Source organism: Lysobacter tyrosinilyticus (genome assembly GCF_054779815.1).
Genome location: NZ_BAAGXN010000002.1, coordinates 57,672 through 114,386, shown reverse-complemented (window position 1 = coordinate 114,386; position 56,715 = coordinate 57,672). Strand labels below are relative to the sequence as shown.

Here is a 56,715-nt window from a genome sequence, read left to right as displayed (position 1 = left end):
GTGCTGACGTCCACCGCGATCGTGATGTCGCTGCTGGAGGAGCGCGGCGAACTGGCGTCCGAGAGCGGCCAGCGCATCGTCGCGATCCTCCTGCTCGAGGACCTGATGATCGTGCCGTTGCTGGCACTCGTGGCCTTCCTCGCGCCGATTGCGCCGGGCAATGCGGCGGAAGGCGGTATCCACTGGACCGCGATCGCGGTCGGCGCCGCCGCGATCGGTGGCCTGGTGGTGGCGGGGCGCTATCTGCTCAATCCGTTCTTCGGCTTCCTTGCCAACGCGCGCGCCCGCGAGGTGATGACCGCGGCGGCGCTGCTGGTCGTGCTGGGCGCCGCGTATGCGATGGAACTGGGCGGGCTGTCGATGGCGATGGGCGCGTTCATGGCCGGCGTGCTGCTGTCGGAGTCGAGTTACCGGCATCAGCTCGAAGTCGACGTCGAACCGTTCCGCGGCATCCTGCTTGGCCTGTTCTTCGTCGCGGTGGGCATGTCGCTGCAACTGGACGTGGTCGCGGCGAACTGGGTGATGATCCTGGGCTATGTCCTCGCCTACATGATGGTGAAGGCGCTGGCGATCTATGCGGTCGCGCGCCTGTTCCGCTCGAAGCATCGCGAAGCGATCGATCGCGCGTTGTTCATGGCGCAGGGCGGCGAATTCGCGTTCGTGCTGTACGCCGCCGCGGCCAGTGCGCACATCATCGACGCCGAGCAGAACGCGATCCTGACCGCGATCATCATCCTGTCGATGGTGCTTACGCCGCTGGCGATCGCGGTGCTGAATGTCGTGCGGCGCCGCGCGAAGCCGTCGATAGACGGGATGCCAGCGCCCGAAGGCCTGACCGGCGCGGCGCTGGTCATCGGCTTCGGCCGCATGGGCCAGATCGCCAGCCAGTATCTGTTCGCGCGCGGCTACGAGATCTCGATCATCGACACCGATGTGGAGATGGTCGACGTCGCGCGCGAACTCGGCTTCGACGTGTACTACGGCGACGGCACCCGTCTGGACATCCTGCATGCCGCCGGCGCGGCCGAAGCGCGCGTGGTGATGGTGTGCGTCGACAAGGCCGGTGAGGGCACGCGCATTACCGAGCTGGTGAAGGCGGAGTTCCCCGACACGCCGGTGCTTGCTCGCGCCGTCGATCGCGTCCACAGCATCGAGCTGATCCATGCCGGAGTCGATGTGCAGGTGCGCGAGACGTTCGAGTCGGCGCTGGTGCTGGGCGCCGCCGCGCTGGAGCGGCTCGGTGCGACGCAGGCGGAGATCGTTGAGATCACTGCGCGTATTCGCGAGCGCGATCAGCAGCGGATGCAGGTGGAGCTGGAGGCCGGGCTGATGGCGGGGCGTAAGCTGTTCAATGCACGGTTCATGCGGGGGGAGCAGGGTACCGACGTTGCAAGGAGCGACGAATCGGATGCCGAGGACTCGCGTCCGCCCGAATAGCTGCTTGCGCCTCGCCCCGCTCGAGCGGGCAGAAGAACAAGCAATGTGGATCGCCCCCGTCGCGCAGGGCGCAGATTCTTCTTCGCGCAGACTTTCTGCTCCGGATGACAGCATCCCGCACTGATGGCAGTGGAGGAGATGCGCATGAAAGGCTTGTTCAGATTGGCGGCGGCCTTCGCCGTGGGAGCGGTGGTGATGTATTACCTCGATCCGGTCGTGGGACGGCGCCGCCGCGCCCTGGCGCGCGATCGAGGCATGGCGATGGGTCACGAGCTTCAGGGGCGCGTGCGCGCGCAGTCCAAGCGTGCGGCCGATCGCGTGCGTGGCGCCCTCGCGCGCTCGCGTGCGTCGAGGTCGAACGTGCCGGTCGACGACGACATCCTGCGTGAGCGCATCCGCGCCAAGCTGGGACATCTGCTGGAACATCCTTCCGCCGTGGAAGTGCACGTCCAGGACGGCGTGGTCACCTTGGGTGGGCATGTGGGCGCGGAGGAAATCGACGACATGCTCGACGTGCTGGCGGACATGCTGGGTGTCGAAGGCATCGAGAATCACCTGTCGATCGACGGATCCGACGTCGAGCCAATGACCGAACCAGGAGCGATACGCGAAGCGCGACACTGATGCGCCTGTGTTTCCAAGGGAGACCGCGCGGCGTGTCGAAATTGTGAAGGGAACGTGACGGCGTTTCTGGGTGTTCTTCCGGATGCCGTCCCGCTTCAAATCACGCAAGGATCGCTTTTATGATGCAGGCAACTCTCCGGAATGAGAGGTCGGCATGAGTAGCGCCATTCCGACACCGGTGCGGGTATGGCAGGACTGCCTGATCATGGCAGTGGCCATCTGCGTCCTGGACTGGCTGTCCTTGGAATTCGTGCGCGGCTCCGGCGAACTGGCCGCGGTCTGGTTCGGTACCGGTGTTCTTACCGGATGGATCCTGTCGCGACCAACGGCGTTTTGGCCGTCCTACCTCCTGGCCGGACTGGCTGCCGAAGTCGCAGCGCGCCTGCTCGCCGGCGACACGCCTGTGTATTCGTTCTTGATCGGGGCGTGCAACGTCATCGAGATGCTGATCGTCGCGGGCGCCGTGCGGCGTCGCGTGCCCGATGTGGGCGATCCGAAGCGTTGGATCCTGCTGGGCGGTATTGCCACGGCGAGCACGCTGATTGCGTGTGCCATTTCCGGACTGGCCGCCGCGACTATCAATCTTGTGCTCAAGGACGGTCAGTTCGGCGCGAGCTTCCTGACCTGGTATGCGGCCCATGTCGTGGGCATGGTGATCTTCGCAACCAGCACCCTAGTGTGGCATCGCGAAGGCCGAGGCCTGTTTGCTGCGGAAGGGCGGCGCATTTCCTTCGCGCTCACGATGTTGCTGATCGCGCTACTGGGGCTGGTAGCGTTCAGCGTGCCGTATCCGATGCTGTTCCTGGCGTATCCGCCGCTCGTGCTGGCCGCATTCCGCTACCGCTTCCGCGGCGTGGCGCTGGGCGTGCTGTTGCTGAGCATCATCGGCAGCGTGGCCACGGTGACGGGCAAGGGTGCGATCGCGCAGGTGCGCGATCTGGATACGGCCGGCCATATCGCGTTGCTGCAGCTGTACATTGCCGGCGCGTGCCTGATGACGATTCCGGTCGCGTTGGCGATGGCCGAGCGCAAGCGGCTCAATATGCGAGTGCGCGAAAGCGAGCAGGCGTATCGCATGCTCGCGGACTACTCGCACGACGTGATCGTGCGCATGCGTCCCGACGGCGAACGCCTGTACGTGTCTCCTTCCGCGCGCGACATCCTTGGGCGGACGCCGATCGAGATGCTGGGATCGCGCTGGGATCTGATCCATCCCGACGACCGCGAGCGACAGTTGGAGGTGATGCGCGAAGTGCTCGCCAACGGCGAACCGCGCACCGCGATCTATCGCGTGCAGCACAAGGATGGTCACTACGTCTGGATCGAAGCGGTTACGCGCACGATCCCGGGCAAGGACGGCGGGAGCATGGACATCATCTTCACCGGCCGCGATATCAGTCGTCGCGTCGCCGCGGAAAAGGCGCTCGAGGCGAGCCGCCTGGAGCTCGAACGACTGGCTCGCGTGGACGCGCTGACCGGTCTGGCCAATCGCCGCCAGCTCGACGAACGACTGGGACTGGCGCTGGGCCGGTTGCAACGCCACGGCGCGCCGGTCGCATTGATGTATCTGGACGTCGATCACTTCAAGCGCATCAACGACACGTGGGGTCATGCCGCGGGCGATCAGGTGCTGTGTTCGTTTGCCGAGCGACTGACGCGCTGCGTGCGAACCATCGACCTGGTCGCGCGGCTGGGCGGCGATGAATTCGTTGTAGTGGTCGAAGATGCAACCTTGCCACGCGCGGCAGAGGCGATCGCGCGCAAGCTCATCGACGAGATGCATCACAGCATCGACGTCGAAGGCGCAGCGCTGGTGGTCACCACCAGCATCGGTATCGCCTACGCCACCGCACCCACCGAAACCACGAAGCTGCTGGCGGCCGCGGACGCCGCGCTGTACGCCGCCAAACAGGCCGGCCGGAATACTTACCGGATGCGGCCGGCGGTCGATCCGCGACATGGCGAGTTGGCCGATCTCTGAAGCGGCTTCACGCCGCGTCGACACGGTGGCGCGCCATTACGTTTCCGGCCAGCTCTGTGCGGCTAGGCTGCAGATCAACCCTCAAAGGAGGACGCCATGACTGCGGATACCAAGACGTCGCTCGATCGGGTCAATGACGCACTGGCGCAACTCAAGGAGATGCGCCACTACGCCAAGAACAACGTCGAGCGTTTGACGACGCAGTGGCTGTTGTTCGATGGCGAGCTGAAGAAGCTCAAGCAGGCGGGCAACATTGAAGACCTGATGACCCGCGAAGGCGAGTTGTACGAGGCGCTGGAGGCGGAGATCACCGCGCTGGAAGACCTGGTGGTGCAGTTGCGGCCGGCGCCGGAACAGCCGGAGACGCCGGACGGCACATTGCATTGACGTGTTGTCCTTCTCCCCGCCTCAGCGGGGAGAAGCTGGCGCGCGGCGTCGGTGAGGCGCGCTTCTCGCAAGCCGCGTGATGCCGCCCTCTGCCCATGTGTTGCAGTCGCGAGACTGGGCGCGGAGCACTAGTCAGGCGACGCCTTCAAACTGAGGCGCGACCACGATCAGCCTCGTAGCACCTGCAGGATGGCGGCCGACTCGCCGCACGTGGCCCTCAGCGATACCGCGCCAGCAGCCAGGCAGCAATCGTCTGTTCTTGCCCATGTAGTTTGATGGGTGCAGTCATGCCTGGGGTGAGGCGTGGGAGCTGCGCGTCCGGAATGGCGTGCTCGCCGATTTCGATGTCAACGGCGACCAGCGGCACCCGGGGCAGCAGTTGCGGATCGATGGCCTCGGGCGTCACCGGCAGGCGCGAGATGCGCACGATCTTGCCTGTGATCGTAGCGGCTCTCGACCAGCTGTCCTGTTCCAGGCTGATCGTAGCCGTGGATCCGACATTCACCCGGTTGGCGGAGCTCGCCGGCAGGTACGCGATCGCATGAAACCGCGGCGCATCGTCGACGATCGAGCCCAGGATCTGACCCTGTCGCACACTTTCGCCTTCGCGCAGACGCAGATCGATCACGCGGCCGCTGCGTGGCGCGGTGACATAGGTTCGCGCGCCGCCGCGCAGCGACTGCAGGCGGTTGTCGATGTCCATGAGGGCCATTTCATACTGATCCTCCAATTCAGCGGTCGCCGCGCCGGCTGCGGCCTTGGAGCCCGCATGCAGCTGCTCCAGCTTGGCCGTGACCTGCTTGCGGCGCATGCCCAACCGCTCTTCCATCTCTTGTGCACCGGGACGCGGGTGATCGATGACCAGCAAGGTTTCGCCGCTGGCCACCATGTCCTGGTCGCGGGCGAGGACCTCGCGCACGGTGCCGTTCCTGGCCACGCCGAGTTGGGCGCTGGCTCCTTCCGACAGCAACACGCCCAACGCGTCCACTCGCACGCCTATGCGGACGAATGCGACATACAGCAGTATCAAAACAAAGCTCAGCCCAAGACCGATGCTCAGCCAGCGCTCGAAGCGGGGCTCCGGCACCAGGTTCGGCGCATCGGAGTGCGGCGCGAATCCCCTACGGATAGCGGGCGTGGCGGTCTGTTCCTGCACAGTGCTCATGCCATGGCCTCCTCGGCGGGTGCGATTACACGCCCCTGCTCGCGTAGTCCGCGGGAGTCCATCAGGATCAGACGATCCGCATACTGACGGAGCGCGCCGTGGTGGGTCACGACGATCTTCGTCGAGCGCAATTGGCGAAGCCGGTCGAAGATGCGAGCCTCCGCGTCCGGGTCGACGTTGGAAGTGGCTTCATCCAGCAACAGGATGCGTGGACGTCGATACAGCGCGCGTGCGATCAGCACGCGCTGTCGCTGCCCGGCGGACATCAGCCGCCCGCCGTCGCCGACCGGCGTGTGGATGCCCAGCGGCAGGGCGCGCACCATGTCCCAGGCTTCTGCTGCAGTCAGAGCGTCGATCGCACGCTGCAGGTCCGGCTGGTCGTCGAACATGGTGATGTTGTCGAATACCGTGCCGCCGAGCAGCTCGTCTTCCTGCATTACTGCACCGAGCGAGCGGCGCAAGACACGTGGACCGAATGCGGAGATCGGCGTGCCGTCCAGCAGGATTTCGCCTGCCGTGGGCGTGTAGAGCCCTGCGAGCAGTCGCAACAGTGTGCTTTTTCCACGACCCGAAGGCGCCACGATCATCACCAGTTCGCCGGGTTCGATCTTCAGGTTCAGCGCCTCCAGCAACATCGGTTCATTGGCCGAATGACGGAAGTGCAGGTTGCGGATTTCCAATGCGCCGGCGCGGGTGTAGTCGCCGAATTCACGCACGTCGTTCCAACGCGGCTCCGGCTCGGTGTCGAACACTTCCGACACGCGGCTCATATGGAACTTGAGCAGCCACAGCGCGCTGACCTGATCGATGGCGGCGGCGATCTTGTCGGCCAGATAGCGTCGATAGATGACGAAGGCGAACAGGGCGCCCACCGACAGTTCACCCGCCGCGATCATGACCGCACCCATGTAGATCATGGCCAGCGAACTGACGGCCGAGAGCAGGTTCGAGGTCGATTGCTGCAGCGCGGTGGCGGTCTGCGCGCCCGCGTTGGCCACGACGTACTGACGGAAGCTCGCGTCCCAGACGCGCTCCTGGTTGAATTCGGCGCCCGCCAGCTTGAGCGACTGCATGTTGCGGAAGGCTTCCCAACGCTTGGCGCCCTCCTGGATACGATGCAGGGCGGCCTCGGCCGATGTCCGGTTGATGTAGGGACTGAAGGCCAGCTTGCAGACGACAGTAAGCAGGACCGACACGATCACCACGAAAGCAAGCTTCGGCGAAACCAGCACCAGGGCCAGCGCCAGCAGGAGGCCCAGGCTGCCGTCGATGACCAGCGTCGCCAAACCGGAGCCCAATGCACTGCGCATGGGTTCGATCGAGTCGAAGCGCGTGGTGATGTCGGCGATCCGGCGTCGTTCGAACCAGGGCATGGGAAGCGCCATCAGGTGCCGGAACAGATTGCGCGCCGTGTAATCCGACAAATGCGTCGAGATCTTCTGGTTGATCAGGGCGCGCCAGGATTCGACGAAGAAGTTGGCGAGGTACACCAGCAGGACACAGCCGGAGATTGCGGCTACGGCATGCACGTCGCCTTCCATCGCGCCCATGTTGATGGTCAGCTGCGACAAGAGCGGCACGCCCAGTGCGGCCAGCTGCAACAGGAGCGAGAGCGCGAGTAGTTGAGCCACCCGGCTGCGCGTGCCCCGCATCGCGGCCTGGATCAGGTCCAGGCGAAGCCGCGTGCGAGGACCGCTGCGCCGGAAAGCATGGGCGCGTTGCAACTGGATCGCGCGGCCCGAGAACCGGCATGCGAATTCCTCTGCCGCCAGCGTCCGTTCACCCAGTGCGGGATCGAAGATGCGCACACGACCGCCACGAACGGCGAGCAACAGCACGAAGTGGCGTTCATTCCAGTGGGCGATGGCTGGCAATTGCAGTTGCCCGACCTCCGCCGCCTCGCACGCCACCGGACTGGCCAGCAGGTTCAGACCCACGGCGATGTCGCACAGTTGGCCTGCTGAAGCGCCACGTACGGAGACGTTATGGTTGCGGCGCATGTCAGCGGCGCTCAGGGCGCCGCCGAGCACGGCGGTCGCCGCCGCCAGGCACATCAGGCCGCACTCGGCTTCCTCCGCCTGCAGATAGTCCGAGAGTTGGTAAGAGGATCCAAACACTAGAGGCTTCCTTGTGTGATCAGCAGTGCGCCCTTGCGGGCCTCCGACCGGTCTCGTTCGGAGGAATAGAGCATGGCGAAGTAACACGCGGCCTTGATGAGCACCTGCGGGCCGGCATCGGTGGGAACGAAACGCAGGTCCAGGGCGCGGGCTTTTCCACGCGCGGCGATGGCGGCAAGCGCTTGCGCCGTTTGGCGGGAATCGGCGGGAGCGCGCATTGCATAGAACAACACGGCATCGAAATCCCGCGGCGCGTCGTTTTGTACATCGAGTAGCGATCCGCCGACGAGCAATGCCTCAACTTCGCACAGCGGCGCGAGTTCCAGCAGGGTCTGGCGCAGGCTGGCGACCAAAGCCTGGCGCGCGGGGGATTGCGCGAACCTCGCGATGAATGTGTGCGGGTCAATCAGGTAAGGCGACGCATTGGCGGGAGAGGAGCGTGCAATGTCCTGGTCCAGAAACAGCGGTACGCCTTGGTCAATGGCGGTCTGAAGCGGGGTATCGGTCTCGCGCATGGTTTCGGTCTCCCTACGCGGTTGTAGCCGTCATCCGGGCGGAATGACCGGGCGCAAGGGAGCGAACCAGGCTTTCCAGCAGCGTCGCATGGAATCCTGTGAGCGCCGACCAGCGGCCCTGCAGTTCCAGCTCGCGCAGGCAGATCTCGAAACTGTGCGGCGCATGGCGGCGCAATGCATAGATGGGCACGTGCAACGCCGGGTGATAGGACTCCTGCCAGAGCAGGGCGTTGTAAAGCACCCGTGAGACACGTCCGTTGCCGTCGCGCAACGGATGCAGATTAAGTACGGCGGCCTGAAGGGCCACAGCGCGGAAGACGGCCGGCAACGATGCGTCACGAGCCAAATCCTGCATGCGGATCAGCCTGGGCACGATGTGCTCGGGAGAGGCGAAGGCCACGCTCACGCCTGCGCCGTCGGGAACCAGTCGTGCCACCTCGCGACGTAATGCCGGCGCTTTCACGCCTGCAAGTTCCGCGCATTCGAGCAGCGCTGAAACCAGCGCGTCGAAATCGTGGCTCAGGAAAGCCGCCACTAGTCGTTGACCAATCGTTTGAGTTGATACCCGCTCCGCTGCCAACGTGCCTTCGCGAAAATCCGGCCGTCCGCTGCGTGCGATGGCGTGCGACGCCAAAGGGTGCACGAGACTTGCGGCGTCGGCATCGCTCCACGCCCAGCGTGCGTTCGGGTCGGCGTGCGCCACCAGCTCCGCGCGCGCCTTCGCGAGGCGTTCGCAGTGCAGGTGGGTTTGCGGATCCAGCGTGGATGAATCCGGGAGTGGAAACAGTGGCCGGGAGTGCATGGGCTGATGATCGTGGAAACGAGTAGTTATGAAGACTGGCGCAGTCCTGGATTGGCGATTTCGCTCAGTCTCTGCGGAAAAAAGCGGGGGCGCATTCGCGCCCCCGCCGAATTACCCATCAGAGCACTTCGAACTGACCGCCTGGCTTGCGCACGACGGTGATCGAGGTCTTCTCGGCTGCCGCCTGATCCTGGCCAGCCTTCACACCCCACAGACTGAAGTGCATCTGAATTGCGCCGCCCTCCTGGCAGTTCAGCGAGATCATTTCGATGGTGCGGCCAGCGACTACCGCATTGACGCGTTTGACGGTCGCTGCATCCGCTGCTTTGCCGCCGAAAGTCATCGCGTACAGTTCGCCGGAATAGCCGACTCCGTTTGCATTGCGACGCTGTCCATAGCGAAGCTCGGCATCGGTCGTCTTCCCGCTGCGGTCCTTGCAGCTGTACTGGGTGGTAGTGGCCCAGCTGGCTGCGGGCAGGAAGTTTTTCATTGCGATCTTCTGTGCCTGGGCCGGAGCGGTGAACAGCAACCCCATGGTCAGCAGGCTGAGGGGAAGGACGGTGGCAATAGTCTTCATGGGCAAGTTCTTCCTACGGACGGATTAGCACGGGCTGGGCTGGAGGCTCTGGGAAATCGTCTGTCCCTTGGGCGTGCTGGTGCTCGGCGGGTTGTACAGGTTCTTGTTGCTGTAGTTGTACTCACGCAGCACACCATCGGGGCCGATGATGAAATGCGCGAACGTCGCCGGATTCGCGCCCGCGGCGATGATCTGGTCGGCGGCCGCCCAGTCGTTCGTGGATGGATGACGATTGATCGTGGCCTCGGCGCTGCTGCTGCTGTAGATGCCGCTGGGATGGCTGTGGACGATTCCGAGAATCTGGCCCGCCGAAATTCCCAGCGCTTGCAGATCGATGGAGGCCGACTGACCGCTGCTGCCGCCGGCGATGGTCGCGCTGGAGCGGATCGCACCCATTGCATCGCGATAGATCACGGACGCGTACTCGCGCGTGGACTGGTCGGAGCGCGAGCGGATGTCGCGCGTTGCCTGCGAGGCGAGCGACTCCGAGTAGCCCTGGACCGTGCCGGCATCGTGCGACTGGCAATCCGGAGGAGGTGGCTCGCCGCCGCCGCCGCTGGTGTCGCCGTAGTAGCCGTCGTAGGCATCCCAATTGAACGAGTCGTGCCACAAATCCGTGTAGCCGAAATCTCCCCAATAAGCCGGAGCGGTAACGACGACGGTCTCCAGCGTGACCACGCCGCCGGTAATGAGCTCAAGCTCTTCTTTCGAAAGTTCCCTCATGGGTACAAGTTTTCCTTTTGATGGTTGGACTCCATTTCCACCCGCTCGTCCCCTACTGCTCCCTTTAACGAGCGGGTACCCGCCGGTGTTGCCACCGGCGCCGGTACTGCACTTGCTGCATCAGGCCCACCTGGGGTGGGCATGATTCTTCGCACGCGCGTCGGTCCAACACCGGCCATCGCGGGCAGTGTCCTTCGAAAAACTAATTCCACTCAGTGTGGCGTCGCCTCCGCATAGACGAAGGTGGTCGCCGTCTGCATGTTGTCCGGTTGCAGGATGCGCACGGCCGGCTTGTGCAGGACACGTATGGAGGCGATCTCCGCCAGCCCCGGTAGTTCGACTTCCCCCAGGATTTCGCCACTGCGCACGTCGACGACGTGGAGTCGGCAGGCATCCTGGGCCGCGAGACGCGTTGCGAGCACATCGGCCACGGTGCCGCTGCTGGGGCGCAACCGCGACATGCCCATGAAAGCGTGCGTGCCCCGAATGTCCAGGCCGCGCAGCAACCCCGGCATCTGCACTACGGTGCGCGTCCTGACGGTGTCCGGGTCGGCTTGCAACAAGCGCCCGTGCCCGGACTCCAGCAACCACAGCCTGTCGTCGTACAACATCGGCGAATGTGGCATGGACAGGTTGTCGAGGATGACGCCGCGACGCATGCACAGCAGCACGCCACCGTCGGGAGCAACGGCGCGCCAGCCCTCCTGCGTGCCGGTAGCCGCCAGCGCAGTGGCGAAGCGAGGTCCGTCCGGTCCCATGGCCATGCCGTTGAGATGGCAGCAGTCGCCGAGCGAAGGTTCCGATACGAAATCGGGGACCCATTCGACCCGGAAATGGCTGCGGACATCGGTGCGACACAGCGCGGAAAACTGTGTGTTGACGAACCAGAGATCACCGCGCGCATCCCAGCCCACTTCGTGCACGCTGGCCGCGCCAGTGACGTGCATGGACACCGGCAGGTAGGTGGCTTGGGAGGGGTCGTTGGGACTGATGTCCTGGAAGATGCGGATCGCCATGGCGGTACCGATAGCGAAAGCAGTGCCGTCGGTAGCTATTCCCATGGGGGCGGGTACGCGCAGTTGCGTGGCGCAGACCTCATCGCCCTCGACACAGAGCAACAGCAGCGCCGAATCCTGCCGGCTGGCAATCGCCAGCGATGCGCCGCGTAGCGCCTCGACGAATCCGGGCGTTGCGCGCAGCGTTCGTTTGGGCGGCGGAGGATTCTCGTGTTGCCACCATGCGTGTGACGCACGGATATGGAATCGCGATGGCGAACTCATGCTCCAACGTAGTCCTTTACTTCGAGCGTTCTTGAGTGTCATACAGATCGTGTTACCTTCGCAAGCAAGGTCCGCGGCGCAATTGGCGGATCACAACAGGATCGGAGTGCAAGGGAATGCGCAAAAACGCGGCGATCGCGCTGGGCTTCGTGGCGGTCATGGTGATCACTTGGTTTGTGGCACGCAGCAGCGTGCCTGCTGCCACCGGAATGGCAGCCGCTGCGACTCATGTGCAGACCGCCCCTGTATTGCCCACGTCCTCGGTGAAGCCCATTGCAGCGGCGCCGCTGCCACCGCTGGAAGCGCCGTTGGCTTCCGCCATAGACGACTTGCGTCGGCGCGCCAACGCAGGCGACCCGGGTGCGGCCTGTCGCCTGGCTGCAGAGTTGACCGAGTGCGACGAGCTGCGCTATCGGCGTACAGAAGACGAGCGCTGGCTGGCGCAGCGTCAGCGTGCGTTGCAGGTGATCACCGATCCGGCCGTCAGGCAGATGGCTGTGCAGAACATCGACAGCGAAATGGCATTGCGTAGCCATCGCGTGGATGCATTGGCCCAACACTGCGCCAAGGTTCCGCCGCCGACCGTGGCCGAAAGTGTGGCGCTGTGGCGCCAGGCCGCGTTGCTGGGAAATCCCGCGGCACTGCGCCAGTACGCCAGCGGCAACGCATTCCGCTGGAACAATCTGATGGAAGCGTTGCCGCAATTGCAGGCCTATCGCGGGGAAGCCGAATCCATGGCCCGGCAACTGGCGCGGCAGGGCGACATCGACATGATCCTCGCTCTCGCCGCCGGATATGCTCCCGCGCCGACCGCCAGTCGCTCGCTGCTGGCACAGACGCTCAAGCCCGACGGAGCGAAGGCAATGGCGCTGTACCTGCGCGCTCAGGAAGCGCTGCAGTCTGATGCTTCGGGAAACTACGCTGCGTTGGCCAGCGATGTCGGCAACGAGATCGATGCCTTGCGCGCCCAGCTTGCGCCTGAGGATCAGGCTCGGGCTGCGCAAATGGCGCGCACGGAATTCGCCGGCTGGAATCCTCCGGTGCTACGCGGAGCACAGGAGCGCATCAACGCGACCGGTCGTCAGCGTGATGTGCATCGCGCGGCATGCAGCCCGGTAACCCAGGTGATGTGAGACGAAGTCCCGCGGTGCAGTCCCCGGGACTCGGGTACGTTGCGTCACATCCGGAATGAGCGGGCACGGCAGCGATTGCCCCGCGCACCGCCGAGGAAACGATCGGCGATCAGGCCTTCAGTTGTTCCCGCTCGATCGCACGCCAGCCGATGTCGTGGCGGTGGAATTCGCCGTGCCAGGAGATGCCGGAGACGGCGTCGTAGGCGCGCTTCTGCGCTTCCGCGACCGTGTCACCCAGGGCGCACACGCACAGCACGCGGCCACCGGAGGTGATGACGTGTTCGCCTTCCAGCTTGGTGCCGGCATGGAAGACCTTGGTGCCTTCGACGTCTGGCACATCGATGGAGTTGATCACGTCGCCGGTACGCGGCGTCCCCGGGTAGTGTTCCGCGGCCATCACCACGCCCAGGCTCGGGCGCGGGTTCCACTGCGCGGTGGTGGCATCCAGTTTCTCGTCGATCGCGGCTTCGACCAGGTCGAGCAGATCGCTCTGCAGGCGCAGCATCACCGGCTGGGTCTCCGGATCGCCGAAGCGCACGTTGAACTCGATCACCTTGGGGGCGCCGCTCTGGTCGATCATCAGTCCGGCATAGAGGAAACCGGTGAACGGCACGCCGTCCTTCACCATGCCCTGCACGGTGGGATTCACCACTTCGCGCATCACGCGCTCGTGCACTTCGGACGTGACCACGGGGGCGGGCGAATACGCGCCCATGCCGCCGGTGTTCGGTCCGGTGTCGCCGTCGCCGACGCGCTTGTGATCCTGTGAAGTCGCCATCGGCAGTGCGGTGGTGCCGTCGACCATGGAGATGAAGCTGGCTTCTTCGCCCTCGAGGAATTCCTCGATCACCACGCGCGCGCCGGCCGCGCCGAAGGCATAGCCACCGAGCATGTCGGTGATCGCCGCTTCGGCTTCGGCGAGGGTCATCGCCACGATCACGCCCTTGCCCGCGGCGAGGCCGTCGGCCTTGATCACGATCGGCGCGCCCTTTTCGCGCACGTACTCCAGCGCTTCCTCGACGTGGGTGTGCACGGCGTAATGCGCGGTGGGAATGTTGTGACGGGCAAGGAAGTCCTTGGCGAAGGCCTTGCTGCCTTCCAGCTGCGCGGCCGCGGCGGTGGGGCCGAAGATGCGGTGGCCCTGGGCGCGAAAGGCGTCGACGACGCCGGCGACCAGCGGACCTTCAGGGCCAACCACGGTGACCGCGACTTCCTCGCGATCGACCAGGTCGAGCAGGCCGTGCACATCGGTGGCGTTGACCGCGACGTTGCGGCACTTGTCTTCCGTCGCCGTGCCGGCGTTGCCCGGCGCGACCAGCACTTCACTGACGCGCACGGATTGCGCCAGCTTCCAGGCCAGGGCGTGTTCGCGACCGCCGGAACCGATGACGAGGACTTTCATGACGCTACTCCTGAACGGGGGATGGCATGTTCGCGACGCGGCTCAGGCGGCGACGCGACCACAGCAGAATGCCGATACCGGCGACAACGCAGAGACCGGCGACGACCGGTCGATGCGTCATGTACGCATAGGCGCCGGCGACCAGCATCGGTGAGGCGAGTAACTTGAACAGCCACGCGTTCGCGTGCGGCCGATGGGGATGTGGCACGAGCTTGGCGACCAGGGCCACATACGCCCACATCAATGCGATGCAGGCATAGGTCGAGCCGACGGCAGCGAGGTAGACCACCGTGCCGACGCTGGGATCCTCCAGGAATGTGCGTACCGCGATCGGCAGCAACGCCACCAGGCTCAGGAACACCAGGTTGAGCGCAGTGCCGATGCGGTCGATCGAGTCGAGCCGCGACATCACACGCCGGTGCTGCGCCCACGCCCCGCCTACCAGGAGGAAGCCCATGAAATAGACCAGCAACGGTTGCGCCCATGCCTGCCAGAGCGTCTGTCCCGGTTCGTGCTCGGGCTTGATCTCCAACGCGGACAGCGTGATCGCGATGGCGAACACGCCGTCCGACAGCAGGTTCAGGCGCTCCAGATACCGGCGTCCGAGCTCGGCTTCGTGCGTGCGGATCTGGGCAGACGGCGCGTCGTGCATGCAGGCCTCAGTGACGGAAGTGACGGACGCCAGTAAACACCATGGCGATGCCGTGCTCGTCGGCCGCGGCGATGACTTCGGCATCGCGCATCGAACCGCCCGGCTGGATCACTGCCTTGATGCCGGCTTCGGCCGCGGCGTCGATGCCGTCGCGGAACGGGAAGAACGCGTCGGAGGCCATCACCGAACCCGGAACCACCAGGCCGGCGTCGTTCGCCTTGATGCCGGCGATGCGCGCCGAATACACGCGACTCATCTGGCCGGCACCGACGCCGATGGTCTGCTTGTTCTTGGCGTAGACAATCGCGTTGGACTTCACGAACTTGGCCACGCGCCAGGCGAACAGCAGGTCGCCCAGCTGTTCCTCGGTCGGGGCGACCTTGGTGACCACCTTGAGTTCGTCGCGGCCGACTTCGCGGATGTCGGCGGTCTGCATCAGCAGGCCCGAACCGACGCGCTTGATGTCGAAGTTGTTCTTGCCTTCGCCGTGCGGGATGCGCAGCACGCGCACGTTGGCCTTCTTCTTCGCGTAGTCGAGCGCGCCTTCCTCGTAGTCCGGCGCGATCAGCACTTCGACGAACTGGCGGTCGAGGATGGTCTTGGCGGTGGTCGCATCGAGCGTGCGGTTGAAGGCGATGATGCCGCCGAAGGCCGAGGTCGGATCGGTGGCGTAGGCGGCCTCGTAGGTGTCGGCGCAGCTGCTGCCCTCGGCCACGCCGCAGGGATTGGCATGCTTGACGATGACGCAAGCCGGCTGGTCGAACTGACGCACGCATTCCCACGCGGCGTCGGCATCGGCGAGGTTGTTGTATGAGAGTTCCTTGCCCTGCAGCTGGGTGAAGGTCGCCAGCGTGCCCGGCACCGGATACAGGTCGCGGTAGAACGCGCCGTGCTGGTGCGGGTTTTCGCCGTAGCGCAGGTCCATCACCTTGACGAAGTTGCTGTTCTGCTGCGCCGGGAACAGCGCGCGCGCGCCGTCGTCCTGGATCGCGGAGAGGTAGTCGCTGATGCAGGCGTCGTACTGGGCGACGCGGTTGAACGCAGCGACCGAGAGTTTGAAGCGGGTCTGCGCCGACAGCGTGCCGTCGTTCGCATTGAGTTCCTCGACGATGCCGGCGTACTGCGCCGGATCGGTGGCGACGGTGACGCGGGCGAAATTCTTCGCCGCGGAGCGCAGCATCGCGGGGCCGCCGATATCGATGTTCTCGACGATGTCTTCCATCGAGCTGTTCGGATCGGCCGACACCTTCTCGAACGGATACAGGTTGAGCACCAGCAGATCGATCCGGTCGATGCCGTGCTTCGCCATGACTTCATCGTCGGTACCGGCGCGGCCGAGCAGGCCGCCGTGCACGATCGGGTGCAGTGTCTTGACGCGACCGTCCATCATTTCCGGGAAACCGGTGACGTCGCTGACGTCCTTGACCGGCAGGCCGGCCTCGCGGATCGCCTTGGCGGTGCCGCCGGTGGAGAGCAGTTCGACGTTGCGGGCGGCGAGCGCCTTGGCCAATTCGATAAGGCCGGTCTTGTCGGAAACAGAAAGCAGTGCCCGACGGACGGGCAGGCGGTCGGTGGTCATGGGAGGCAAAGCGGGGAGGAAAGACGCGGAATTATACGGGGTCGGGCTACCCCAGCCGGGCCGCATGGTGTCCTGCGATCTGGCGGGAGTACGTTCCCCCGATCAGGTTGTGCGGCGTCCACGACTCGACGTCGTCATAACCCGTCGCAGGGCATTTGACAGGCGTTGGAAACGGTCGTATTGCTGGCGGCGCTTGCCGCAAGCGGGTAAGGGCCTAACGGAAGGGCACCTGTATGGCGGATTGGGGGCATCGGCTGGGAACGGGTTGCTGCGCAGCGCTCTTCGCGCTGGGCGGCGTGACGTCGGCGCTGGCGCAGGAGCCGGACCAGCCCCCCGACACCTTGGCAGACCTCAGCCTGGAAGAGCTGGCCAATATCCAGATCACGTCGGTCTCCAAACGGGCCGAGCGGCTGTCGGATGCGCCGGCTTCGGTGTTCGTGATTACCGCCGACGACATCCGCCGCTCCGGCGTGACCAGCATCCCCGAGGCGCTGCGCCTGGCACCGAACCTCGAAGTGGCGCGCGTCAACGCCAACTCCTACGCGATCAGTTCGCGCGGCTTCAACAATGGCATCGGCAACAAGCTGCAGGTGCTGCTGGATGGCCGCATCCTGTACACGCCGCTGTTCTCCGGCGTGTTCTGGGATACGCCGGACGTGATGCTGGAAGATGTCGAACGCATCGAAGTCCTCAGCGGTCCGGGGGCGACGCTATGGGGCGCGAATGCCGTCAACGGCGTGATCAACATCGTGACGCGTCGCGCATCGGATACGCAGGGCGCGCTCGTCAGCGCGAGCGCCGGCGACCAGGAGCGCAACTACGCGCTGCGCTTCGGTGGCACGGCCGGCAATGCGGCGTATCGGATCTACGGCAAATTCTTCGAGCGCGATGCCACGGCGCGGGCCAGTGGCATCAGTCAGCACGATGACTGGAACCGCGGCGAAGTCGGGTTTCGCGCCGATTGGGGCACCGCCACGGACGGCGTCACCGTGTTGGGCGCGACGTATCGCGGCAACTCCGACACCAGCCTCCCGGGTGATCTGGAAATTTCCGGCGCCAATCTGCAGGGACGCTGGAGCCGCACGCTGACTTCCGGTGGAGCCGCCCAGCTGCAAGCCTATTTGGATCGCAACGACCGCGATATCCCCAATTCGATCCGCCAGCGACTCAAGGTCTACGACATCGAGTTCCAGCACGAAGTCGGCGGCCTGGAGAAAAATGTCCTCGTGTGGGGCGTCAACCATCGTGGCGCCAACGACGAGATCACCAACCGGCCGACGCTGGCGTTCCTGCCTGCTGACCGCGATCTCTACTGGACCAGTGTCTTCGTCCGCGACGAATTCGCGCTGCGCGAGGACCGGCTCAAATTGATCGGCGGCCTGCGGGTCGAGCACAACTCCTATACCGGCACCGAGGTGATGCCGACGCTGCGGCTCACCTGGAAGCCGAGTGCGTCGCAGCTGCTATGGCTCTCCGGTGCGCGTGCGGTGCGCACGCCATCGCGTTTCGACCGCGACTGGTTCGTGCCGGGGCAGCCGCCCTTCCTGCTTGCGGGCGGTCCGGACTTCCGTTCGGAAGTCGCCAATGTGTATTCGGTGGGCTACCGCTCCCAGCCGTCGCCACGATTGTCCTACTCGCTGACGATCTCGCATCACGATTACGACTACCTGCGCAGCTTCGAGCGACGTCCTTCGGGGCAGTTCGTCATCGGCAACGAGATGGAAGGTGAGGCCACCAGCGTCGAAGCCTGGGGCGTTATGCAGTTGACCGAACGCTGGCGGGTCAGCGCGGGCGGCGCGTGGCTGGACCAGAACCTGCGGCTGAAGCTTGGCAGTACTGATCCGCTCGGCCCGCGCGGCGCCGGCAATGATCCCGAGCACCATTGGGTCGTGCGCTCGTCACTGGATCTGCCGGGGCGACTGGAGTTTGATGCCAGTATTCGCCATGTCGCCGAATTGCCCGCCCCGCACGTCCCGGCGTACACCGCGGTCGATGCGCGCCTGGGCTGGCGCCCGAATGACCGGTTCGAACTTTCGCTGACCGGCCAGAACCTGTTCGATGCCAAACACGTAGAGTTCGGCGCCGACGCCACCGCCAGTCAGATCGAGCGCGAATTCCGGGTGGGCATCAAATGGATGTTCTGAGCAATTCCCCACGCCGGCATTGGCTAGAACGCGCGCTCGGTCCGCTGTCGATCGGCGTGCTCGCGCTGCTGCTACTGAGCACAAGGGTGCTGGCGAACGCGGCACCGGTGGAGTTGCAGGCCTCCGAGAACCGGGTGAAGGCCGCCTTCGTCTACAAGTTCGGCGACTACATCGAATGGCCTCCGGAGGCTTTCGGCGCGCCCGACAGCCCGCTGGTGATCGGCGTGGTCGGCGCCGACGCGATGGCCGACGAGTTGGCGCGGATCGCGCAGGGCCACGCCATCGGTGGGCGGAGCGTGGCGGTGAAGAAGCTGCGCTACGGCGATGCGCTCACTGGCCTCCATGTCGTTTTCATTGGGCGTACGGACGCGCGCAACGTGGCCGCCGCCCTCGAAGCAAGCAAGGGCCGGCCGGCCCTGACGATTACCGAGACGGCCGACGGATTGAAGCTCGGCAGTGTGATCAACTTCGTCGTGGTCGCCAACAAAGTGCGTTTCGATGTCGCGTTGCCCCCGGCCGAAGCCAGCCGGTTGAAGATCAGCTCGCGGTTGCTCGCGGTTGCCCGGACTGTCGTGGGGTCCGTGCCGTGAGACTGAACTTCACCGGCTCGCTTCGGCTCAAGTTGATGGGCGTGATCCTGGCGACGACGCTGGTTGCGCTGGTGGTGGCGCTGGTGGCGATCGTTGTCTACGACCTGCGCGCCTTCCACCGCAACTGGACCGCCGACGTCAGCACGCAGGCCCGGTTGTTGGGTAATGCCTCGGCATCTGCCATCGCATTTGATGACGCGAAAGTGGCGGAGGAGAACCTGCAACTGATGCGCGTGCGCCCGCAGGTGCAGGCGGCGGCAATCTACAACGCGCGCGGTAATCTGTTTGCCTCCTACATCCGGCCGGGTGTGCGCGTGCAGCTTCCCAAGCTGCCGGAATCGGAGGGGATGCACATCGAGGGGCGTGGTCTGGTTCTGTACCAGCGCATCGTCAGTGACAACGAGATCCTGGGCACCGTCTATCTGCGCACCGATTACGAGATGCTGCAGCGCGTTAACGATTACGCGGTCATCGGCATCCTGGTGACGATGATCGCGATGCTGGTGGCGCTGCTGATGTCGACCTACCTGCAACGGATCGTCACTCAGCCGATCCTGACCATCGCGCGCATTGCCCGCGAGGTCGTCGAGCAGAAGGATTACTCGCGGCGCGCCGAAAAAATGAGTGGCGACGAAGTCGGCGTGATGGTCGACTCGTTCAACGACATGCTGGCCGAGATCGAACGGCGCACGGGCGCGCTTGAGGTGTCCAACGACGAACTTGGCCGAGAAATCGCCGAGCGCAGCAAGGTGGAGGAAGAGGTGCGTCGGCTCAATGTCGAGCTGGAGGACCGGGTGCGCGAACGAACCGCGCAGCTGGAGGTCGCCAATCGCGAGCTGGAGGCCTTCTCCTTCTCGGTGTCGCACGACCTGCGTGCGCCGCTGCGGCACATCGACGGCTATGCCCATATGCTGCTGGAAGACGCAGCGCAGAAACTGGACGGCGACATGCTCCGTTATGTCGAGACCATCAGCGAAAGCGCGCGGCGGATGGGGATGCTGATCGACGACCTGCTCGCACTCTCGCGGTTCGGCCGCGACCAGGTGCAGCGAACCACGGTCGACATGAAGGCGCTCGCCGACCGTGCCCTGCTCGAAGCCAGCTCCGCGCAGACCGGCGAGGCGCAGGTGCTGATCGGGCCGCTGCCGCCTGCGTATGCCGACCCGCGGCTGCTGCACCAGGTATGGGTGAACCTGTTGTCGAACGCGCTCAAGTACAGCGCCAAGCGCGGCAAGGCGGCGCGGGTCGAGGTCAGCGGCGAATCGCAGGGCGAGATCAATCGCTATCAGGTGCGTGACAACGGCGTCGGCTTCGACATGCGCTATGCGGACAAGCTGTTCGGTGTGTTCCAGCGTCTGCATGCCCGCGACGACTTCGAAGGCACCGGGGTCGGGTTGGCGATCGTGCATCGGATCGTGACCCGCCACGGCGGACGGGTCTGGGCGGATGCCGAACTGGATCGCGGCGCGACCTTCACCATCGAACTGCCCAATCCCAAGCCGGAGAATATCCGCTCGGACGAGGTCGAAGTGGTCGCGTAGCAGCGTAGGCTAGGTTGGCTTCACCAACCCAGCAATCCCGATCTGCAAGCGCTGGGTTGATGGAGCTAACCCAGCCTACTTTCTCAATCCAGGCCGTATTCGCGCAGTTTCTTGCGCAGCGTGGCGCGATGGATGCCGAGCATCGATGCGGCGCGGCTCTGGTTGCCGTCGCAATGATTGAGCACTTCGATGAACAACGGAATCTCGAGTTCGCGCAGCGCGATCTCGTAGAGATTTTCGGTGCCACTGCCATTGAGATCGCCGAGGTAGCGGCGGATCGACGTGGCGACATGGTCGCGTAACGGCGGACGCGGTTTGGAGCTGGTGCGATCGGCTACAGCGTTCAAGGAAGTCCCCCGGTTCATCCGTGCAACGTGCCAGGGGCAGCGCCGACGGGAGGGGGAGTCTAGCGCGGGCTCGTCGCAGGCAACAACAAGAACAGGCGCCCGTTGGGCAAATCGCCGCGGGTTACAGGAAGTCGAAGGTGAACGCCACAACCTGCTGTGCAGGTTCGACCACGTCGAGTTGGATGGTGGCGCTCTGTCCCGGCGCAATGTGACCGAGTTCGCGCTTGCCGCGGTACTCATCCGGCGTAAAGGCGCGCAATCCGACTTGGCGCCCGTCCATGTCGGACAGCGTGAGCAGTACCGTCGGCCACGGCTGCGCCCAACGTGCGTCGTTGCGGAAACTGGCGCTCACGTGCAGCACGCCCCGCGTGCCCGGCTTGGGCTGCACGCTGCGCTGGAGCATGGTGAAGGCGGCCGGTTCGCGCCATGCGGGTACGTCGCAGCGTAGTACCGAACAAATGCCGCTGATCAGCGGGCGCCAGCGCGCACTGGCGGCGAGTTCCTCGCGTTGCGCGAGCACGATCTGCCCGAGCAGCAGAATGCCCAGACCCGCCACGACGAGCCAACTGCGCCAGTGCGTTGCGCGCATCGGCGCGGGCGCGTGGCGGCGCGCGAAGCTAGGCGCGTGGACCCCGCGCTTGCGACGTGGTGCGGGTGGCGCGGGCGCGGGTTCTTCCGCGGCCTCGACGACCGGCGCTTCGCTCACCACCGCTTCGTCGCTTGCGTCGACCAGTGCCGGTTCCGGTTCCGGTTGTGGCGCGGGCAGTGGCTTGGCCAGCTTGGGATCGATCGGGCTGCCGCAGCGCGGGCAGCGCTGGGTCGTGCCGGTTTGCGCGGCGACGAGGAATCCACAATGCGGGCAGGCGACGAACATGCGCCTATTCAAGCATGCCGACGCCGATGCGGTCAGCCGCGGCGACGCGTGCCCGTGACCCGCATCCAGTCTTCGAGCTGCTCGGCGCGCAGATCGTCGAAGTCGGCGGCATAGCGCGCGATGACTTCGCCTTCCTGCCCGGCGAGGATGCCGGACATGGCCAGGCGGCCGCCGGGCGCGACGCGCGAGGTGAGCGTGTCGGCAAGCGCGATCAGCGCGGATGCGAGGATGTTGGCGACGACGACCGGGTATGTCGCAACGGGTTCGTTGTCGGGCAGGAACACGTCTAGCCGGTCGGCGACTTCATTGCGCTCGGCGTTGTCGTGCGTGGCGATCAGCGCCTGCGGGTCGTTGTCGACGCCGACTGCGCGCATGGCGCCCAGCTTCAACGCGGCCAGCGCGAGGATGCCGCTGCCGCAGCCGAAATCGAGCACGCGCTGGCCCTGCAGCGCGCCGTCGTTTGCGAGGCCGTCGAGCCACTGCAGGCACAACGCGGTGGTGGGATGCGTGCCGGAGCCGAAGGCCAGGCCCGGGTCCAGGCGCACGATCGCGGCATCGTCGCGCTGTGCGGCTTCGGGCAGCTCACTGTTCCACGGCACGATCCAGGTGCGTTCGCCGAACTGCAGCGGCACGTACTGGTCCATCCAGGCGCGCTCCCAATCCTGGTCGTCGACCTTGCGGAAACGCGCCTGGGTCCAGTCGAGTTCGTCGTCGAAGGCTTCCAGGGCGGCGAGCAGGATCAGTCCGTCGGTGTCGTCGGGAAACAGCGCGGTGAGGATCAACTCGCCCCACAGCGGCTGTTCGCCGACGCCCGGTTCGAAGATCGCCTGCTCGTCGGGCGCGTCCGCGTGCGCATCGGCGAGGGTGACCGCGAGTGCGCCGACGTCTTCCAGGGCGCGCTCGTAGCGCGGTTGCTGGGCTTCGGTGCAGGGCAGGGTGAGTTCGAGGAAGGGCATGGGCGCGGTAGGTGCAGAGGCCTTCGCCTCATTATCGATTGGCGACGCCGTCGCCACGGGTCGGGCGCGCATTGTGCTACAAGAACCGCAGTCCGGTCGGGAATCACGATACATGCAGGGTTTGCCCTTGACTCCCGCTGCCCGGGCCGAGGGTCGCTTCCGTCCGGATATCAACGGCCTCAGGGCATGGGCCGTCCTTTCAGTGATCTTCTACCACTTCGCCATTCCCGGGTTTGCGGGCGGATTTGTCGGTGTGGACGTGTTCCTGGTGATCTCCGGGTTCCTGATGACGGGAATCATCATTTCCGGCCTGGAAGACGGTCGCTTTTCCTTTGCCGGCTTCGTGGCCGCGCGTGCCCGGCGCATCGTCCCGGCGCTCGCGGTGTTATGCACGGTGTTGTTCGCAACGGGATGGCTGGTCCTGAGCGCTCCTGAGTATCTGGCGCTGTCCACCCAAATCCTGTCGAGCCTGCTGTTCGTTTCCAACTTCCAGTTTTGGAGCCAGTCGGGCTATTTCGATGCAGCCGCCCACGACAAGTGGCTGCTGCATACCTGGTCGCTGTCGGTGGAGTGGCAGTTCTATCTCGTGCTGCCCGTCCTGGTCGTGGCGTTTTGGCGGATTCGCCCCGGTGCCCGGGCAGCAACGGTTTGGTTGGCGTTGTGGGCCTTGCTCTCGTTGGGGATCTGTCAGGCCGCGACTTCACTGGATGCTTCCGCAGCGTTCTATCTGCTCCCGTCTCGCGCCTGGGAGTTGCTGTTGGGGGGGCTCGTGTACCTGCTGCAACGCGGGCGTCCGATACGGGCGTCCGTTTCGCGCCCGCTTGAAGTGATCGGGTTCCTCTTGATCGCGGGCTCTATCATCGGGTTGGATGCAGCGGTGCGGTGGCCAGGGTGGTTGGCGCTTGCCCCCGTCGTGGGAACGGCCTGCGTGATCTCAGCGGCCAGAGGGGATTCGGCATTGTCTGGGCCGCGATTCTTGCAGTGGATCGGTGATCGATCGTATTCCCTGTATTTGTGGCATTGGCCGATTGTCGTCGCGCTTTCCTTTCTCGAAAGGCGTGAGGACTGGGGTTGGCTCGTGGCTGGGCTGGTTGGTACGGGACTCCTTGCGCAATTGAGCTACCGCTACATCGAGGAGCCATTCCGGCGCTCGAAGGCCGTGGGATTGCGCAACTGGAAGACGGTGGTGATTACTGGCCTGGCTCTGGTCCCTCTCGGAGGCGGCCTGATGGTTATAGGCGGTCGCGGCATTCCCGGCCGGATTCCGCCATCGGCCGACTACGCCGCCCGAGAGGCGTCGAATCGATATCCAAAGCCGACCAAGTGCTTTGCATCCAGCGGCAATCCGGGCAGCTGGTGTCTGTACGGTTCCGACGACGTCGCCGCGATACTCGTCGGCGACAGTCACGCAGATGCCGTGGCGACCGCCGTGGCGGCGGCTTCAAAGGGACGCGGCGTATACGTGTGGAGCTTTTCGGCGTGCCCCACGCTTTTTGGTGCTCACCGCGTTCCGGGAATGCTGCGCAGCGGCGCCGAGTGCCCGGCATTCAACGCATGGGTCGAGCGCACGGCGGAAGAGATGCCTTCGCGCGTGCCCATGATTCTCCTCAGCCGCACCAGCATCTATGCGCTGGGTCCCACCGAACACTGGGATGCCCCCACGGGCAGGCCGCTGGTCTATTACGACAAGGTGCGAACGCAGCCGGACGCCGCATTCCGCCGAGCCTTTTCCGAAGACATCATCGCTTCGGCTTGCCGGCTCGCAAGGCACCACCCGGTGTATCTCGTCGGCCCAATTCCCGAGATGGGTGTGGACGTTCCAAAGGCGACGTCGAGAGCTATTGCATTCGGCATCCACGACTTTCCTTCCATCACGCTGCGCGCATACCACCAGCGCCATGACCTCGCCCGCAATGCAATGCAGGCGGCATGGGGGCGGTGCGGAGTTCGTTTCCTGGATCCGGTGCCGCTCCTGTGCACAGGGGAACGCTGCAGCGGCACCCAAGGCGCCCGTCCGCTCTACTACGACGACGATCATCTCAGCGAGTACGGTAACCGGCGCCTCGTTCCAATGTTCTCGTCGGTATTCGCTGAGGAGGACTCAGCCGCATCGCACTGACGGCATGCACTGCGCGAGGGGCCGGTGGCCGCCGGGCCTGGTCTCGCTTCCATGCATCGCATGGTTACGAGGCCCGCCAGAAAAAACCCGCCTCGGCAGGCGGGTTCTATCCAGGAAACGAAGCCAGGCTCACGCCATCGAAATCGATTTTTCCTTCTGTTCCTTCAGCCGCTTCTCGAGGTAGTGGATGTTCTGGCCACCCTGTTGGAAGCCGATGTCGGCGAGGATGCGCTGCTGCAGCGGGATGTTGGTCTTGATGCCATCCACGACCATCTCGCTCAGCGCCACGCGCATGCGCGCGATCGCGGTTTCGCGATCCGGGCCGTGCACGATCAGTTTGCCGATCATCGAGTCGTAGTTCGGCGGCACGCGATAGCCTTCGTAGATGTGGCTGTCGACACGCACACCGGGGCCGCCCGGGGCGTGGAAATGCTGGATCAGGCCCGGGCACGGCATGAAGGTTTCGGGATCTTCCGCGTTGATGCGGCATTCGATCGCGTGGCCTTCGAGGACGATGTCTTCCTGCTTCAGCGTCAGCTTGTGACCGGCGGCGATCATCAGCTGTTCCTTCACCAGGTCGATGCCGGTGACCATTTCGGTGACCGGATGTTCCACCTGGATGCGGGTGTTCATTTCGATGAAGTAGAAACGGCCGTTCTCGTACAGGAACTCGAACGTGCCGGCGCCGCGATAGCCGATGCGCTTGCAGGCCTCGACACAGACCTTGCCGATTTCCGCGCGCTGTTCGAGCGTGATGCCCGGTGCCGGCGCTTCTTCCACGACCTTCTGGTGACGGCGCTGCATCGAGCAGTCGCGTTCGCCCAGGTGGATCGCGTTGCCCTGGCCGTCGGCGAGCACCTGGATCTCCACGTGGCGTGGGTTTTCCAGGAACTTCTCCATATAGACCATGTCATTGCCGAACGCGGCCTTGGCTTCGGTCTTGGTGGTCAGGATCGCGGCATTGAGATGCGCTTCGGTATGCACGACACGCATGCCGCGGCCACCGCCGCCACCGGCGGCCTTCACGATCACCGGATAGCCGATCTCGCGAGCGATCTTGATGTTGGTCGCCGCGTCGTCGCCGAGCGGACCGCCCGAGCCGGGCACGCAGGGCACGCCGGCGGCCTTCATTGCGCGGATCGCTTCGACCTTGTCGCCCATCAGACGGATGGTGTCGGCCTTGGGGCCGATGAAGATGAAGCCGCTCTCTTCGACGCGTTCGGCGAAATCGGCGTTCTCGGAGAGGAAGCCGTATCCGGGATGGATCGCCTGGGCGTCGGTGACTTCGGCCGCGGCGATGATCTGCGCCATGTTGAGGTAGCTGCCGGTGGACGGCGCGGGGCCGATGCACACCGATTCGTCGGCCATGGCGACGTGCTTGAGGTTGCGGTCGACGGTGGAATGCACCGCGACCGTGCGGATGCCCAGCGCGTGGCACGCGCGCAGGATGCGCAGCGCGATTTCGCCACGGTTGGCGATTACGACTTTATCTAGCATGGGTCAGTTCCAAAGGGGCTGAGGCGCCTGTGAGATCCGGCCCACCGGCCGCGCGGCCGGTGGGCGTTCGCGGGCCCGCGGCATGCCGCGGGAAAGCTCCCGCTCACCCAATAACGAACAGAGGCTGGTCGAATTCGATCGGCTGGCCGCTCTCGACGAGCACCTTGACGACGGTGCCGGCGACGTCGGCTTCGATCGGGTTGAACATCTTCATCGCTTCGATGATGCCCAGCGTCTCGCCCTGCTTGACCGACTGCCCCTGGGTCACGAAGGGCGGCTTGTCCGGAGCGGGCGAGGCATAGAAGGTGCCGACCATCGGCGCGCGCACGACGTGGCCCGGCGGCAGGTCGCTCGGCTTGGGCGTGCCACCGCTGGCGGCTTCGGTCGGGCCCTGCATCGGCATCACCGGTGCGGCCACTACGGGGGCAGCCTGCATGACCGGCGCGGCCATGGCGAAGCCGGCCTTCGGGGCGCGCGCCAGGCGAACGGACTCTTCGCCTTCCTTGATTTCGATTTCGGCGAGGTTGGACTCTTCGAGCAGGTCGATGAGTTTCTTGATCTTGCGCAGGTCCATCGTGGGCCTCTGTAGTTCTGAAAAGGAAAAGGGAAATCAGGCAAGCCGCGCGAGCGGCGTCAGATCATTCCAGCCGCGCAAGCGCGGCTTCGAGCGCATAGCGATAACTGTCGGCGCCGAAGCCAGCGACCACGCCTACGGCGAGATCGCTGAAATAACTGGTGTGTCGGAATGGCTCGCGGGTATGCGGGTTGGACAAATGCACTTCGATGAAAGGAATCGCCACTGCTGCCAGCGCATCGCGGATCGCGACGCTGGTATGGGTGAAGGCCGCCGGGTTGATCAGGATGAAGCGCGTACCGTCGGTACGGGCTGCCTGGATCCGGTCGACCAGTTCATGCTCGGCGTTGCTTTGCAGGCTCTCGAATTGGTGGCCGGCCGTGTGCGCGCGGGATTCCAGGTCGCCATCGATCTGATCGAGCGTGGCGTGGCCGTAGATCCCCGGCTCGCGCGTACCGAGCAGGTTGAGGTTGGGACCGTGCAGGACCAGCAGCTTTGCCATGGGAATCAGCGGGGCCCGCCTCTCGAAGGCCGCGAGTGTGGCCCATGCCGTCCGAGCTGTCCAGACGTTCGCTACCGTATCGGCGAAGTTGTCGGGAGTTAAGCAGTTGTTGGAGTGGTCACTCTAGAACGGAGACGGGGTTATCGTTTCCGGGCCTCAAGGCCTTGTCCAGCTGTCAATTTCCGCAGGCGCGAAGGGGCCGATCTTCTGTTTTAGTACGCGGCCATCGGCGTCGAGCAGCACCGAATACGGCAGGACGCCCTTGGGATTGCCCAGGCGAACCCCGGCGTCGCGGGGGCCGGGGGCATCGATCAGGACGGGGTAGGCCACGGGAACGCGCTGGAGGAAGGCCTCGACCGCCGCGGGATCATCCAGTGCGATGCCGACCACTTGCGTGCCGTTCGCGTCCTGTGTCCTGGCGAAACGGTCCAGTTCCGGCATCTCCTTGATGCAGGGGCCGCACCAGCTGGCCCAGATGTTCACCAGGACCGGCCGGCCGGCGTAGGCCTGGGGCAGTTCCACCGGCTGGTGGTGCAGATCGGGCAGGGTGAAGCTAGGCACGATCGCGCCACGTTCGGCGATTTTCAGGTCCGCCGGTGGCTTGGGTGCCGAAGCCGACATGGCTTCCTGCAGTGCACGCTGCCCGACTTCGGTGCGCAGCAGCGGACCCGGGCCCGCCTGCCACAGGCCCACCGCGGCCCCCAGGGTGCCGGCGGCCACCGCGACCAGCAGCAGCTTGGTGGTCGGGCCCAGCTTCATCGGGCGGCTTCGGCCAAGGCTTCGCGCACCGAGTCGCCGGTGAGAACCACCGGCAGCACGCGGCCTTCGCCGCCATTGCGCGGGAACACCACATACAGCGGCACGCCCACGGCTTTGTAGCGCTGCAGGAAGGCCGTGAGCGCGGGATCGACATCGGTCCAGTCGCCGACCATGTAGACGGCATTGGCCTGCGTCATTGCCTCGCGGAAGCCGTCGGTGCGGAACACCGCGCGCTCGTTGGCCTTGCAGGTGACGCACCAGTCGGCGGTCATGTTGACGAAGACGACGCGGCCAGAGGCGCGCAGGTCCGCGAGGCGCTGCTCCGAGAACGGCACCGGGGTGATGCCTTCGCTGGGCGCGGCGAGAGTCGCAGTCGCGGACGGGCGGGGCAGCGTGTGGATCACGCGCAGCGGCCAGATGAGGGCGAGCGCAGCCAATGTGGCGGCAACCATCGCCCAGCGGTGGCCCGTCGTGCGCGCGCGCGTCCAGGCCCATGCCGCGAAGGCGAGCAGGACTGCGGCAAACATCCACCAGCCCATCGCGTCAGCACCGCGCTGGCGCGCCAGTACCCACGCCAACCACGCAGCGGTGAGATACAGCGGGAAGGCGAGCGCCTGCTTGAAGGTCTCCATCCACGCGCCTGGCCGCGGCAGCCGATGCGCCAGCGCCGGCACGAAGCCGATCACCAGGAACGGCAACGCCAGTCCCAGGCCCAGCACCAGGAATACCAGCAGCGCGATCGCCGTCGGCGCGGTAAATGCCCACGCCAGCGCGGCGCCCATGAACGGCGCGGTGCACGGTGTCGCCACCACTACCGCGAGTACGCCGGTGAAGAAATCGCCCAGCGGTCCCGATTTCGTCGTGAGCGCGTGGCCCATGCCGGTCCAGCGACCGCCCACATGCCACACGCCCGACATGCTCAGGCCCAGACCGAACATCAGCAGGGCCAGCATCGCCACCACCACAGGCTGCTGCAGCTGGAAGCCCCAGCCCAGCGCGAGCCCGGTCCGGCGCAGCGCCAGCGCGAGCCCGCCGAGCAGCACGAAGCTCAGCACCACGCCGGCGGTGTACCAGAGCGCGTGCTTGCGCGCGCGCGCCGGATCCTCGCCATTGCCGGCGAGCGACAGCGCCTTGAGCGACAGTACCGGCAGCACGCAGGGCATCAGGTTGAGCACCAGGCCGCCAAGCAGGGCGAGCAGCAACGCGGTGAAGAGGTTGAGGTTGGATCCGCGCGTGGCGATATCGGGAGCGGTAGAAGCAGAGGGCGAGACACTGGGCGGCGCGATGTCGGACGCCGTGGCTTCAGGTGGTGCGCTCGCATTCGGCGACGACGTCGCGCCCGTCACGTTCGTAGCCGCTTCCTCATGCGCAGCGGCGGGCGTAATCGCGCCCGCGGGAACATCCAGTGCCACCGATCGCGTCATCGGCGGGTAGCAGATGCCGTCGGTCTGGCAGCCCTGGAAGGTGGCGGTCAGAGTGAGCTTGCCTGCATCGGCGCGCGTGCGCTGCAGTGGCATCGGCACGTCGATCTGATCGAAGAACACGACGACGTTGCCGAAGTGCTCGTCGCGATGCGCGGTTCCGCGCGGCCATTTCGGTTTGCCCAACGTAATGCCGGCCTTGGCCGCGGCGGCGTCGAGCTTGAACGAGGTCTTGTCGCGATACAGGTAATAGCCGCGCGCCGGCGTGAAACGCAGCAGCAGCGTGTTGCCGTCGCCGACAATCGCTTCGAAGTTGAACGCTTGTTCCGCCGGTAGCGGCGCGGCATCGACCGCACCTGCGTCGGCGCCCGCATTGCCCAGCAATCCGCCGCCCAATGGCACGCCCGAGGTGCGGGCGCTACTGCGGCCGAATGTCACCAGCGGTTCGTCGTTTGTCGCGGCAGCCGCGGGCAGCGCGACGGTGACGCTGCGCGTCTGCGGCGGGTAGCAGATGCCTGCGTCCGCGCAGCCTTGATACCGGACCTTGAGGGTCGTGGTGGCGGCCCGCGCTTCGCCCGGCACGATCACTGTCAGCGCATCGCGATAGGTCTCGACGTGGCCGAAGTACTCGTCCTGGTGCGCCTCGCCTGCCGGAATCTGCAAGGCCTGCGCCGTGAAGCCGGCATCGGCCTGCACTTTGAGCTGGTGGCGATAGAGATAGCAGCCCGGCGCGATCTTCCAATGCAGCGCGATGCGATCCGGTGCGGTCGCCTGCGCGTCGAGCACGAAGGCCTGTTCGACCGGCAACAGGTTGTCGCGATCGTTGCACGACGGTGCGGCGGCGCGGGCCGGCGACATGCCAGCCCACAGCAGCAGGGAGGCGAGCGCGAGGAAGGCACGCGGGGCGCGCGAAGCAGAAAGGCTCATTCGGACCTGTCGGAAGCGGAAGAGGTGGTTTCCGTCGCCACCCAGTCGAGATAGGCGGGCAGGCCGGCGCGGACTTCGACCGCGATGAGTTCGGGCAGTTCGTACGGATGCAGGACGCGCAGCCGGGCGGTCATGGCGTCCAGACGATCGGCGGTGGTCTTGATCAGCAGCAGTACTTCGTCCGCCTGTTCGACCGCGCCCTGCCAGCGATAAGTCGACTGCACGCCGGGCAGGCGATTGACGCACGCCGCCAACCGCTCCGCGACCAGGGCGCGAGCGATCCGGTCGGCGCTGGCCGTGTCGGGGCAGGTGCAATAGGCGAGCAGGACGGACATCCCGCGATTGTAGCGGCCCGCCACAAACTCAAAGCTCCGGCACAGCTGATGCCGCACCCGCGGCTGACAATCGCCGGTTGCGGGCTTCACCCATGCAGGCAAATGGAAAAGCCCGGGTCGCCCCGGGCTTTTTCGTCACTTTGCTTTGGCCAAACTTAGTTCAACTGGCAGCTTGCCGGCTGGGTCGAGGTGAACAGCGTCTGGGTCGCCCACTCCGGATGATCGATGAAGGGGTTGCGATTGCCCTGGAAGCTGTAGATGACCTCGTTGCGCGCGCGTTCGCCCGCATCCGGCGGATCGGCCTGGTGCCAGGCCAGCAGCGTCGACATCAGTCCCATGTATGCCGGCGACGCCGAGGTGATGACGATCTTGCTGCGGTCGTCGGTGAGTTCGAGGTCGGGCTCGCTCTGGCCATTCTGGTCGACACCGCCTTCGTAGCGGATCGCCATGTACATCACCGCGCGTGCGATATCGCCCTTCCGATGCCCCCACGCTTCGAACGAACCGGCATTGCCATCGGGACCCTTCACCCAGTTGGAATTGCCCGGATAGACGCCGCTGCCGCCGCCGAAGCCGTTGTTCGCCTCGGTGACGCGTTCGCCGCAGCCGCTGGCGAGCGTGCAGTTGGCGTACGGCTTGTTGCCGCGATCGGCATTCCAGGTCGCATCGCTCAGATACAACATGTGTGTATCGGTGTAGGGCGAGTACGGCAGACCCTTGTCACCGGTCGGAGTGCCGAAGCCGAGCGAGTTCGGCCAGGTGTGCTCGCGGTTGTAGGTCAGGCCGGTGCCCGTGCCGGAGCGTTCGCTGACCTTGACGTAGCTGCGGTTGCGATAGACGTCGAGGATGCGACCAGCGGCATTGGGATCCTCATCGGCGATTTCGAGGATGCTCCAGGTGTTGGTCGTGCCACCGCTGTAGGGATACGCCGTGTGGTTCTTGATCGTCTCGTGCAGCGAGCAGCGCAGCTGGCTGGCGCTGCTGGCGTTGACGTGCGCGTAGTAGCCGGTGCCACCGCTTGCGGCGATCGTGAACCCAGTCACCGTGTTCTGCGCCAGCTTCGCGCCGCCGCTATCGGTGACCTTGGTGGCATCGATGGTGAACGTGCACGACTCGCCGCCCATCAGCGTCTTGCCGGTGGTGATGGTGAAGCTGGTGCCGGTCGCGGGATAGGTCAGCGGCACGCTGCCCGACTGCGTGCACTGCAGCGCGAAGGCGCCGCTGGACAGGGTCACCGCTTCGCTGAAGGTCGCGGCCAGATCCGTGGCTGCCGCAACGCCGGTGGCGCCATCGGCAGGCGAGGTCGATACGACGGTGGGCGGTGGATTCGGCGCGGGGAACGTCTGCGCGTTATTGCACGCGCCGAAGGTCTGCGTGGCCGAGCTGCGCCAGGTGAAGTTCGCATAGCCGCTGCCAGTGCCACCGAGCTGCAGCGAGGTGTTGCTGGGCGACTCGTCCTCCGACACCGGCAGGTTGGTGCTGGTGCGGCCGGCGGCCGGACCGTTGGAGCCGGTCACCGTGCCTTCGTAGCTGAGGAACTGCACGACCTGACCGCTGCCGTTGACCAGCGCGATCGCGTCTGGCGCGCCGTTCTGGATGCCATTGGCGGCATAGCTGAGCGTCGCGATGCGCACGCTGCCGCCGCAGGTCACGTTGCTGCCGGCGGGTAGCAGATCGTTGTCGTAATACGTCGCGGCCGACGGCGTGGCGCCGTTGTACAGATAGATGCGATAAGTGCCGAGACTTTCGCCGGCAGTGGCGACGACTTCGATGCGTTCGCCGGTGTCGCTGCCGGTGTTGTCGTAATGGATCTCGTTGATGAAGACCTCGGCCGATGCGGCCAGAGGCATGAGTGCGATGGCAGTGCAAAGCAGGTGGCGTGCGGCGCCACGGACGGCAACAGGCATGTGGAACTCCCTCCCTTGGAAGCCCGCGACTCTAGCGAGCCTCCATGACAGAGAGCATGCGGCGGCGCCGCATCAGCGCCGCTTGCGGCTCAACGCGCGCTGCCGATCTTGCGGCCGGTACGCAGCGAGGCGAGTTGCTCGACGACTTCCACCAATGGGGCACGCGAGCGGGTGGGCGCGTCGCGGAAGGCCAGGATCAGGCGCAGCTCGATCGGGTCTTCGATCAACAAGGCTTCGGCGGCAGCGACCGAATCCAGGGCGGTATCGCTGGACAGATTCATCTTGCCGCGACCGGTGGCCAGCCATTCGAACTGCACGCCGCAGGCCAACGCGACTTCTCGCATGTGCGTCACGCTGGGGTGCTTATCGTTGTTCGTCTCCCAATGGCTGACGGCGCTGCGTTGCACGCCGATCGCGCTGGCAAGGGCGGCCTGGGAGAGTCCGGCCTGGCGGCGGGCCAGGCGAATACGCTGCTGAGGGGTCATCGCAAGTCTTCCATGGTGGCGAAAACAACCGGATGTTACCGCTAGTCACGTCGATATCAAAAGCCACCATCGGATGTTCACCTATGGTGCCGCAAAACAAAACTAAACCAAGTTAAATCAGTTGTTTAAGGTGAAATTGCGGTCGCTTTTGCTACCAGTGTTCACTAGCTGAGGCCGATTTCATGCTGGACAAGGGGCAGCGACGGGAACAAATTGGCCCCGTCCGGCAAGGAACGCCGGCGTCGACAAGAGGTCAGGTACGGAGACGCGGCGCTGGACTGCGCCAAGCTGAGGACGGCCATCTCCAAACCGGAAAGAGCGCGAACCCCTGTCCGCGCTCTTTCTTTTTTAAGTCCGAACCGTCCCCCCGTTCGGACTTTTTTCTTTTCTGGGCCTGGTCGACGCCGGCCCCTTGAAACCCCCTCGATCCGGCCCCAACTGCTGCCCATCCCGGCGCTGTCGGGTCTTTCTACGCCCAGGATCTGGCACTCGTCGCAGGCGACTGCTAAGTCCAAGGGTTCTTTCCCCACTCATTCAATCACTTACGTGAGGGTTGCCATGAACATCAAGCCGCTGTTCGACCGCGTGGTCATCAAGCGCATGGAAGAAGAGAAGCTGTCCGCGGGCGGCATCGTGATCCCGGACTCGGCCACCGAGAAGCCGATCAAGGGTGAAGTCGTCGCCGTCGGCGACGGCAAGGTCTTCGATAACGGCAACGTCCGCGCGCCGAAGGTCAAGGTCGGTGACAAGGTCCTGTTCGGCAAGTACAGCGGCACCGAAGTGAAGCTCGACGGCACCGAATACCTGGTGGTCAAGGAAGACGACATCTTCGCGGTCATCGCCTGATCGCGCGTCGCTTCCCAATTTTCTTTTTTCTTCTGAATTCTTTTTGAGGTAATCCGCAATGGCTGCCAAGGAAATTCGTTTCGGTGAGGACGCGCGCACCAAGATGCTGCGCGGCGTGAATGTGCTCGCCAATGCCGTCAAGGCCACCCTCGGTCCGAAGGGCCGCAACGTCGTGCTCGAGAAGAGCTACGGCGCTCCCACCATCACCAAGGACGGCGTGTCCGTCGCCAAGGAAATCGAGCTGTCCGACAAGTTCGAGAACATGGGCGCGCAGATGGTGAAGGAAGTCGCTTCCAAGACCTCCGACAACGCCGGTGACGGCACCACCACCGCCACCGTGCTGGCGCAGGCGCTGATCCGCGAAGGCATGAAGGCGGTCGCCGCCGGCATGAACCCGATGGACCTCAAGCGCGGCATCGACAAGGCCGTGCACAGCGCCGTCGACGAGCTGAAGAAGCTCTCCAAGCCGTCGTCCACCAACAAGGAAATCGCCCAGGTCGGCACCATCTCCGCGAACAGCGACGCCAACATCGGCGACCTGATCGCCCAGGCGATGGACAAGGTCGGCAAGGAAGGCGTGATCACCGTTGAAGACGGTTCGGGCCTGGAAAACGAACTCGACGTCGTCGAGGGCATGCAGTTCGACCGCGGCTACCTGTCGCCGTACTTCATCAACAACCAGCAGTCGATGCAGGCCGAACTGGATGATCCGTTCATCCTGCTGCACGACAAGAAGATCTCGAACGTGCGCGAACTGCTGCCGGTGCTCGAAGGCGTCGCCAAGGCTGGCAAGCCGCTGCTGATCGTCGCCGAAGAAGTGGAAGGCGAAGCCCTCGCCACCCTCGTGGTCAACACCATCCGCGGCATCGTCAAGGTCTGCGCCGTCAAGGCTCCGGGCTTCGGTGACCGTCGCAAGGCGATGCTGGAAGACATGGCCGTCCTCACCGGCGGCACCGTGATCTCCGAAGAAGTCGGTCTGCAACTCGAGAAGGCCACGATCAAGGATCTCGGCCGCGCCAAGAAGATCCAGGTCTCGAAGGAAAACACCACCATCATCGACGGCGCCGGCGAACACACCGGTATCGAAGCCCGCATCAAGCAGATCAAGGCGCAGATCGAAGAAACCTCTTCGGACTACGATCGCGAGAAGCTGCAGGAGCGCGTGGCCAAGCTGGCCGGCGGCGTGGCCGTCATCAAGGTCGGTGCCGCTACCGAAGTCGAGATGAAGGAAAAGAAGGCTCGCGTCGAAGACGCGCTGCACGCCACCCGCGCTGCCGTTGAAGAAGGCATCGTCCCGGGCGGCGGCGTCGCACTGCTGCGCGCCAAGGCCGCCATCATCGGCCTGAAGGGCATCAACGAAGACCAGAATCACGGCATCGCGATCGCGCTGCGTGCAATGGAAGCCCCGCTGCGCGAAATCGTCACCAACGCCGGCGAAGAGCCGTCGGTCATCCTCAATAAGGTGATCGAAGGCAAGGGTGCGTTCGGCTACAACGCCGCCACCGGCGAATACGTCGACATGATCGAAGCCGGCATCCTCGACCCGACCAAGGTCACCCGCACCGCGCTGCAGAACGCGGCCTCGATCGCCGGTCTGATGATCACGACCGAAGCGATGGTCGCCGAGCTGCCGAAGAAGGACGAACCGGCGATGCCGGGCGCCGGCGGCATGGGCGGCATGGGCGGCATGGACTTCTAAGTTGCCGTTATCCGTGCGGCTTGTGCCGCCGGATAACTCGCCGTGTTGGAGCCATCGTCAAGCGGCGGCTCAACACGGCGGAGTCCGAATCGGGAAAAGCCCTGCAGCAATGCAGGGCTTTTTTTGTTGGTCGACGCCGGTGTTACCAGCGATAAGCCACGTGCGCATACAGAAAGCGCCCATTGAACCCGTAAGGCGCCGAATCGCGCGGATAGGGCAGGATGCCGCCGTTGCTGTTGTCGCCCGGCAGGCTGCTGACGAAACCGTTTGCGTCCGTAGTCAGAAGAGTAGTGACTTCATCCGGATACTGGTCGAACAGATTCTCCGCACCGAGCGTAAAGCTGAAGCGGTTCCAGCGATAGCTCAGGGCAAGATCGACGACCCAGTCGGGCCCGAAGCTGTCGTCGACCGGATCACGGCCGGCGAGCGGTGGGCCTAGGACCTCCCACCTGCCGTAGCGCGTCGCGGTGAGCTGAGCCTGGAACGGGCCCAGGCGGTAGTCGCCGCCGAAAATCCATTTGTCTTCCGGCGAGCCGACGGTCAGGCGTCCCAGCTCCACCCGGCCGAAACGCAACAACTCGAAGTTCGCCAGATTCCCGCCGAGCGCGCGGATATCGGCTTGCAGCTGCTCGAGCTGATCCGGATTGTCTGCAACGTGGGTGACATCGGTGTCGTTGCGGTTGTAGCCGAAGGTGACGGTGAGTTCGCTGGTCTCGCCCAGCTTGGGTGTCCAGCGCCCGACGAAATCCACGCCGCGTGTGCGTGTATCGATCGCATTGGTGAAGTAGCGCCCGCCGGTCACTCCGGCGAAACCCAGCCCATTGAGGAAGTTCCGGATCACCGTGCTGCCGGCAGGATCGACGATGTTCTCGCTGAGGACGATGCGATCGTCAATGTCGATGCGATAGAAGTCGAGCGTGAAGCTCAACGTGTCCAGCGGCTGTGCCACCAGGCCCAGACTGTAGTTGCGCGACTCTTCGGGTTGCAGCGGCTCGGAGCCCAGCGCCTGCGCGACGGGGCTGCCGACCGGGAACGTGCGGATCTCAAACGGAACGCCGCCGATGAAATTGGTGGCGGTGGTCGAGTAGTACTGCTGCTGCAGATTGGGCGCGCGGAAGCCGTTGCTCACCGTCGCGCGCAGCGCCCAGTCGTCGTTGAAGGCGAAGCGCGCGGAGAGCTTGCCACTGTCGGTGCTGCCGAAATCCGAATAGTCCTCGTGTCGGCCAGCCAGGCCCATGCTGAAACGTTCGGTGAGGTTGCCCTCGAAGTCGACATACGCGGCCCAGCTGTTGCGCGAGGCATCTGCCTCGTCGCTCGGACGGAATCCGGGGAACACCTGCGACCCGGGCGGCAAGGTGCTGCCCGGAGGGCCGCCGACGTAGGACGCCGGCTCACCGGCCGACAACACGAACGCCTCGCGCCGGGCTTCCGCGCCAAACGCGATGTTCAGCGGGCCGGACATCCAGCCCACATCGAATACGCCGCCGATATCGACGTTGAACATGCGCTGGCGATAGTCCAGCGTGCCCGCGTAGAACGAAGTCGGACTGTTCACGCCCAATGCGCGGTTGAGCGAATTCTCGACGTAGAAGTCGAATTCCTCGCCGCCGGAGTTGACGCTGACGTCCCAGTCCCACGTGGCGCCGACCTGCCCGCGCAACCCGACGACGCCCGACATGTCGCTGATGTTCGACACAATCAACGGCAGGAACCCGTCCGGATAGATTTGCGGCACGTTGCGTGCATCCAGCGCGCGGCGATAGAAGCCGGCGCCTTCGCCGTCGCGAGCGCTCCAGCCACCGAAGGCGTACAAAGCGACGTTCTCGCCGAAGGGCATCTCGCCGTTGAAGAAAAGTGAGCGGTCGATGGTTGCCGCATCACCGAAGCGATGATTGATGCGGTCGAACGTGGCTTCGCGCGGATCCGGCTGTCCCCCGACGAGCGGGTACTGCTGGCGCCGGTCCGGTGTGGAACGGTTGGTGAAGTTCTTGTCGCGGTACTCCGCGGTGAGATCGAGGAAGCCTCGGCCTGCCAGGTTCAGGCCGACATTGGCGCTGCCCTGCGCGAGCTCGCCATCGCCTTCGCTGGTCTCACCCACGCGCGCATCCACGCTGCCTCCGTGATCGGCATCCTTGAGCAGGATGTTGATGACGCCGGCGATCGCGTCGGTGCCGTATTGCGCGGCGGCGCCGTCGCGCAGCACTTCCACGCTCTTGATCGCGGCGATCGGGATCGCGTTGAGGTCGACCGGTGAGGAGCCGCGACCCACGGTGCCGTTGACGTTGACGATCGCCGTGCGGTGGCGGCGTTTGCCGTTCACCAGCACCAGGGTCTGGTCGGGCGACAGGCCGCGCAGCTGCGCGGGTCGGACGTGGTCGGTGCCGTCGGTGATGGAAGTGCGCGGGAAATTGAACGACGGCACCTGGCGCGCGAGTGTCGCCTGTATTTCTGGAGTGCCCGCGTTCTCCAGTTCCTGCGCGCTGAGCACGTCGATCGGAGCAAGCGATTCCGCGACGGTGCGCGTCTGCGAACGGGTACCGGTGACCACCACGCTATCCAGTGTGTGGGCCTTCGTTTCGCCGTCGGACGTCCCGTCAGGTCCGGTGGATGCTGGCGTGGCGGTCTGCGCCGCCACCATCAGCGGGCACAGTGCGGTGAACAAGGCGAGGGCGAGCGGCGAACGTCTGAACATGCAACCTCCTGTTGACCCCGCAAGCGGGCGTTGGCGCAATGCCTAGGCTTGCGCTGGAATGTTCGTGCGATACGGATCCCCCGCGGGGATGCTGCCGCAAGCCCCTGGCCGGTTCAACCTGATCTGCCCGTTCCACGCCGTACCCCTGCGCAATTGGAGCGCACATGGCCCGTACACCGCTTTTCCATTTGCTCCAACGCGCCGCACGTATCGCACGCGCCTCGACGCGGACGCACGAACCGCTCGATGAATTCCAGGCTCGCGGCCGCGAACTGCGACTGGATGCGCAACGGCGGCGACTGCTACAGGGCGCCGGCGCCGGCCTGTTGCTGACCGGTTGCGCGCAGCTGCCAAAGCCCATGGGGGTCCGCAACGACGACGAAGTCGTGATCGTCGGCGCCGGCATCGCGGGCCTGACCGCCGCCTGGCGGCTGCGCCAGGCCGGCGTGCGCGTGCGCCTGTTCGAAGCGCAGGGCCGTGTCGGTGGGCGCATGTTGAGTCTGCGCAACCATTTCCCGGATGGTCAGGTCGCCGAGCTCGGTGGTGAGCTGATCGACAGCGGGCATATGCGCATCCGCACGCTGGCTGCGGAGTTGGGGCTCACGCTCGACGACCTGCTCGACGGCGACACCGGTGCGGATACCTGGTACTTCGATGGTCGCGCACTGCACGAGCGCGAGATCGTTGAGGCTTTCCTCCCCGTCGCGCAGGCGATCGCACGCGACGTGTCCACGCTCGGCGACGGCGCGCTCGACTATCACGACGGCAATCCCGCTTTCCGTGCACTCGATACGCTCTCGGTGGCGCAATGGCTCGACCGCAACGGCGTCAGCGGCTGGCTCCGAAAACTGATCGACGTGGCGTACACGACGGAGATGGGACTGGAGATCGATCAGCAGTCGGCGCTCAACCTGCTCACCTTCATCGGCATCGAGGACGCCGATGCATTCCAGGTGTTTGGGGAAAGCGACGAGCGCTTCCATGTGCGCGGCGGCAACGATCTGATCGTGCAGCGCCTGGGCGAACGGATGGATGACGCGATCGAGAGCGGCCACGTGCTGGAAGCCGTATCCGCACGCGGCGACGGCTATCTGCTGTCGTTCCGCAATGGCGCCGCATCGCGCGAGGTGATGGCGAGACAGGTGATTCTTGCGCTGCCGTTTACCCTGTTGCGCGAACTGCGGCTCGACATCGAGCTGCCTGCAAACAAGCGCCGCGCCATCGACACCCTGGCCTACGGCACCAATGCCAAGCTGATGATTGGTTTCGACCGACGCGTCTGGCGTCGTGGCAACGGGAATGGCGCGTCGATGAGCGATCTCGCGTACCAGACCACCTGGGAAACCTCGCGTCGGCAAGCGGGCGATAGCGGTGTGCTGACCAACTTCACCGGCGGGCTGCATGGTCTCGCGCTTGGCGACGGCAGCGCGAGGCAGCAGGCAGACGCGGCCATTGCCGCGCTCGAACAAGTCTTTCCCGGCGTTGCGTTGGCGCGGCAGGGTGCGCGCGAGGTCCGCATGCATTGGCCCTCGCAGCCGTGGGTGCGCGGTAGCTACGCCTGCTTCCGTCCTGGCGACTGGTCATCGTTGCGCGGGGTGATGGGGGAAACCGTGGGTGGGCTGCACTTCGCCGGCGAGCACTGCGCGCTGGAGACCCAGGGTTTCATGGAGGGCGGCTGCGAATCGGGAGAAGTCGCCGCTCGCGAGGTGCTGGCCCAGCGCGGTCTGGGGCGCTTCCCGTTCGTCAGGCTGCGCAAGATCGCGGCGACGGTCTAGCGATCCGTCGGGGGATGGCCAATTGGCTTGAACCGGGCGGTCCGAGCGGGTGAGGACGAATCCCGGCAGGCTTCTTGAACTCCCAAGTATCGTTTTGCAGTGCAGCGTGCAAAGGGAATAACGCTTCCTTCACGATCGGCTCGCATCCCGACGTGGGGGAGGGAGCAAGGCCCGCTACCGGTTCCGACCGATAGCGGGCTTTTTTATGTCCGTGTGTGTGAGTGGCTGGATGTGGCTCGGCGACAGGCCCGCTGTTCCTGGCCGTTGCGGCGCCAATTCAACGTGCCAGTCCTAGGGGAAAGGGATGTCCTGCAAGGGGGATGCCCTGCGCCTCGTCCGCAGTCATCACACACCAAAGGGACTTCATTCATGACCATGCTTTCCCGGGCCATCGCACTGGCCGTCGGTAGTCTTGGCATTGCCGCTTCCGCACAGGCGGCCACCTATGTCGTCACCGCCAAGAGTTCGTCCTTCGACACCCAGCTCGCGCGCAAGATCGAAGCGGCGGGCGGTACCGTCACCGCGCGCCTGCCGCAGATCGGCGTGGCGATCGTGGAATCGAGCCAGGGCACGTTCGCCGCGCGCGCCGCAAAGGTGCAGGGCATCCGTTCGGTGGTGTCCGACTACGTCATGCAGTTCGACGTGCCCGAAGCCCAGGCCTCCTACGAGGAGGATTACAGCAATCCGCCCAATTCCGGCGACAACGACACCCGCTTCGACCTGCAGTGGGGCAGTGCGGCGATCGATGTCGCGGGTGCCTGGAACCAGGGCTATCGCGGCAATGGCGCGATCGTGGCGGTGCTCGATTCGGGCGTGGTTTGCCAGCACGTCGATATAGCGCCGAACCTGCTGCCGGATTCGACTTCATTCGTGCCTGGCGAAGGCGTGTGCCACACCACTGCCGGCAACTTCAATCACGGCACGCATGTCGCCGGGATCATTGCAGCACCCGATAACGGCATCGGCACGATAGGCGTGGCGCCGCAAGCCAAGATCCTCGCAGTCAAGGTGCTCTCGGGTGTGAGTGGCAACGGCAGCTTCAGCGGCATCATCCAGGGCATCGTGTACGCGGCAGACCACGGCGCGGATGTGATCAACATGAGCCTGGGCGTGCGCGGCGGCCTGCCGGTCAATGGCCAGGGTGCCAACGACGTGGCCGAGCTGATCAATGCGACCAAGCGCGCCGTGCAGTACGCGCGCGATCAGAACGCGCTCACGATTGTGGCCGCCGGTAACGATGCGCGCGATCTCGACCACGATTCCGGCGTGGAGATCTGCGACCAGGGTGAGTGCTATCGCGCCAATCTGCGTGCGTTCCCGGCGCAGCTGCCGAACGCGCTGGCGATCTCGGCCACCACGCCGGTCGGCTGGGCGATCAATTCCGCGGGCAACCTCGACTACCTGGCCAGCTATTCGAGCTACGGACAGTCGGCGATCGCATTCGCCGGTCCGGGTGGCGACTCGCCTCTGTTTGGCACCGCGCCAGGCATGGCCAATTGCACCGTCGCTGGAATCACGCGTCCCTGCTACGTGTTCGATCTGGTATTCGCGCCCGGCGGTTACGTCGGGGCAGGCAACCTGTACTTCTGGGCGGCCGGCACCAGCATGGCCACGCCGCACATCTCCGGCGTCGCCGCGCTGATCGTCGGCAAGCACGGCGGTGAAATGGCGCCGGCGGAAGTGGAGCGCATCCTGCGCGCGTCGTCGGATGATCTGGGCAAGCCCGGCAACGACGACGCTTACGGCGGTGGACGCGTCGATGCCGCCCGGGCCGTGCAGTACTGACCCAACTCCCGCCATCGACACCCATGCGGCCGCCTTCGGGCGGCCGCATGCTTTTGGTGCGTGCCACAATTTGTCGATGACGGATGCAAACCCGACCGCGGCGAACCCGATCACGACCGCCGAGCGCGCGATCCAGCGGCTGCGCAACGCCGCGCCGCAGCTTGCGGCGCTGCTCGACGACGCGCAGGTCAAGGCCCAGTTGCGGCGCGTCGCCACCGCGAGCGACTTCGCCATCGATACGCTGGTGCGGCAGCCCAGTCTGCTGCCATCGCTGCTGGCCGACGCACCGGCCTTGCCCCTGCCGGAATTGACGGCCGACAACCGCGCCGATTGGCCGGCGTTGCTGCGCCGCTACCGCGTTGCCGGATCCACGCGATTGATCTGGCGCGATGTGTTGGGTCTGGATGACGTGGATGACACGCTGGCCGGTGCGACGCGCCTGGCCGAGACGTGCCTGCAGTCCGCGCTGGCGGCCTTGGAGGCGGACTTCGCCCAGCGTCACGGCGTGATCCGGGATGGCGAGGGCCGACCCCAGCGCCTGGTCGTGTACGGTCTGGGCAAGCTCGGTGGCGGCGAACTCAATTTCAGTTCGGACATCGACCTCGTCTACGCCTATGACTGCGACGGCAGCGCGTCGTCCGAAAGCAGCGACGGCCCGCGTCCGCTTGCCGCCGAGACCTACTACGCACGCCTGGGCCAGCAGCTGGCCAAGTTGCTCGATGAAGTCACCGCCGACGGCTTCAGCCATCGCGTCGACCTGCGCCTGCGACCGTACGGCAATGCCGGTCGCGTGGCCTGGTCGTTCGCGGCGATGGAGCAGTACTTCCAGCATGAAGGCCGCGATTGGGAGCGTTATGCATGGCAGAAGGCGCGGCCGGTAGCCGGCGACATCGCGGCGGGCGAGCGCTTCCTGGAAGCACTGCGACCGTTCGTGTACCGGCGCTACCTCGATTTCGGCGCGCTCGACGGCCTGCGCACCATGAAGGCGGCGATCAGCGCCGAAGTCGCGCGCAAGGAGCTCGCCGATGACATCAAGCGCGGCCCGGGCGGGATCCGCGAGATCGAATTCCTGGTGCAGGCGCTGCAACTGATCCGCGGCGGTCGCGAACCGGCGCTGCGCGAACGACGCCTGCTGCCCGCGATGCGGGCGCTGGTCGAGGCCGGCCACATGGCCGCCGAGACCGGCGAGGCACTGACGACCGCGTATCGCTACTTGCGGCGCATCGAAAACCGGTTGCAGATGCTTGCCGACGGGCAGACCCACGCGTTGCCCGAACGCATCGACGAACGCGAGCGCATCGCCGCGGCGCTCGATTACACCGACTGGAATGCGCTGCGGTTGGCACTCGATCTCCAGCGCGCCCGCGTCACTGCCGAATTCGAGGCACTGCTGGCGCCGCGCCACAAGACCCAGGCGCCCGATGCGTTGGCCACGTACTGGCGTGCGCTGCCCGATGCGGGCGAAGTCGACGCGCTGCGCGATGCAGGATTCGCGGAGGACGAACAGGCCGACGGACTGTTGCGCGATCTGGCCCGCAGTCCCGGCGTGAAAGGGCTGTCGGATTCGACGCGTGCGCGCCTCGATCGCGTGCTGCCGGCGCTGCTGCAGGCCGCGGCCGGCTCGCAGGAGCCGATGCTCGCACTGCGCCGCCTGCTCGCCCTGCTGCACAACATCCTGCGGCGCAGTGCCTATCTCGCGCTGCTCGACGAGCAGCCGGCCGCGCTGCAGCGCCTGGTTGATGTGGTGGCGCGCAGCGCGCTGCTGGCCGAACGCCTCGCGCACTACCCGCTGTTGCTCGACGAGCTGCTCGATTCGCGCGTCGTCAGTGCATTGCCCGATCGCGAGGCCCTGCTCGCGGCCTGCGCAGCGGTCGCCGGTGACGATCCGGAAAGCGTGCTGCAGGAGCTCAACGAAGTCCGCCAGGCCCTGAGCTTCCGCATTGCGATGGCGACACGTGATCGGCGCCAATCCGCGGCGGCCAGCGCGCAGCAGCTCGCATGGCTGGCCGACGGTGTGGTCGCGCGCGTGCTGGCGCTGGCGCAGCGCGAAGTGCGCGCGGCGCATGGCGACATTCCCGGTGCGACCTTCATCGTCCTTGGCTACGGCAGTCTGGGTGGCGAGGAACTGGGCTTCGGTTCCGATCTGGATCTGGTGTTCCTGTACGACGCCGCAGCGGACGCGCACTCCGATGGCGCGCGCCCACTCGATGCGACGCGTTGGTTCGCGCGCCTGGCGCAGAAGATCGTCGCGCTGCTCGGAGCCGTGACCGCCGCCGGCCGCCTGTACGACGTCGACGTGCGTCTGCGCCCGGACGGAGCCAAGGGGCTGCTGGTGTCGTCGCTGGCCAGTTTCCGCGAGTACCAGCGCGACCGCGCCTGGACCTGGGAGCATCAGGCGATGGTGCGCGCGCGTTTCGTCGCCGGCGATGCGACCTTGCACGCCGACTTCGAGCGCGTACGCGACGCCACACTGGCGAGTGCACGTGACCCGGTGCAGGTGCGCGAGGATGTGGCGGCGATGCGCCGACGCATGCGCGCCGAGCTCGATCGCAGCGATGCCGCGCTGTTCGACCTGAAGCAGGGTGAGGGCGGGCTGGTCGATCTCGAATTCCTGCTGCAGGCATTGGTGCTGATGCACGCGCGCGCGCATGCCGAACTGCTGGTGCCGCGCAACACGCCGGGGTTGATCGCGGTGCTGCAGCAATGCGCGTTGCTCGATCCGGCCGCGGCCGGTGCGCTGGAAGCGGCGCATGCCACGCTGCTGGTGCGGGGACTCGACTGCACGCTGGACCGGCGGCAGCGGCGCGTGGCGCCTGATGCGGAAGTCGATGCGGCGCGCGCCGATATACGCCGCGTGGCGCAGCTGCTGGGCCTCGATTTCGCGGGATAGGTTGGTAGCGCCGCGCCTGTGCGGTGCGCACTGTCGAATGCAAAAAGCGATCCGGGCGGGCCCGGATCTACAAAGGCAAGAGCAGCGGAGCAAGCTCCGCTCTACAAGGCGGTTGACGCATGTGTTACAGCCCCAGGCGCGTACGTACTTCGTCGGCCACGCGCGCGGTTTCGCGCAGTGCGGTGACCGGAAACGGTTCCAGTTCTGACGAAAAGCCGCGCGCGCGGCCCAGCATGATCAGGTCGTCGACGAAGCGCCGAGGCCGGCCACGCACCCGTTCGACACCGGCCGCGTACATCGGCACGTTGGTGGCAGCCGCCTCCGAAAGCATGTTGACCGAGTCCGCCGTGCAGACGATGCGGTCGGCCCAGCCAAGCAGGCCGGAATACGGATTCGGACCGTCGCTTTCGTCGCACCAGATCACACCCGGCAGATGGGCGAGTCGCTCGCGCAGCCGCGCCTGTGCCGGCGGCGGCGTGCGGCGCGAGGCCGTCGCGAGCAGGCTGCCGCCTTCGCGTGTGATGCGCGTCGCAATCCGCGCAAACAGGTCGTCGTAGTAGCCAAGGTCGAAATCGGCATGCGCACTGGCACCACCCAGGAGCAGGGCGGTGCGCGGCTGCGGCAAGACCGCGAACGCCACGAACTGCTGCCGTGCCGCGGCCAGCCACAGGTCGTCGACCGGGTGCAGACTGCCCAGCAGGGGAATCACGTTGGCACCCCGCAGACCGTCGTGTTGCGGGGCGATGACCACGTCCCAATGCCGCGGATCGATGCGTGGATCGAGGATCTGCACCGCCTGCACACCGCGTTGCCGCAGCAGGCGCGTGGCCAGCGCGGCCTGGCGTCCGCAGCCGATCGCCAGGGAGGGCGGCGCCTGTGCCGCACGTTCAAACGCATCGCCGAAGGCACGACGCGCGCCCGGTAGTCGGCGCGGCGACAGCCAGCGCCAGGGCGCATGCGGATGCAGCGTCCATTCGCGCGCGGACGGAATGCCCAACGCCAGCGCCAATGCCTGCGCCTGCCGCACGTTGCCGGCGTTGCCGTCGGTCAGGGTCCAGGCGTCGTGGCGTGAGGGGCGCTGGGTTTGTTGCATCAGGGAGTAGGTCCGTTCCGGCTTCGCCGCATGTGGTTTAACGCGCCAGACTCTACACTTCCCCGCCTTGGCCACCAGGCCGCATACGCTTTTCTGGAGACCGACAGATGCAATCCGCCTTGCCGGCCGCCGCGCTGGACCAGTTGTTCCGCACGGCACGTACCCATAACGAGATCGGTGGTGAAGTCAGCGACGAGCTGCTGCACCAGCTCTACGACCTGCTCAAGTGGGGGCCGACCACGGCGAATTCCTGCCCTGCGCGCTTCGTGTTCGTAAAGTCTGCCGAAGCCAAGGCCAAGCTCGGTCCGGCGCTGGACCAGGGCAACTACAAGAAGACCATGGCGGCGCCGGTGACCGCGATCGTCGCCTACGACATGGCCTTTTTCGAGAAGATGCCGTACCTGTTCCCGCACACCGATGCGAAGAGCTGGTTCGACACCAAGCCGGAAGCGGCGATCGAAACCATCTGCCTGCGCAACGGCAGCCTGCAGGGTGCCTACCTGCTGCTGGCCGCGCGTGCGCTGGGCCTGGATTGCGGCCCGATGTCGGGCTTCGACAATGCCAAGGTCGACGCCGCGTTCTTCGCCGGTACGAAGTGGAAGTCGAACTTCCTCGTCAACCTCGGCTACGCCGATCACGAAAAACTGTTCCCGCGTTCGCCACGACTGGCGTTCGACGAGGCCGCTGTCATCGCCTGAGGCGAATCCTTTTTCGCTTTGCGAGCCTCCGTATGCATGGATGCATCGCGTTCCCCCCGCCGCACTCACCCCTGAAGGAATAGATCCGATGTTCAAGCCGTTGATTCTTGCTTCCGCTCTCCTGCTCGCCGGCAATGCTGCCGCTGCCGTGCCGGTTTCCTACAACATGGACCCGAACCACACCGACGTGGTCGCCAGCTGGAGCCATTTCGGCTTCTCCAACCCGATGGCGCATTTCGGTTCCGTCGACGGCACGATCGTGTACGACGCCAAGAACGTCGGCCAGTCGTCGGTGAAGGTCACCATCCCGATGTCGGGCCTGGAAACGCACGTGGCCGCGTTCAACGAGCACCTGCGCAGCCCTGATTTCTTCGATGCCGCGAAGTATCCGACCATCACCTTCAACAGCACCAAGGTCGAAGCCGCGGGCGACAACAAGCTGCGCGTGATCGGCGACCTCACCGTGCACGGCGTGACCAAGCCGGCGGTGCTGGACGTGACCATCAACAAGCTGGGCGTGCATCCGCTGGGTAAGCGCGAAGCGGCCGGCTTCAGCGCGACCACCACGATCAAGCGCAGCGACTTCGGCATTGGCCTGTATGCGCCGAACGTGAGCGACGACGTGACCATCGCAATCACCACCGAAGCGATGGTGCCCAAGGTCGAAGCCGCGGTTGCCGACGACAAGAAGGCGACCAAGAAGAAGTAAGCCGCGCATGATCATCGAACGCCCTTCCAGTGCCCGTGGACGCGTGCAGGCCGGCTGGCTCGACAGCTGGCATACGTTCTCGTTCGGCCAGTACTACGACCCGGCCTGGATGGGCTTCGGACCGCTGCGCGTGATCAACGAAGACCGCGTCGATCCCGGCGCGGGCTTCCCCACGCACGGCCACGCCAACATGGAAATCCTGAGCTACGTGCTGGACGGTGCGCTTGCGCACAAAGACAGCAGCGGCGGTGGCGGCGTGATCCGGCCGGGCGAACTGCAGTGGATGGGCGCCGGGCATGGCGTCCAGCACAGCGAGTTCAACGCCAGCGACGTGGCGCCGGTGCATTTCCTGCAGATCTGGATCCAGCCCGACCGGCTCAACGCGAAGCCGGACTACGCGCAGCGCGCGGCGGTGGGCGAGGACGCCAATGGCCATTGGCTCTTGCTGGCCTCGCCGGACGGCGCGGACGGCAGCATCGCGATCCGCCAGGACGCGCGTCTGTACGTGACCCGGCTCGATGCCGGCGCCAGCATCGAGCGCGCGCTCGACCCGCAGCGTCGCTACTGGCTGCAGGTCACCCGCGGTGAAATCCAGGCCGCGGGCCGCACGCTCGCGACCGGCGATGCATTGGGCTTCGAGCGCGAAGGCCAGGCCTTGTCGTTGTCAGCCTCCGCGGCCAGCGAACTGCTGTTCTTCGATCTGCCGCTGTAACGAGCCTGTACTCCGGGGCCGCGATGGATGTTCCGCCCCGGGCCTTTGTCCTTGTAGAGCGGAGCTTGCTCCGCTGCTCTTCATCGCAGCGCCGGCTCCGCCCGGCCCGGATCTACGAAGGCAAAAGCAGCGGAGCAAGCTCCGCTCTACAAGCCGAGCCTTCCCCGGATGCGTGAAGACCCATGCTAGTGGCGGCCCGAGGCGGGCCGGTACAATGCGAGCCCACGCTTCACGAAGCCGCACCGTCATGACCGCAGCCCCCAGCCATCCCACCCAGGCCAACGCCGAGCAGCGCTACGTCGTCACCCGCGCCGACCTGCCGTTGAGCTGCCCGCTGCCGTCGATGGCGCTGTGGAATTCGCATCCGCGCGTGTACCTGCCGATCGAGGCCGAGCGCGAGTGCCAGTGCCCGTACTGTGGCGCGCATTTCGTCCTCGCCGACGAGCAGTAAGCGCGCGTGCCGATACGCCGCTGGTCGTGCTGCATTCGTAGCCGCCTCGTCGTTTCCATCCTGAATTGGGGCGATCACGCGTGCGTCGCCTGACCGTCGTCCAGCTGCTGCCCGCGCTGGAATCGGGCGGTGTCGAACGCTCCACGCTCGAGATCGCGCAGGCGCTGGTCAGCGCCGGTCATCGCGCGCTGGTCGTCTCTGCCGGCGGACGGCTGGTGCCGAAGCTGCAGGCGCTGGGTGCCGAGCACATCCAGATCGATATCGGTCGCAAGTCGCTGCTGACCCTGCGCCATGCGCGCACGCTGCGCGCGTTGTTCGCGCGCGAACGCGTGGACCTGGTGCATGCCCGCTCACGCCTTCCGGCCTGGCTTGCGGTGCTGGCGTTGCGGGGCATGCCGGCCGCGACGAAGCCCCGATTCGTCACCACCGTGCACGGGCTGAACTCGCCCTCGCGCTACAGCGCGGTGATGACCCGCGGCGAGCGCGTGATCTGCGTTTCAGAGTCCGTGCGTGACTACGTCCTGCGTCATTACCCGACCACCGATCCGGTGAAGTTGCGACTGATCCCGCGTGGCATCGATACCGCGATGTTTCCGCGCGCGGCGCTTCCGGATGCCGAAGCGCGGGCCTGGGCGGCGGCACAGCATCCGGCGCTCGCGGGCAATGCTCCGTTGCTGTTGCTGCCCGGGCGCGGCACGCGCCTGAAGGGACACGCCGATGCGCTGCAGCTGCTCGCACGCCTGCGCGCGCAGGGCATCCCGGCGCAGCTCTGGTTGCCCGGTGCGCGCGAAGCGGGCCGGGAGGCCTATATCGCCGAACTCGAACGCGAGGCCGCCACACTCGGCATTGCCGAAGCCATCGCCTTCACCCCGCCCACCGATCAGATCGCACGTGCCTACGCCGCCAGCGATCTGGTGCTGCAGCTCTCGCGCAAGCCCGAATCCTTCGGTCGCACGGTGATCGAAGCCTTGTCGGTCGGGCGACCGGTGCTCGGCTGGGCCCACGGCGGCGTCGGTGAATTGCTCGCAGAGTTGCAACCGGGCGGTGGCGTGCCACCGTTCGATATCGAGGCGCTGGCCCGCAAGGCCGGCGAACTGCTGGCGCAACCACCGACGCCTCCGGCTACCATTCCGCACACGCTGCGCGCGATGCAGGAGTCCACGCTTGCCGTCTATGCCGAACTCTGTGGCTGACCTCCCGACCGCGACCGAACCGGTTGCCGGTTGGCGCTGGGCGCCCGCCTGGATCCTCACCTACGTCGCGCTGTGGCCTGCACCCGGCTACGCCGAGGCGGTGCTAGTGCTGGGCGCGCTCGCGGCGATCGTCAAGCTCGTGGCTTCGCGCTTCCGCGGCGGTGCGCAGCTGCTGAGCAGCCATGCCTGGGCGCTGACCAGCGTGCTGTTCTGCGCGTACTGGGTGCCGGAACTCGTTTCGGCATTCGATGCCATCGACCGGGCGCATGCCTTTGCGCAGACCGGTGAAGACCTGCGCTACCTGCCATTCCTGTGGCTGGTGGCTTCGGCCGTCGCCACTCCGCGCGGTCGCTACATCACGTTCGGCGGACTGGCGATCATCGTCGGCGTGTGGACGCTGGATGCGCTGCTGCAGGCGATCACCGGCACCAGCCCGCTGTTCTTCGGCATCGATGCGATCAAGCAGGTGATCAGTCACCACTCCATGTGCACCGCCGAGCAGGTCGCCGCTGCCGACCGGCTCAGTGGTGTGCTGGGGCCCTGCAATCTCAAGCTTGGCCAGGTGCTGGCGAGCCTGTCCCCGTTTGCGCTGTACGCCGCGGGACGTCGCTTTCATACCTTGGGTTGGCTGGTCGCAGCCGGGGCGGTGGGCGTGGTGATGTTGCTGGCCGGTTCGCGCGCCTCCTGGATCACCTATGGCCTGGTGCTGTTGCTGTCCGGCTGGCGCCTGCTGGGCTGGAAGAAGCTGATGGGCGTATTCGCCTTCGGCGCGGTCGCTTTGGTGGTGATGGCCACGACGGCGCCGCAGGTACGCGAACGCATCGATCGCACCCTGCACGCGTTGAATGCCAATGAGAGCGGCGTCGACAGCGCGCTATCCGGTCGCGGTCGCATCTGGGGCGCGGCGCTGTGCATGGCGCGCGAGCATCCCTTCAATGGCGTGGGCGCGCGTGGGTTCCGCGAGGCATTCCCGGCCTGCGATCCGGAACCCGCGCAAGCACCGGCGTGGGGCGAAGGCCCGGCCCTGCACGCGCATCAGTTGGTGCTGGAAGTCCTCAGCGAAACCGGCGGCTTTGGTTTGCTGATGTGGCTGGCCGGTGTCGCGCTGGCCTGGCGCGCCTGGCGCTTCGCCGACGAAGCGGCGCGCGAAGCCGCGCGCCCGGCGATGCTCGCACTGGTGGCGACGGTATTCCCGTTCAACACCCACCTCGCGTTCTACTCGACCTTCTGGGGCGGACTCACGCTGCTGCTGGCCGCGTTGTACGCCGGCAGCCTGCTGTCGCGGCCGCAGTCGCACGCGTAGGGCGGGTCTTGACCCGCCGCACCGGGTCTTGTCGAAACGCCAGACGTACTCGTTATTCGAAATGGCGGGTCAAGACCCGCCCTACGCCGGCTTCTTGTACGGCGAGACCATGCCGGGCGGGCGGCGCTTGAAGCGGCGATGGATCCACAGGTACTGGCTCGGTGCCTCGCGCACCATCGCCTCGATGCTGGCGTTGACGCGCGCGCTGTCGTCGGTCGCGTCGCTGGACGGGAAATCCGCCAGTGGCGCGGCGACGCGCAGCACGTAATCGGCGCCTTCGCGACGATGGAAGAACGGCACCACCGCGCAGCCGCTCAGGCGCGCGAACTGGTGCGTCGCGGTGATCGTCGCGGCGGGAACGCCGAAGAACGGCGCGAACACGGTGTCCTTGCCGCGCATGTCCTGGTCCGGTGCGTACCACAGGAAGCCGCCCTGCTTGAGGTGGCGCATCGCCGGCCGGATCTCGTCGTTGCTGAACATCGCGCAGGCATAGCGCAGACGACCGCGCTTCACCGCCCATTCCATCACCGGGCTGCGCAGGCGCCGGTACATGCCGGCCAGCGGGATGTGGTCGCACATCAGGCGCCCGCACAGCTCCAGGGTCATGAAATGTCCGGAGACGAACAGCACGCCGCGCTTCTGCGCCTGCAGCGCCTGCACATGCTCGAGGCCTTCGATGCGGACCGTGCGGCGCATCGGCGCGGCCGAGCCCCACCAGGCGCGCGCGAACTCGAACAGGCCAATGCCGACATCGCGGAAATGCTCGCGCAACAGCCGCTCGCGTGCGGCTTCGTCCAGTTCGGGAAAGCACAGCGCGATGTTGATGCGTGCCGCGCGGCGGCGATTCGCGATCAGCAGTCGTGCCAGCCAGCCGACGACGCGACCGAGCACGCGTTGCAAAGGCCAGGGCAGGTTCGCGCCCAGCCACATCGCGAAGTAGCCCACCCACATGGGCCAGTGCTGCGGGCCACGCGGTGGCGGACCGGGGTCGGTGGGACTGGCGGCGTGCGCCGGCTTGGCTTGATCGGACATGGCGCGATTCTAACGAGCCGCGGATGCGCTCGGCCGCATCACATCCCAACGACAGCGATGCCAACTTCGTTATCCTTCGCCGATGCCGTCCGTGACGAAGCCTGACCTCATCGAGCGCCTGCTGCGCGTCCTGTATTCGGCAGCCCTGTATTTGCTCGCGCCGATCACGGTGTATCACCTGATCTGGCGCGGCTTCCGCCAAAGCGCCTACCTGCAGCGTTGGGCTGAGCGCTACGCGCTCTATAACGATCCCAGGCATCCGCGCACGCTGTGGCTGCACGCGGTCTCGGTGGGTGAAGTCAATGCGGCGCTGCCGCTGGTGCAGGCGCTGCGTCGCGGTCGTCCCGACCTGCGCCTGCTGGTCACCACGATCACGCCGACCGGCTCCGAGCGCGTGCGCGCGCTGTGGAAGGACGACGTCGAGCACGTCTACCTGCCGTACGACCTGCCCGGCGCGGTGGGTCGCTTCCTCGATCATTACCGCCCGATGGCGGCGCTGATCATGGAAACCGAGCTGTGGCCGAACCTGCTGTTCGCCTGCCGTGATCGCGGCATTCCGAGTTACATCCTCAACGCGCGCCTGTCGGCACGTTCGCTGCGAGGGTACCGGGTGCTCGCGCCCCTGGTCGGGCGCGCATTGCGCACGGTGCACACGGTGGCGGCGCAATCGCACGCCGATGCGCGTCGCTTCGTGCGCCTGGGCGCGCGCGAGGAGCAGACGCTGGAAACCGGCAACCTCAAGTACGACGTCAGCGTGCCCGACACCGTCGCGGCATTCGCGACCGAATTCCGCGCGCATGCCGCGCGTCGACCGGTATGGATCGCCGCCAGCACGCACGAAGACGAGGAAGCGCACGTCATCGCGATGCATCGGCACCTGCGCGGGCGATTTCCCGGATTGCTGCTGGTGTGGGCGCCGCGCCATCCCGAACGCTTCCGCGCGGTCGCCGAGCTTGCCCGCACCGCGGGCTGGGCCGTGTCCACGCGCTCGCGTGCACGCTGGCCACAGCACGACGATGCGGTGTTCGTGGTCGACACGCTGGGCGAGCTGGTGAACTTCTACGCCTGCGCCGATGTGGCATTCGTCGGGGGCAGCCTGCAGGCGATCGGTGGCCATAACCTGCTGGAGCCGGCCGCGACGGGCACCGCGATCGTCACTGGGCCGCACCTGCACAACTTCGTCGAGATCGCACACCGCCTCGATCAGGCGGGTGCGTTGCGCATTGGCGCCGACGCCGCGGCGGTCGAACGCGACATCGCCGAGCTGCTGCGCGATGACGCGATGCGCGCGCGCATGGTCGACGCGGGTCGCGCCCTGATCGAAACCGGACGCGGCGCGCTGGGACGGACGATGGCGTTGCTGGAGCCGGTGCTGAGCGGCCACGGGTGATGCGCATGCAGCGGGTGCTGGTCATCGGCGCCAGCGGAGCAGGCAAGTCCACACTTGCCGCGCGGCTCGGGCAATGCACGGGATTGCCGGTGATCCATCTCGATCGCGAATACTGGCAACCGGGCTGGATCGAACCCGAAAAGGCGTCGTGGTCGGAGACCGTCGACCGATTGCTCGCGCAGCAGCGCTGGATTCTCGACGGCAATTTCGGCGGTACGCTGGAGCGTCGGCTCGCCGCCTGCGACACGGTGATCTTTCTCGACCTGCCGCGCCACATCTGTCTGTGGCGCGTGCTCAAGCGGCGCCTACGTCATCACGGCGGGGCACGCCCGGACATGGCGCCGGGATGCGACGAGCGGCTATCGCTGCATTTTCTGTGGTGGATCTGGACCTACCCGCAACGGCGGCGTCCTGGCGTACTGCGCAAGCTGCAACAACTGCGACCCGATCAGAATGCGGTGGTCCTGCGTTCGGACGCGGAGATCGAGGATTTTCTCGCGACGCTCGCAGGCTGATACAGCCGCACGCCAAGCACGTTGCTTTGCGTGGTACTGAAACTACAAGGGCGGCCAATGGCCGCCCTTGTATCAACTTTCCGATGTGCGTTACTGCACCGGCGTCTGCAGGCTGGCTTCGGTATCCACGGTGAGCAGACGGTTGATGTCCTGCACATCGTCGATGTCGAGCGTGCCGGCAGCCTGTTCCAGCAGCAGGCGGTTCTGCAGGAAGTTGTACTTGGTCTGCGCGTAGGCCTGCTGTGCGCTGAAGAGGTTGCGCTGGTTGGTCAGCACGTCGAGCACGGTACGGGTACCGACTTCGAGGCCGACCTGCGATGCGTCATAGGCCGAACGGGCCGAGACCAGCGCGAGGCGGCGCGCCTCGACTTCGCTGATGCCGGCGACGACGGCCTGGTAGGCATTGCGCGTATTGCGGTCGAGCGCACGCTTGGTCTGCTCGAGCTGGTCGGTCGCGATATCGCGGTTCGCCAGTGCTTGGCGCACGCGCGACTGCGTGGCGCCGCCCGAGAAGATCGGCACCGAAAGAGTCAGGCCGACCGAGCCGCCACCATTGCTACCACTGAAGTTGCCAAGCGATGGGCTGACGCCCCAGTTCTTGACGTCTGAGTAACCCGCGCCGGCATACAGCGTCGGGTAATGGGCTGCGCGCGCGGTGCCCACGTCGGCGTTGGCCGACTTGAGTTCGAATTCCTTCGCCTTCAGCGCCGGGTTGTTGGCCACGGCGGTGGCGACCCAGTCGTCGGCGCCACCGGCTTCGGGCATCGCCGGCTTGAAGTCGTCGGGCAGACCCTTGATGTGGGCGACCGGCTGGCCGGTGAGTTCGCGCAGCGCCTGATAGGCGTCTTCCATCGCATTACGGGCGAGGATCGTGCTGGCGCGCGCGGCTTCGTACTGGGCGCGGGCTTCATGCACGTCGGTGATCGGTGCCAGGCCTACTTCCAAGCGCTTGGAGGCGAAGTCGAACTGCTTCTTCAGCGCGGTGGTGGCGGCCTCGGCGGCAGCGAGCGTTTCCACCTGGACCAGCACGTTGAAGTAGGCGGCGGAGGTGCGCGTGATCAGCGTGTCGTTGGCCGAATCCAGCTGGAAGTCGGCCGCCTTGCTGAGCGCGTTGGCGCTGCGCAGGCTGGTGAACCGGCTGTGGTCGTACACCATCTGGCTCGCGTTGGCGCTGAGCGCGCGCGAGGTGGTTTCGGCGTCGCCGTCGGCGAAGTCCTTGTCGAGCGTGGCCTTGCCGCTGAGCTGCGGCAGCATCGCCGCGCGTGCCTGCACCGAGCCCTCGCGGGTCACGAGCCGGCCCGATTCAGCGGCGGCAAACTGTGGATCGCCTGAGCGCGCCAGCTCGTAGGTCTGCAACAGGTCTTCGGCATGCGCTGCCGCGGGCAGCAGAGCGAAGGCTAGGGCGAGTACCAGGGGATGACGGCTCATGCAGTGTCCTTGTTTTACAACTCGAATGTGGGCGCCGGCGCGGCGCCGGCGAGGTAGGGGAGGTCGGTTTCGAACAGGGATTCGATGCGCGGGGCATCGGATTGGTTGCGCAGCAGCACGGCTTCCATCGCCGGCGAACGGCCACGCACGATGAACATGCGGCCGTTGGGCTGCAGCCATTCGATGAAGCGCGGCGGGATCGCGGCCACGGCGCCGGTCACGCAGATTGCGGCGAAGCGACGGCTGTTCTCCCACGAGAACGCATCGGCGGCGATCACGTTGACATTGCCCAGGCCGTGCGCGGCCAGGTTGGTGCGGGCGGCGTCGGCGAGATCGGCGTGGCGCTCGAGGCTGACCACTTCGCGGGCCAGGCGGCCCAGGCAGGCGGACAGGAAGCCGCTGCCGGTGCCGATTTCCAGCACGTCGTCGCCCGGGGCGAGTTCCAGCGCCTGCAGGGCGCGGCCTTCGAGCACCGGCTTCATCATGGCTTCGCCATGCGCGAGCGGCAGGGGGAGGTCGGTGTAGGCCAGGCTGCGGTGCGCGGCGGGCACGAAGTCCTCGCGCGGAAGCGTGGCCAGCACGTCGAGCACGCGCGGGTCGAGCACGTCCCAGGGCCGAACCTGCTGTTCGACCATCAGTTCACGGGCCTTGGCGAAATCGATCGTGCTCATCTGCGGGTTCTGTACTGGTTGCGCGGGGCGCCAATTCTAGCGGCAGGGCCCGGCAACCGCCGGAAAAACTTGTGGAAAACGGTGTGGTGAAAGGATCGCCGCCGCGCCGTTTACCGCCTTAGTGCCAGAAGTAACCAAGACTGAAGTAACCACGGTGCCGATTCGGGCGCTTCAGCGCTTGCGTGGCGACGCGGCTTGGTAGGCGCGCAGGAACAGGTCGACGGTCGCCTGTACGTGCGCCTCGACTTCGGCGGCATCGATGACGTCGCTGCAGCCGCACAGCAGCAGCATGTGCATCTCGCCCTTGAGCAGGCAGAAGAATTGCGAGGCCGCGCGGTGCACGTCGGGGACGTCGAGCGCGCCCGCGGCGATTTCGTCGCGCAGGAACGATTCGAAGGCCTCCTGCACGCGGCGCGGGCCGGCTTCCCAGAACAGCTGGCCGAGCTTGGCCGGCGGCGGTTGCGTGGTGACCACACGATGG

Annotated in this window: 49 protein-coding genes (2 of these 49 running past the window's edge); 22 read left to right on the top strand and 27 right to left on the bottom strand. The window is 65.9% G+C overall.

Annotation, left to right across the window (positions count from 1 at the left end; all coding sequences use genetic code 11):
• The 4 genes from ACYVGK_RS06830 to ACYVGK_RS06815 form a co-directional block, all read left to right on the top strand.
• Positions 1–1,437 carry the 3' portion of a monovalent cation:proton antiporter-2 (CPA2) family protein gene (locus tag ACYVGK_RS06830; protein WP_460732556.1) on the top strand. The gene continues 378 nt to the left of window position 1, outside the view, so 1,437 of the gene's 1,815 nt are visible here — the last part of the coding sequence; its start codon lies off the left edge, out of view; the stop codon is at positions 1,435–1,437.
• A 144-nt stretch (positions 1,438–1,581) separates the two neighbouring features.
• Positions 1,582–2,061: a BON domain-containing protein gene (locus ACYVGK_RS06825; RefSeq protein ID WP_460732555.1), complete on the top strand. Its 480-nt coding sequence runs from the start codon at positions 1,582–1,584 to the stop codon at positions 2,059–2,061.
• Positions 2,062–2,215: 154 nt separating this feature from the next.
• Positions 2,216–4,042 (top strand): diguanylate cyclase domain-containing protein, encoded by a 1,827-nt coding sequence (locus ACYVGK_RS06820; RefSeq protein WP_460732554.1) that lies wholly within the window; start codon positions 2,216–2,218, stop codon positions 4,040–4,042.
• A gap of 96 nt (positions 4,043–4,138) precedes the next feature.
• Entirely contained in the window at positions 4,139–4,429 is a 291-nt protein-coding gene (locus ACYVGK_RS06815) for a hypothetical protein (RefSeq protein WP_460732552.1), read from the top strand.
• A gap of 217 nt (positions 4,430–4,646) precedes the next feature.
• On the opposite strand, the gene ACYVGK_RS06810 is transcribed toward ACYVGK_RS06815, so the two are convergent.
• The 7 genes from ACYVGK_RS06810 to ACYVGK_RS06780 form a co-directional block, all read right to left on the bottom strand.
• Positions 4,647–5,594 carry an HlyD family efflux transporter periplasmic adaptor subunit gene (locus tag ACYVGK_RS06810; protein WP_460732550.1) on the bottom strand — a complete coding sequence of 316 codons (948 nt, stop codon included), beginning with the start codon at positions 5,592–5,594 and terminating at the stop codon, positions 4,647–4,649.
• Positions 5,591–7,711, bottom strand: coding sequence for a peptidase domain-containing ABC transporter (locus tag ACYVGK_RS06805; RefSeq protein ID WP_460732549.1), 2,121 nt, complete (start codon positions 7,709–7,711; stop codon positions 5,591–5,593). Before ACYVGK_RS06805 ends, ACYVGK_RS06810 begins: the two co-directional genes overlap by 4 nt.
• Entirely contained in the window at positions 7,711–8,226 is a 516-nt protein-coding gene (locus ACYVGK_RS06800; protein WP_460732547.1) for a DUF6932 family protein, read from the bottom strand. The genes ACYVGK_RS06805 and ACYVGK_RS06800 overlap by 1 nt, the downstream gene beginning before the upstream one ends.
• 13 nt (positions 8,227–8,239) lie before the next feature.
• Positions 8,240–8,929 (bottom strand): Fic family protein, encoded by a 690-nt coding sequence (locus ACYVGK_RS06795; protein ID WP_460732545.1) that lies wholly within the window; start codon positions 8,927–8,929, stop codon positions 8,240–8,242.
• Positions 8,930–9,146: 217 nt separating this feature from the next.
• A complete protein-coding gene (locus ACYVGK_RS06790) occupies positions 9,147–9,605 on the bottom strand; it encodes a hypothetical protein (RefSeq protein ID WP_460732543.1) in 459 nt (152 codons plus the stop codon).
• A 24-nt stretch (positions 9,606–9,629) separates the two neighbouring features.
• The gene (locus ACYVGK_RS06785) at positions 9,630–10,328 is read right to left on the bottom strand and encodes a hypothetical protein (protein WP_460732542.1); all 699 of its coding nucleotides are present in this window, start codon (positions 10,326–10,328) and stop codon (positions 9,630–9,632) included.
• Positions 10,329–10,540: 212 nt separating this feature from the next.
• Entirely contained in the window at positions 10,541–11,608 is a 1,068-nt protein-coding gene (locus ACYVGK_RS06780) for a DUF4915 domain-containing protein (protein WP_460732541.1), read from the bottom strand.
• Between the two features lie 116 nt (positions 11,609–11,724).
• On the opposite strand from ACYVGK_RS06780, the gene ACYVGK_RS06775 reads away from it, so the two are divergent.
• Positions 11,725–12,741 (top strand): hypothetical protein, encoded by a 1,017-nt coding sequence (locus ACYVGK_RS06775; protein ID WP_460732540.1) that lies wholly within the window; start codon positions 11,725–11,727, stop codon positions 12,739–12,741.
• Between the two features lie 109 nt (positions 12,742–12,850).
• Here the strand turns inward: ACYVGK_RS06775 and purD are convergent, their stop codons facing one another.
• From purD to purH, 3 genes are read right to left on the bottom strand one after another with little or no spacing between them, the layout of a single operon-like run.
• Complete coding sequence (gene purD / locus ACYVGK_RS06770) at positions 12,851–14,143, bottom strand: phosphoribosylamine--glycine ligase (protein ID WP_460732539.1); 1,293 nt, start codon at positions 14,141–14,143, stop codon at positions 12,851–12,853.
• A gap of 4 nt (positions 14,144–14,147) precedes the next feature.
• Entirely contained in the window at positions 14,148–14,795 is a 648-nt protein-coding gene (locus ACYVGK_RS06765; protein ID WP_460732538.1) for a TMEM175 family protein, read from the bottom strand.
• A 7-nt stretch (positions 14,796–14,802) separates the two neighbouring features.
• Entirely contained in the window at positions 14,803–16,374 is a 1,572-nt protein-coding gene (gene purH, locus ACYVGK_RS06760; RefSeq protein ID WP_460732537.1) for a bifunctional phosphoribosylaminoimidazolecarboxamide formyltransferase/IMP cyclohydrolase, read from the bottom strand.
• A gap of 233 nt (positions 16,375–16,607) precedes the next feature.
• On the opposite strand from purH, the gene ACYVGK_RS06755 reads away from it, so the two are divergent.
• From ACYVGK_RS06755 to ACYVGK_RS06745, 3 genes are read left to right on the top strand one after another with little or no spacing between them, the layout of a single operon-like run.
• Positions 16,608–18,518, top strand: a complete 1,911-nt coding sequence (locus ACYVGK_RS06755; protein ID WP_460732536.1) for a TonB-dependent receptor plug domain-containing protein — start codon at positions 16,608–16,610, stop codon at positions 18,516–18,518.
• Between the two features lie 56 nt (positions 18,519–18,574).
• Positions 18,575–19,108 carry a YfiR family protein gene (locus tag ACYVGK_RS06750; RefSeq protein WP_460732535.1) on the top strand — a complete coding sequence of 178 codons (534 nt, stop codon included), beginning with the start codon at positions 18,575–18,577 and terminating at the stop codon, positions 19,106–19,108.
• Complete coding sequence (locus ACYVGK_RS06745) at positions 19,105–20,649, top strand: sensor histidine kinase (protein ID WP_460732534.1); 1,545 nt, start codon at positions 19,105–19,107, stop codon at positions 20,647–20,649. Before ACYVGK_RS06750 ends, ACYVGK_RS06745 begins: the two co-directional genes overlap by 4 nt.
• An 83-nt stretch (positions 20,650–20,732) precedes the next feature.
• Here ACYVGK_RS06745 and fis read toward each other — a convergent pair whose 3' ends face one another.
• From fis to prmA, 3 genes are all read right to left on the bottom strand, one after another.
• Positions 20,733–20,996: a DNA-binding transcriptional regulator Fis gene (gene fis / locus ACYVGK_RS06740; protein ID WP_460732533.1), complete on the bottom strand. Its 264-nt coding sequence runs from the start codon at positions 20,994–20,996 to the stop codon at positions 20,733–20,735.
• A 121-nt stretch (positions 20,997–21,117) separates the two neighbouring features.
• Entirely contained in the window at positions 21,118–21,870 is a 753-nt protein-coding gene (locus ACYVGK_RS06735; RefSeq protein WP_460732532.1) for a DUF3426 domain-containing protein, read from the bottom strand.
• A gap of 32 nt (positions 21,871–21,902) precedes the next feature.
• Positions 21,903–22,826: a 50S ribosomal protein L11 methyltransferase gene (gene prmA, locus ACYVGK_RS06730; protein ID WP_460732531.1), complete on the bottom strand. Its 924-nt coding sequence runs from the start codon at positions 22,824–22,826 to the stop codon at positions 21,903–21,905.
• Positions 22,827–22,938: 112 nt separating this feature from the next.
• Here prmA and ACYVGK_RS06725 point away from each other — a divergent pair, with 112 nt between their 5' ends.
• Complete coding sequence (locus ACYVGK_RS06725) at positions 22,939–24,945, top strand: acyltransferase family protein (RefSeq protein WP_460732530.1); 2,007 nt, start codon at positions 22,939–22,941, stop codon at positions 24,943–24,945.
• Between the two features lie 129 nt (positions 24,946–25,074).
• Here the strand turns inward: ACYVGK_RS06725 and accC are convergent, their stop codons facing one another.
• The 8 genes from accC to ACYVGK_RS06685 all read right to left on the bottom strand — a co-directional run bounded on the left by accC (position 25,075) and on the right by ACYVGK_RS06685 (position 33,352).
• On the bottom strand, positions 25,075–26,442 hold the full coding sequence (gene accC / locus ACYVGK_RS06720) for an acetyl-CoA carboxylase biotin carboxylase subunit (protein WP_460732529.1): 1,368 nt from the start codon (positions 26,440–26,442) through the stop codon (positions 25,075–25,077).
• Between the two features lie 103 nt (positions 26,443–26,545).
• Positions 26,546–27,016: an acetyl-CoA carboxylase biotin carboxyl carrier protein gene (gene accB, locus ACYVGK_RS06715; protein ID WP_460732528.1), complete on the bottom strand. Its 471-nt coding sequence runs from the start codon at positions 27,014–27,016 to the stop codon at positions 26,546–26,548.
• A gap of 64 nt (positions 27,017–27,080) precedes the next feature.
• A complete protein-coding gene (gene aroQ, locus ACYVGK_RS06710; protein ID WP_460732527.1) occupies positions 27,081–27,518 on the bottom strand; it encodes a type II 3-dehydroquinate dehydratase in 438 nt (145 codons plus the stop codon).
• 156 nt (positions 27,519–27,674) lie between these two features.
• Positions 27,675–28,277: a TlpA family protein disulfide reductase gene (locus ACYVGK_RS06705; RefSeq protein ID WP_460732526.1), complete on the bottom strand. Its 603-nt coding sequence runs from the start codon at positions 28,275–28,277 to the stop codon at positions 27,675–27,677.
• Positions 28,274–30,625 carry a protein-disulfide reductase DsbD family protein gene (locus ACYVGK_RS06700; RefSeq protein ID WP_460732525.1) on the bottom strand — a complete coding sequence of 784 codons (2,352 nt, stop codon included), beginning with the start codon at positions 30,623–30,625 and terminating at the stop codon, positions 28,274–28,276. Before ACYVGK_RS06700 ends, ACYVGK_RS06705 begins: the two co-directional genes overlap by 4 nt.
• Positions 30,622–30,960, bottom strand: coding sequence for a divalent-cation tolerance protein CutA (gene cutA / locus ACYVGK_RS06695; protein ID WP_460732524.1), 339 nt, complete (start codon positions 30,958–30,960; stop codon positions 30,622–30,624). The genes ACYVGK_RS06700 and cutA overlap by 4 nt, the downstream gene beginning before the upstream one ends.
• 155 nt (positions 30,961–31,115) lie before the next feature.
• Entirely contained in the window at positions 31,116–32,867 is a 1,752-nt protein-coding gene (locus ACYVGK_RS06690) for an endonuclease (protein ID WP_460732523.1), read from the bottom strand.
• An 89-nt stretch (positions 32,868–32,956) separates the two neighbouring features.
• Positions 32,957–33,352 (bottom strand): helix-turn-helix domain-containing protein, encoded by a 396-nt coding sequence (locus ACYVGK_RS06685; RefSeq protein ID WP_460732522.1) that lies wholly within the window; start codon positions 33,350–33,352, stop codon positions 32,957–32,959.
• A gap of 558 nt (positions 33,353–33,910) precedes the next feature.
• On the opposite strand from ACYVGK_RS06685, the gene groES reads away from it, so the two are divergent.
• Together groES and groL are read left to right on the top strand one after the other, a co-directional pair.
• Positions 33,911–34,198: a co-chaperone GroES gene (gene groES / locus ACYVGK_RS06680; protein ID WP_386746458.1), complete on the top strand. Its 288-nt coding sequence runs from the start codon at positions 33,911–33,913 to the stop codon at positions 34,196–34,198.
• Positions 34,199–34,256: 58 nt separating this feature from the next.
• Positions 34,257–35,897, top strand: a complete 1,641-nt coding sequence (gene groL, locus ACYVGK_RS06675; protein WP_460732521.1) for a chaperonin GroEL — start codon at positions 34,257–34,259, stop codon at positions 35,895–35,897.
• Between the two features lie 142 nt (positions 35,898–36,039).
• Here groL and ACYVGK_RS06670 read toward each other — a convergent pair whose 3' ends face one another.
• Positions 36,040–38,589, bottom strand: coding sequence for a TonB-dependent receptor plug domain-containing protein (locus ACYVGK_RS06670; protein ID WP_460732520.1), 2,550 nt, complete (start codon positions 38,587–38,589; stop codon positions 36,040–36,042).
• A gap of 164 nt (positions 38,590–38,753) precedes the next feature.
• Here ACYVGK_RS06670 and ACYVGK_RS06665 point away from each other — a divergent pair, with 164 nt between their 5' ends.
• The 3 genes from ACYVGK_RS06665 to glnE all read left to right on the top strand — a co-directional run bounded on the left by ACYVGK_RS06665 (position 38,754) and on the right by glnE (position 45,039).
• The gene (locus ACYVGK_RS06665) at positions 38,754–40,364 is read left to right on the top strand and encodes a flavin monoamine oxidase family protein (RefSeq protein ID WP_460732519.1); all 1,611 of its coding nucleotides are present in this window, start codon (positions 38,754–38,756) and stop codon (positions 40,362–40,364) included.
• A gap of 369 nt (positions 40,365–40,733) precedes the next feature.
• The gene (locus ACYVGK_RS06660; RefSeq protein ID WP_460732518.1) at positions 40,734–42,149 is read left to right on the top strand and encodes a S8 family serine peptidase; all 1,416 of its coding nucleotides are present in this window, start codon (positions 40,734–40,736) and stop codon (positions 42,147–42,149) included.
• A 76-nt stretch (positions 42,150–42,225) separates the two neighbouring features.
• Entirely contained in the window at positions 42,226–45,039 is a 2,814-nt protein-coding gene (gene glnE, locus ACYVGK_RS06655) for a bifunctional [glutamate--ammonia ligase]-adenylyl-L-tyrosine phosphorylase/[glutamate--ammonia-ligase] adenylyltransferase (protein ID WP_460732517.1), read from the top strand.
• A 124-nt stretch (positions 45,040–45,163) separates the two neighbouring features.
• Here glnE and ACYVGK_RS06650 read toward each other — a convergent pair whose 3' ends face one another.
• On the bottom strand, positions 45,164–46,132 hold the full coding sequence (locus ACYVGK_RS06650; protein WP_460732516.1) for a mitochondrial fission ELM1 family protein: 969 nt from the start codon (positions 46,130–46,132) through the stop codon (positions 45,164–45,166).
• A gap of 107 nt (positions 46,133–46,239) precedes the next feature.
• Here ACYVGK_RS06650 and ACYVGK_RS06645 point away from each other — a divergent pair, with 107 nt between their 5' ends.
• The 6 genes from ACYVGK_RS06645 to ACYVGK_RS06620 all read left to right on the top strand — a co-directional run bounded on the left by ACYVGK_RS06645 (position 46,240) and on the right by ACYVGK_RS06620 (position 51,198).
• Positions 46,240–46,830, top strand: a complete 591-nt coding sequence (locus ACYVGK_RS06645; RefSeq protein ID WP_460732515.1) for a malonic semialdehyde reductase — start codon at positions 46,240–46,242, stop codon at positions 46,828–46,830.
• Positions 46,831–46,918: 88 nt separating this feature from the next.
• Positions 46,919–47,539, top strand: a complete 621-nt coding sequence (locus ACYVGK_RS06640) for a YceI family protein (protein WP_460732514.1) — start codon at positions 46,919–46,921, stop codon at positions 47,537–47,539.
• 7 nt (positions 47,540–47,546) lie between these two features.
• The gene (locus tag ACYVGK_RS06635; protein WP_460732513.1) at positions 47,547–48,251 is read left to right on the top strand and encodes a pirin family protein; all 705 of its coding nucleotides are present in this window, start codon (positions 47,547–47,549) and stop codon (positions 48,249–48,251) included.
• Between the two features lie 247 nt (positions 48,252–48,498).
• The gene (locus ACYVGK_RS06630) at positions 48,499–48,702 is read left to right on the top strand and encodes a zinc-finger domain-containing protein (protein WP_460732512.1); all 204 of its coding nucleotides are present in this window, start codon (positions 48,499–48,501) and stop codon (positions 48,700–48,702) included.
• 80 nt (positions 48,703–48,782) lie between these two features.
• Positions 48,783–49,895 carry a glycosyltransferase family 4 protein gene (locus ACYVGK_RS06625; RefSeq protein ID WP_460732511.1) on the top strand — a complete coding sequence of 371 codons (1,113 nt, stop codon included), beginning with the start codon at positions 48,783–48,785 and terminating at the stop codon, positions 49,893–49,895.
• Positions 49,876–51,198 carry an O-antigen ligase family protein gene (locus tag ACYVGK_RS06620; protein ID WP_460732510.1) on the top strand — a complete coding sequence of 441 codons (1,323 nt, stop codon included), beginning with the start codon at positions 49,876–49,878 and terminating at the stop codon, positions 51,196–51,198. Before ACYVGK_RS06625 ends, ACYVGK_RS06620 begins: the two co-directional genes overlap by 20 nt.
• An 81-nt stretch (positions 51,199–51,279) precedes the next feature.
• On the opposite strand, the gene lpxL is transcribed toward ACYVGK_RS06620, so the two are convergent.
• Positions 51,280–52,230: an LpxL/LpxP family Kdo(2)-lipid IV(A) lauroyl/palmitoleoyl acyltransferase gene (gene lpxL, locus ACYVGK_RS06615; RefSeq protein ID WP_460732509.1), complete on the bottom strand. Its 951-nt coding sequence runs from the start codon at positions 52,228–52,230 to the stop codon at positions 51,280–51,282.
• Between the two features lie 82 nt (positions 52,231–52,312).
• Here lpxL and waaA point away from each other — a divergent pair, with 82 nt between their 5' ends.
• Complete coding sequence (gene waaA, locus ACYVGK_RS06610) at positions 52,313–53,620, top strand: lipid IV(A) 3-deoxy-D-manno-octulosonic acid transferase (protein ID WP_460732508.1); 1,308 nt, start codon at positions 52,313–52,315, stop codon at positions 53,618–53,620.
• A gap of 5 nt (positions 53,621–53,625) precedes the next feature.
• The gene (locus ACYVGK_RS06605) at positions 53,626–54,135 is read left to right on the top strand and encodes a P-loop NTPase family protein (RefSeq protein ID WP_460732507.1); all 510 of its coding nucleotides are present in this window, start codon (positions 53,626–53,628) and stop codon (positions 54,133–54,135) included.
• Between the two features lie 90 nt (positions 54,136–54,225).
• Here the strand turns inward: ACYVGK_RS06605 and ACYVGK_RS06600 are convergent, their stop codons facing one another.
• The 3 genes from ACYVGK_RS06600 to ACYVGK_RS06590 all read right to left on the bottom strand — a co-directional run.
• Entirely contained in the window at positions 54,226–55,563 is a 1,338-nt protein-coding gene (locus ACYVGK_RS06600) for a TolC family outer membrane protein (RefSeq protein ID WP_460732506.1), read from the bottom strand.
• Positions 55,564–55,577: 14 nt separating this feature from the next.
• Positions 55,578–56,234, bottom strand: a complete 657-nt coding sequence (locus ACYVGK_RS06595) for a protein-L-isoaspartate O-methyltransferase family protein (protein WP_460732505.1) — start codon at positions 56,232–56,234, stop codon at positions 55,578–55,580.
• Between the two features lie 171 nt (positions 56,235–56,405).
• On the bottom strand, positions 56,406–56,715 hold the final stretch of the coding sequence (locus ACYVGK_RS06590) for a TetR/AcrR family transcriptional regulator (protein ID WP_460732504.1). It continues 353 nt past the right edge of the window; only the last 310 of its 663 coding nucleotides appear in the window; the start codon falls outside the window, past its right edge; the stop codon is at positions 56,406–56,408.

What these genes read in the sequence shown, in the direction of transcription:
- waaA (WP_460732508.1), top strand. Translation starts at nt 52,313, where the DNA reads ATGCCGTCCGTGACGAAGCCTGACCTCATCGAGCGCCTGCTGCGCGTC.
- prmA (WP_460732531.1), bottom strand. Translation starts at nt 22,826, where the DNA reads ATGCCCTTCCTCGAACTCACCCTGCCCTGCACCGAAGCCCAGCAACCG.
- glnE (WP_460732517.1), top strand. Translation starts at nt 42,226, where the DNA reads ATGACGGATGCAAACCCGACCGCGGCGAACCCGATCACGACCGCCGAG.
- ACYVGK_RS06650 (WP_460732516.1), bottom strand. Translation starts at nt 46,132, where the DNA reads ATGCAACAAACCCAGCGCCCCTCACGCCACGACGCCTGGACCCTGACC.
- groL (WP_460732521.1), top strand. Translation starts at nt 34,257, where the DNA reads ATGGCTGCCAAGGAAATTCGTTTCGGTGAGGACGCGCGCACCAAGATG.
- groES (WP_386746458.1), top strand. Translation starts at nt 33,911, where the DNA reads ATGAACATCAAGCCGCTGTTCGACCGCGTGGTCATCAAGCGCATGGAA.
- ACYVGK_RS06725 (WP_460732530.1), top strand. Translation starts at nt 22,939, where the DNA reads ATGCAGGGTTTGCCCTTGACTCCCGCTGCCCGGGCCGAGGGTCGCTTC.
- purD (WP_460732539.1), bottom strand. Translation starts at nt 14,143, where the DNA reads ATGAAAGTCCTCGTCATCGGTTCCGGCGGTCGCGAACACGCCCTGGCC.
- ACYVGK_RS06735 (WP_460732532.1), bottom strand. Translation starts at nt 21,870, where the DNA reads ATGTTCGTCGCCTGCCCGCATTGTGGATTCCTCGTCGCCGCGCAAACC.
- cutA (WP_460732524.1), bottom strand. Translation starts at nt 30,960, where the DNA reads ATGTCCGTCCTGCTCGCCTATTGCACCTGCCCCGACACGGCCAGCGCC.
- ACYVGK_RS06700 (WP_460732525.1), bottom strand. Translation starts at nt 30,625, where the DNA reads ATGAGCCTTTCTGCTTCGCGCGCCCCGCGTGCCTTCCTCGCGCTCGCC.
- ACYVGK_RS06630 (WP_460732512.1), top strand. Translation starts at nt 48,499, where the DNA reads ATGACCGCAGCCCCCAGCCATCCCACCCAGGCCAACGCCGAGCAGCGC.
- purH (WP_460732537.1), bottom strand. Translation starts at nt 16,374, where the DNA reads ATGACCACCGACCGCCTGCCCGTCCGTCGGGCACTGCTTTCTGTTTCC.
- ACYVGK_RS06620 (WP_460732510.1), top strand. Translation starts at nt 49,876, where the DNA reads ATGCCGAACTCTGTGGCTGACCTCCCGACCGCGACCGAACCGGTTGCC.
- ACYVGK_RS06600 (WP_460732506.1), bottom strand. Translation starts at nt 55,563, where the DNA reads ATGAGCCGTCATCCCCTGGTACTCGCCCTAGCCTTCGCTCTGCTGCCC.
- ACYVGK_RS06785 (WP_460732542.1), bottom strand. Translation starts at nt 10,328, where the DNA reads ATGAGGGAACTTTCGAAAGAAGAGCTTGAGCTCATTACCGGCGGCGTG.
- ACYVGK_RS06705 (WP_460732526.1), bottom strand. Translation starts at nt 28,277, where the DNA reads ATGAAGCTGGGCCCGACCACCAAGCTGCTGCTGGTCGCGGTGGCCGCC.
- ACYVGK_RS06605 (WP_460732507.1), top strand. Translation starts at nt 53,626, where the DNA reads ATGCAGCGGGTGCTGGTCATCGGCGCCAGCGGAGCAGGCAAGTCCACA.
- accB (WP_460732528.1), bottom strand. Translation starts at nt 27,016, where the DNA reads ATGGACCTGCGCAAGATCAAGAAACTCATCGACCTGCTCGAAGAGTCC.
- ACYVGK_RS06685 (WP_460732522.1), bottom strand. Translation starts at nt 33,352, where the DNA reads ATGACCCCTCAGCAGCGTATTCGCCTGGCCCGCCGCCAGGCCGGACTC.
- ACYVGK_RS06690 (WP_460732523.1), bottom strand. Translation starts at nt 32,867, where the DNA reads ATGCCTGTTGCCGTCCGTGGCGCCGCACGCCACCTGCTTTGCACTGCC.
- accC (WP_460732529.1), bottom strand. Translation starts at nt 26,442, where the DNA reads ATGCTAGATAAAGTCGTAATCGCCAACCGTGGCGAAATCGCGCTGCGC.
- lpxL (WP_460732509.1), bottom strand. Translation starts at nt 52,230, where the DNA reads ATGTCCGATCAAGCCAAGCCGGCGCACGCCGCCAGTCCCACCGACCCC.
- ACYVGK_RS06820 (WP_460732554.1), top strand. Translation starts at nt 2,216, where the DNA reads ATGAGTAGCGCCATTCCGACACCGGTGCGGGTATGGCAGGACTGCCTG.
- aroQ (WP_460732527.1), bottom strand. Translation starts at nt 27,518, where the DNA reads ATGGCAAAGCTGCTGGTCCTGCACGGTCCCAACCTCAACCTGCTCGGT.
- ACYVGK_RS06595 (WP_460732505.1), bottom strand. Translation starts at nt 56,234, where the DNA reads ATGAGCACGATCGATTTCGCCAAGGCCCGTGAACTGATGGTCGAACAG.
- ACYVGK_RS06660 (WP_460732518.1), top strand. Translation starts at nt 40,734, where the DNA reads ATGACCATGCTTTCCCGGGCCATCGCACTGGCCGTCGGTAGTCTTGGC.
- ACYVGK_RS06665 (WP_460732519.1), top strand. Translation starts at nt 38,754, where the DNA reads ATGGCCCGTACACCGCTTTTCCATTTGCTCCAACGCGCCGCACGTATC.
- ACYVGK_RS06635 (WP_460732513.1), top strand. Translation starts at nt 47,547, where the DNA reads ATGATCATCGAACGCCCTTCCAGTGCCCGTGGACGCGTGCAGGCCGGC.
- ACYVGK_RS06815 (WP_460732552.1), top strand. Translation starts at nt 4,139, where the DNA reads ATGACTGCGGATACCAAGACGTCGCTCGATCGGGTCAATGACGCACTG.
- ACYVGK_RS06825 (WP_460732555.1), top strand. Translation starts at nt 1,582, where the DNA reads ATGAAAGGCTTGTTCAGATTGGCGGCGGCCTTCGCCGTGGGAGCGGTG.
- ACYVGK_RS06775 (WP_460732540.1), top strand. Translation starts at nt 11,725, where the DNA reads ATGCGCAAAAACGCGGCGATCGCGCTGGGCTTCGTGGCGGTCATGGTG.
- ACYVGK_RS06780 (WP_460732541.1), bottom strand. Translation starts at nt 11,608, where the DNA reads ATGAGTTCGCCATCGCGATTCCATATCCGTGCGTCACACGCATGGTGG.
- ACYVGK_RS06640 (WP_460732514.1), top strand. Translation starts at nt 46,919, where the DNA reads ATGTTCAAGCCGTTGATTCTTGCTTCCGCTCTCCTGCTCGCCGGCAAT.
- ACYVGK_RS06765 (WP_460732538.1), bottom strand. Translation starts at nt 14,795, where the DNA reads ATGCACGACGCGCCGTCTGCCCAGATCCGCACGCACGAAGCCGAGCTC.
- ACYVGK_RS06670 (WP_460732520.1), bottom strand. Translation starts at nt 38,589, where the DNA reads ATGTTCAGACGTTCGCCGCTCGCCCTCGCCTTGTTCACCGCACTGTGC.
- ACYVGK_RS06645 (WP_460732515.1), top strand. Translation starts at nt 46,240, where the DNA reads ATGCAATCCGCCTTGCCGGCCGCCGCGCTGGACCAGTTGTTCCGCACG.
- ACYVGK_RS06755 (WP_460732536.1), top strand. Translation starts at nt 16,608, where the DNA reads ATGGCGGATTGGGGGCATCGGCTGGGAACGGGTTGCTGCGCAGCGCTC.
- ACYVGK_RS06790 (WP_460732543.1), bottom strand. Translation starts at nt 9,605, where the DNA reads ATGAAGACTATTGCCACCGTCCTTCCCCTCAGCCTGCTGACCATGGGG.
- ACYVGK_RS06800 (WP_460732547.1), bottom strand. Translation starts at nt 8,226, where the DNA reads ATGCGCGAGACCGATACCCCGCTTCAGACCGCCATTGACCAAGGCGTA.
- ACYVGK_RS06810 (WP_460732550.1), bottom strand. Translation starts at nt 5,594, where the DNA reads ATGAGCACTGTGCAGGAACAGACCGCCACGCCCGCTATCCGTAGGGGA.